This window comes from Streptomyces sp. JW3, assembly GCF_052216785.1.
Classification (GTDB): Bacteria; Actinomycetota; Actinomycetes; order Streptomycetales; family Streptomycetaceae; genus Streptomyces.
In genome coordinates, this window is sequence record NZ_JBQOUX010000042.1 from 1 (window position 1) to 54,978 (window position 54,978).

Below are 54,978 nucleotides of genomic sequence, written 5' to 3' on the forward strand. Positions count from 1 at the left end.
CGGCGGACCTGTCCGCCGCCCGGCCCCCGCACCGTGGGGATCAGCAGCCCAGCCACCAGCACTCGCTGTACCGGTCCCAACCCCAGGTGCCCTCGTCCAGGGTGAGCTCCCGGAAGTCCCCGACCTCGACCAGGGCGGGAGGCTCGTACACCATGTCCTCACTCATGTCATTCACCTCCTCTCCGAATCCCGCGTGCTGCCCATGACTCGAGAGCCTTTCTGGGCAGGTACACGCAAATGTACGAACGCGCGCGTCCCGGGCGCCTGAGCGAACGGTCCCGGTCAAGTCCTGTTTCTGTCCTGGGACATGGACAGCCGGTGCGGCCGGCCGCAAGGATGGCCGGCGTCGCTGTGGACATCGGCCGGGCGGTCCCCGCGGGACGTCCCGCGGGGACCGTCACCGGGTGGCGGTCAGGGACCCCATGAGCAGGACCGCGCGCCGCCGGGTGACCGCCCGGCTCAGCGTCGCCATGACCCGGTTGGCCCGGCCGGAGACGACGCTCGGCGGCGGGGTGCGCCGGTCCAGGGCGCGCAGCGCGGTGGCCACCACCTCCTGCGGCGACTGGCGGCGGGCGCCGCCGCCCGCGGCGTCCGTGCCGACCACCTCGAAGAACTCGGTGCTGGTCGCACCCGGGGACAGCGCCAGCACACGCAGCCCGGTGCCGAGGGACTCCTGCCACAGCGCCTCGGTGAAGCTCAGCACGAACGCCTTGGCCGCCGCGTAGACGGCCATGTTGGGCGCGGGCAGATACGCCGCCATGCTCGCGACATTGATCAGCACCCCGTCACCGGCGGCCCGCAGCGGCTCGACGAACGCGCGGCTGATGTCGACCACGGCCGCCACGTCGACGGCGATCTCCCGCTGGAGACGCCCCGGGTCCTCGGTGTGGAACGGGCCGAAGGTGGCGAACCCCGCGTTGTTCACCACGCCCGTCACGGTCAGACCGCGCCGTGCCAGCTCCTCGGCCAGCGCCTGCCCCGGGAACGGCAGGCCGAGGTCGAGGGGGACGACGACGGCCCGCACCCCGTGCGCCGCCTCCAGTTCGGCGGCCAGTTCCGCCAGCCGTTCCCGGCGCCGGGCGACCAGGACGACATCGGAACCGCGCGCGGCGAGCTGCCGGGCGAACTCGGCTCCGATGCCGGCGCTGGCGCCGGTGATGAGGGTGGTCCGGTCGCGGTAATCCACGGCGTTCATGGCTGCTCCTCGCAGATGCGTACGGCCGCTGCTGCTCTGACTCTGGCACCCTAAGCCCAAACTGTCACTGAGTGCCAATACGGTACTGAGTGCAGAGGGCGGTAGGCTCAGGAGCATGAACGATCGCCAAAGCGGTCCCGGCGGGCTGCGGCAGCGCACCCGGCGGGCGGTGCGGGCCGAGATCGCCGCCACGGCGATGCGGCTCTTCCTGGAACACGGCTACGAAGCCACCACCATGGAGCAGATCGCCGGCGAGATCGGCATCTCCCGGCGTTCGCTGTTCCGGTACTTCGCCACGAAAGAGGACATCGTGCTCGGCGACCACGCCGAGAGCGGGCAGGTGCTGCGAGAGGCGCTCGAGGCCCGCCCGGCCCGGGAGACCCCCTGGGAGGCGCTCGGGGCGGCGCTCAAGGTGCTCGCCGCCTCCCTGCCGTACACCCCGGAGGGCCTGCTGCGGATCACGAGGATGCTGCACGCGTCGCCCGCCCTGCGGGCGCGGCAACTGGAGAAGCGGCAGCAGTGGACCGAACTGCTCGTGCCGGACATCGCCGCCCGGCTCGGCGACGCGGCCGACCCGATGACCCAGGTACGGGCCCGCGCGCTGGTCGCCTGCGCCCTGACCTGCTCCGACATCGCGACGGAGACCTGGGTCCGCAGCGACGGCACGGCCGACATCGAGCAGGTCTTCGACGAGGCGGTCGCCGCGGTGCGCCGGTAACCGGAATGATCCCTTCGGGGACCGGTGTTGTCGGGGAGTATGACCTCTCTGCATCGACTCGGCACCAGCGACCTGCACGTCTTCCCGCTCGCCCTGGGCGGCAACGTCTTCGGCTGGACGGCGGACGAGGACCAGTCCTTCGCGGTCCTGGACGCCTACACGGCCGCGGGCGGCAACTTCGTCGACACCGCCGACACCTACTCGGCGTGGGGCGAGGGCAACCGGGGCGGCGAGTCCGAGACCGTCATCGGCAAGTGGCTCGCGCGCCGCGGCAACCGCGCCGACGTCGTCCTCGCCACCAAGGTGGGCCGGCACCCCCAGTACATGGGGCTGCGCGCCGGCACCGTCAAGGCCGCGGCCGACGCCTCCCTGCGCCGCCTGGGCACCGACTTCATCGACCTGTACTACACCCACTTCGACGACCCGGAGGTGCCCGTCGAGGAGATCATCGGCGCGCTCGACGAACTGGTGCGGGCGGGCAAGGTCCGGCACATCGCCGCCTCCAACATCTGTGCCGAGCGGCTCCAGGAGTCCCTCGACTTCTCCGAACGCGAGGGCCTGGCCCGGTATGTGGCGCTCCAGCCGCACTACAACCTCGTCTCGCGCGACACCTACGAGGGCGGACTCCAGGACGTCGCCGAGCGGGCCGGCCTGGCCGCCGTTCCGTACTACGCGCTGGCGGCCGGCTTCCTGACCGGCAAGTACCGTCCCGGCGCCGCCGTGGACAGCGCGCGGGCCGCGGGCGCCGGCAAGCATCTGGAGACCGCGCGCGGACAGCGGGTCCTCGCCGCGCTCGACGAGGTCGCCCGGGCGCACGACGCCCCGGTCGCGACCGTCGCCCTGGCCTGGCTCGCCGCCCGGCCCACCGTGACCGCCCCGATCGCCTCGGCCCGCGCGGTGGCACAGCTGCCGGCCCTGCTCGGCGTGGCGGACCTGCGGCTGACCGACACGGAACTGACGGCGCTGACCCGGGCCTCGGCGTAACGGCAGAGCGGGCGGGCGGGGCGTACCGGCGTCAGGCCGGACGGTCCGGGGCGCCGGGATGTTCCGGTGCGCCGGGACGCGGCCAGGGCAGCCCGTGCAGCCGCTCGATGCCCGAGTTGAAGCGCTGGAGCAGGTCCGCGAAGGCGGCGATGTCCCGCTCCGGCCAGTCGTCCATGATCCGGTCCAGGCTGGCGACCAGGCCGGTGCGCTCCTCGTCCAGCCGCCGCTCGCCCTCCTCGGTGATGCGGAACTTGCGGGCCACGCCGCCGTCGGGATCGGGGATGCGCTCCACCAGGCCGGCCCGCATCGCGGCCGCCGTCTGCCGGTTGAGGGTGGAGGCGTCCAGCCCGAACGCGTCGCCGAGCTGCGCGATCGACATCGGTCCCTGCATCCGGATCCGGCTGAGCAGGATGTAAGCGCTGCGGTCCATCCGGTCGGCGCGCTGACCTTTGCTTTTGTGCAGATGCATATAACGGCTCAGCAGCATCTGCTCGAACTCCACTCGCGCCGTAGCCCGGTCCGCCCTGTTCACAAGCCTCTGCTCCGCCCTCTGCTCCGCACTGGACTCCCTCGGCCCCACTCGGCTCCATCATATGCAATCGACACATGATGTGGTAGATACATAGTCTATGTATGATGCATACGGCGTCTCGGTGGAGACGCCGTCACTCATCGAGGTTTCGCTAAGGAGCACCCATGGACGGCCCCCAGCCGACCGCCGCCCGCCCGGGCGGCGTCGTCGCCACCCTCGCCCTGGCCGGCACCGTCGCCGCGGTCATGCAGACGCTGGTGACCCCCCTGATCGCGGAGATGCCGCAGATCCTGCACACCAGCTCCTCGAACGCGGCCTGGGTGGTCACCGTCACCCTGCTCGTCGCGGGTGTCTGCGTGCCCGTCTCCGGCCGGCTCGGCGACCTGATCGGCAAGCGGCGGATGCTGCTGGTCTGCGCGGTGCCGCTGGTCGTCGGATCGGTGGTGTGCGCCCTGTCCTCGTCCGTCGTACCGATGATCGTCGGCCGCGGCCTGCAGGGCATGGGCATGGGCATGGTGCCGCTCGGCATCGCGCTGCTGCGCGACGTGGTCCCCAAGGAGAAGCTGTCCGGCTCCATCGCCCTGGTCAGCGCCTCCATGGGCATCGGCGGCGCCATCGGCCTGCCGCTGGCCGCCGCCGTCGCCCAGTACGCCAACTGGCGGGTGCTGTTCTGGGGTTCGGCCGGCCTCGCCCTGCTGATCGGCGTCCTGATCTTCGTCGTCGTCCCGGACGTCCCGGCCGGCGCCAAGGGGCAGCGCTTCGACGCGCCGGGCGCGGTCGGCCTCGCCATCGGCCTGGTCTCCCTGCTGCTGGCGATCTCCAAGGGCGGCGACTGGGGCTGGACCTCGGGCACCACCCTCGGCCTGTTCGCCCTCGCCGTCGTCGCGCTCGCCGTGTGGGGCTTCTACGAGCTGCGCACCCGCGAGCCGCTGGTCGACCTGCGCACCACCGCCCGTCCCCGGGTGCTGCTCACCAACGCGTCCTCGATCCTCATCGGCGTCGGCATGTACGCCTTCATGCTGATCGCGCCGCAGCTGCTCCAGTTCCCCGAGGCCACGGGCTACGGCCTGGGCCAGTCGATGCTGGCGGCGGGCCTGTACCTGGCGCCCGGCGGCGTGATGATGATGATCGTCTCCCCGCTCGGCGGCAAGCTCATCAACTCCCGCGGCCCCAAGTTCGCCCTGGTGCTCGGCGCGCTGGTGATAGCCGTCGGGTACGGCCTCGCCCTCCCGCTGATGGGCACCGCCTGGGGCCTGATGGTGGCCGGCATCGTGATCAACAGCGGTGTCGCGCTGGCCTACGGCGCCATGCCCGCCCTGATCATGAGCGCGGTCCCGCTCTCCGAGACGGCGGCGGCCAACGGCTTCAACGCCCTGATGCGCTCGCTCGGCACGACCATCGGCTCCGCGGTGATCGGTGTCGTCCTGGCCCAGATGACCGTCAGCATGGGCGGCCACACGCTCGCCTCGCAGGACGGCTTCCGCACGGGTCTGCTGATCGGCTGCGGGGTCGCGCTGGTGTCGGCCGCCGTGGCCTGTCTGATCCCCGCCCTGCGCGCGGACAGCGGTGCGGCCGCCGGCGAGGAGCTCCCGGCCGAGCCGGCGCCCACCCGCGCCTGACCGGCCCCGGGCGCCCGGGACTCGCCGGGCGCCCGACGCCGGCTCCCGGCATCGGGAATCCGTCAACTTTAAGTCAGGTGCTTGATGCGGCTCTCGCGGCCGTGCTTCGCTGCGACCTCGCCCCCCCCACACCGAGGAAGCACCGTGAAGATCACAGTCGACGAAGAGAAGTGCTGCGGCGCGGGCCAGTGCGTGCTGATCGCCCCCGAGGTCTTCGACCAGCGGGACGAGGACGGCATCGTGGTCCTGCTGGCCGACACGCCGCCCACCGAACGGCACGCCGCGGTCCGCGAGGCGGCCGGCGTCTGCCCGGCCGGTGCCATCCACCTGGACGAGACCGCGTGACCGCACCCGGGCACGTGCTGGTGGTCGGCGCCTCGGCGGCCGGCCTCGGCACCGCGGAGGCCCTGCGCCGCAAGGGCTTCGACGGCCGCCTCACTCTGGTCGGAGCCGAGTCCGAACCACCCTACGACCGGCCGCCGCTGTCCAAGCAGGTGCTCTCCGGCGCCTGGCAGCCCGCCCGCGCGGCTGCGCACACCGGAGCAACTGGCCGAGCTGGACGTCGAGTTCCGGCCGGGCGAGACGGCCGTCGCGCTGGACGCCGGCAACCGGAGCGTGCGCACCGCCTCCGGTGCGACGGTGCCGGCCGACGCGGTCGTGGTGGCCACCGGGGCCGCCCCACGCCGGCTGCCGGGCCAGGACGGTCTGCGCGGCGTCCACCTGCTGCGGACCCTCGCCGACGCGATGGCGCTGCGGTCCGCCCTGCGCACGGCGGGCCGCGTCGTGGTGCTGGGCGACGGCGTGCTCGGCGCGGAGACCGCCGCCACCGCCCGGCTCATGGGACGGGACGTCACCCTGGCCGGCCCGCAGCCGGCGCCGCTGACCGCCCAGTTGGGCCCGCTCGTCGCCGGACACCTCGCCGCCCTGCACACCGCCCACGGCGTCCGGCTGCGCACCGGCGTGCTGCCGGCCACCCTGCTGTCCCGCGCCGGCGCGGTCACCGGCGTGCGGTTCGACGACGGCACCCGGGCGGCGGCCGACGTGGTCGTGGTCGCGGTGGGCTGCGCGCCCCGTACCGACTGGCTGGCCGGCAGCGGCCTGACCCTGGACGACGGCGTGGTATGCGACGCGCGCTGCCGCGCCGCCGAAGGCGTCTGGGCGGTGGGCGACGTCGCCCGCTGGCACCACCTCGGCCTGGGCCGGCCGCTCCGCCTGGAGAACCGCACCAACGCCGCCGAGCAGGCCTCGGCCGTCGCCGCGAACATCCTCGGCGCCGAACTGCCCTACCTGCCGGTGCCGTACTTCTGGACCGACCAGTTCGACGTCAGGCTCCAGGTGTACGGCACGCCGTCCGCCGACGCCCCGGCCGAGGTCGTCGAGGGCGACCCCGCGCGGGGCCGCTTCGTGGTCCGCCACGAGGGGCCCCGCGGGCCGGTCGGCGTGCTCGGCTGGAAGATGCCCAAGCAGACCCGGCTGCACCGCGAGAGTCTCGTCGGTCACTTCACGAGGCCGCTGGAGCCGACCGGCCCCTGAGACACCCCGGCACTGCGCGCCGCCTCCCCTCCCCAGGTCCCGGAGATCCCCCACATGACGACCCGCCCCGACGCCACCGCCCCCGCGCCCATCCCCGACTTCCCGGCCCCCCGCTCCGCCGGCTGCCCCTTCGACCCGTCGCCCGGGATGCGCGCGCTCAGCGAGCACGGGCCGCTCACCCGGGTCCGCTCCTGGGGCGGCAGCACCCCCTGGGCGGTGACGGGCCACGCCGAGCAGAAGGCCCTGCTGTCCACCCCCGGCTGAGCGCCGACTTCTCGCACCCCGGCTTCCCCAGCCCCGTCGACCCCCGGCACAGCCACGCGGGCGGCTCGCCCGACCTGAGCTTCGTGGGCATGGACGACCCCGAACACGCCCGGCTGCGCCGCATGGTCAGCGGCGCCTTCACCATCAGACGCGTCGAGGCGCTGCGTCCGTCCGTGCAGCGCATGACCGACACCCTCATCGACCGGATGCTGGCCGGACCCCGGCCCGCCGACCTGGTCCAGGCCCTCGCGCTGCCGCTGCCCTCCCTCGTCATCTCCGAACTCCTCGGCGTGCCCTACGCGGACCACGACTTCTTCCAGACCAACAGCAGGACCCTGGTCTCCACCGTCGCGACCGGCGAACAGCGGCACACCGCCCACACCGCGCTCTCGGAGTACCTCGCGGACCTGCTGGCCCGGAAGACCGCCGAACCCGGCGACGACCTGCTCTCCGGGCTGGCACAGCGGGTCGGGACCGGCGAACTGACCCGCCGCGAGGCGGCCGGCCTGGGCGTCCTGCTGCTGCTCGGCGGTCACGAGACCACCGCCAACATGATCAGCCTCGGCACCCTGCTGCTGCTCCAGCACCCCGACCAGCTCGCCGTCGTCCGCGACACCGACGACCCCCGGGTCGTCGCCGCCGCCGTCGAGGAACTCCTGCGCCACCTCAGCATCGTGCACCTCGGCCGGCGCCGCACCGCGCTGGCGGACATCGAGATCGCCGGCCGCACCATCGCGGCCGGCGAGGGCGTCATCCTGCTCGGCGAACTCGCCAACCGCGACCCGCGCGTCTTCCCGGACCCCGACACCGCCTCGACCTCACCCGCGACGCCCGCCGCCACCAGGCGTTCGGCGGCGGCCCGCACCACTGCGTCGGCCAGCCGCTGGCCCGGCTCGAACTCCAGGTCCTCTACCCCGCCCTGTTCCGCCGCGTCCCCGCCCTGCGCGCGGCGGCACCGGTCGCGGACCTGCCGTTCAAGTACGACGCGGTGATCTACGGACTGCACGCGCTGCCCGTCACCTGGTGACCGCGCTCCGTTCACCGCCCCGGTGAACCGGGCATGCCCTGGGCGAGTCCGCCGCAGCCGAAGGCCGGGAATCCGATCCGCCGATTCCCGGCACCAGGCCCCGCGACCGAGGAGGCCCGCATGATCCGTACCGGCCAGCAGTACAAGGAATCCCTCTCTCCCGACCGGCAGATCTGGATCGACGGCGAACGCGTCAAGGACGTCACCCGGCACCCCCAGTTCGCCCCGATCGTCGGCATCCGCGCCCGGATCCACGACCTCGCGCACGAGGCCGCCACCCAGGACGTCATGTCCTACCCCGACCCGGCGAGCGGCGAACGGCACAGCGTCGCCGACAAACCGCCGCTCACCCAGCGGGACTGGCACGACAAACGCGCCGCCGTCGACACCGTGCTCGACGCGGCGCGCGGCGTCGTCACCCGGGTCGGCGACGAGACGGTCGGCGAGATGTGGTCGCTGCTCGACGGCCGGGAGGTCCTCGACGCGCTGGACCCGCGGTTCTCCGGGAACATCCGGCGCCACCTGGCCCGTTCGGCCACCGCGGACCTGTTCCACGTGTCGGCCGACACCGACCCCAAGGGCGACCGGTCCAAACACCCGCGGGACCAGGACCCCGACCTGCTGCTGAGGGTGGTCCGCGAGACCGACAGCGGCATCGTGGTGCGCGGCGCCAAGTACGAGACCGCGGCGGCCTACGCCAACCAGGCGTTCGTCAAACCGGCCGTCGCCGACTGGGGCGGCACCCAGTTCTCCGAGTACGCCACCGGGTTCATCGTCGACATGAACGCCAAGGGCCTGAAGTTCCTCTGCCGCACCGGGTTCGCCGGCCGCGGCAAGGCCGACGACTACCCGCTGTCCCACCGCGTCGACGAGATCGACACCCTGGTGGTCTTCGACGACGTCGAGATCCCCTGGCAGGACGTGCTGTTCCACCGGCACACCGAGGCCGCCGCCCTGATCCGCGCCACCCTGCACCGCTACTCCGCGCTGCCCTTCACCCACCGCACCCTGCGGCTGGCCGACCTGATGATCGGCGCCGCGCTGTGGAACGTACGGCAGACCGGGCTGGAACGCCGGCCGGCCGTGCAGGAGAAACTGGCCCGGCTGGCCTGCTACCGCGAGGGCGTCAACGCCCATCTGACCGCGGCCATAGCGATGGGCACGACGTCGCCCGGCGGGCTGTTCATGCCCGACCAGTCCCTGCTGCACACCGGCCGGGTGCTGGCCTGCGCCCAGTTGCCGGACATGATGCACCTGGCCCGGGAACTGTGCGGCGGCCAGATCTGCGTCACCCCGGACTCGGCGAGCTTCGCCGACCCCGAGGCCGGCGGCTGGCTGCGGAAGTTCTACTCGATCAACGACGACTGGGTCGCCGAGGACCGCCGCAAACTGCTCGCCTTCGCCCGTGACCTGCTCAACTCCGACTACGCCGGGCACCGGCTCACCTTCCAGCTCTTCGCCCAGGGCCCGCCCTTCGCCCAACTGGACGCCGTCTACCGCGCCTTCGACTGGAGCGGCCCGCTGGACCTGGTCCGCGACGCCGCGGGGCTGTCCGACCGGGTGCGCGGCGCGCAGGCGGGCTGACCGGCCCGGCCGCCCGGCACCGGTGGACCGGGACACCTGTGCCGGGAAACGCGCCCTGTCCAGCCGCTTCCCCCGTCTTCACTCCATCGAGCGACGCCGGGGCAATGGGCGGCCCCCGGCGCGGTGCGCACAGTAGCTTCCCCAGTCATCCAGCCGACGGACGACCAGGGGGAGCCACGTGCCGGACGTCAGCCTTCCGGACCACCGCTACAGCCGCACCGAGGCCACCCGCCTGCTGTGCGCCGGGGTCCACCAGGACCCCGGCTTCCGGCGCCGGGTCGTCGACGAACTCGTCGGGCACCGGGAACGGCCGGTCGCCCTGCCCAACGGTGTCGACGTGCTCCCGGTGCTGGCCCACGCCCTGCTGGTCAGCCGGCAGGAGACCCGCACCGCCCTGCTCATGCTCGCCGTCTGGGCCGCGTTCGCGCTGTCCGACGTGATCATGTTCTGGGACAGCCTCTCCGACCGGTGGGGCGACGGCGCCGACGTCGGCTTCGGTGACGTCCTCACCGCCTTCTTCCAGGGCGACGACCGGCTCACCGGAGGACTGCCGCTGCCCTGGTTCCTGTTCTACGCGCTGACCGCGCTCGGACTGTGGCTGGCCCACACGGTCAGCGGCAAGGGCGCCACCGCGCGGGCCGCCGGACGGCCCGACCCGGTCGCCAAGGCCGCCGACGGCGCCGGCTCCCTGCTGACCCTGCTGGCCGCCGGCTTCGCGCTCTTCTACTGGTACTGGTACCTGTCCCGGCTGCTCGACGGCGCGGCCCAGACGCCCTACCCGGCGCTGTTCCCGCTGGCCCTCGCCGTGGTCGCCTGGTCGCACCAGAGCGCGCAGCGCGCCGCCCTGTGCCGCTGGCTGTCCCGGTGGACGTTCGCCGCCGCCCGGCAGCCCGGCCTGCCCGCCGGAACCCTGTTCGAGGGCGTGCGGGACGACATCCGGCGCGAGCAGGAGGCGTTCCTCACGCTGTACGACGACGACAGCCCCTTCGTCGGGCTGGGCGTGCGCGGCACCCCCTGGTCGTTCGCCATGGAACTGCGCGAACGGCCGGCGGCCGACGGCGGTCTGCCGCGCCAGCGGACCGGGCCGCTCACCGCCCGGACCGCCCTCGACCTGATCGAGCCCCAGCTGACCGGGCTGCGCGAGTCCGCCGCCCGCACCGGCAAGGACCGCCTGCGCGACGTGGAGGTCGACCGGGTGGTCTACCTCCCCGGCGGAGTGGGCCGCGCCGAGGAACTGGCGACCGGCGGTGTCTGCGGCCTCCCCGACCCCGGCCCCGATCCCGGCCCCGGGACCGGCGGCTCCGACCGCCGTGGTCTGCGCGTGTACGACCCCGGCCAGGTCGCCGCACACCTCGGTGAGGCCGTCGACGAGGGCGGCGAGGGCCGCCGGGTGTTCCTGCGCATCCGCGTCGGCGCCTGGCGGGAACAGGTGGTCGTCACCGTCCTGGTCCGGGTGCACACCCAGGGTCGGATGCTGGTCCTGGAGGTCGAGCCCTACGTCCTCGGCCCGGTGCGCAAGGACTTCCGGGCGGTGGACGCCTTCGTCGAGCGGCTCCCCGAGGCGTGGCCGCGGGCCGCGCTGCGGGCCCTGCGGCACGCGCCGACGATCGGCGTCGACGCCGCCGTCGGTGCCCTCGGCACCCTGCGCGGCACCCGCTCCGCCCGGTCCGGCGGCGAGCCGCTGCCCGACGTGCCGCGCGTCTCCCTGCGCGCGCTGGCGTCGACGAAGCGGCTGTCGGTGTTCCAGGAGATGGACGCCACCCGCTATGTGAAGACCATTCAGGAACGCATCGTCAACGGGGTCCGCGAAGCCCTCAAGGCACACGGCTACCGCACCGAGGAGTTCGAGCAGCACGTCTACCAGCTCAGCGGCGGCAGCGTCTTCGTCGGGGCCATGTCCGGCGGCGCGATCGCCACCGGCGGCCACGGCAGCGCGACCCACACGGACAACGGCGCCGCGCCCACCGGGCCGGCCAGGAACCAAGGAGAGCCCACCGCATGACGGACCACGGACCGGACACCCCCGACCCCCGCACCGCGAGCGCCTCGGGCAGCGTCAGTATCGGCGCCATGAGCGGCGGCTCCGTCGCCACCGGCGCGCACGGCTCGGCGACCTCGCACAACACCACCGGCGCCGCCCCCGACGCGCGGCACGCGGAACTCCTCGACGCCATCCGGGAACTGCGCGCGGCGCTGCCGGACGCCGCCGACCGCACCGACGAGGACACCTCGCTCGACCGGGAACTGGCCGACGCGGCGGCGGAGATCGCGCACACCGGCGCCGCGGCACCGGCCCGGCTCACCCGGCTGCTCGCCGGTGTCCGCGGCTGGCTGGGCGGGCAGGCCGCCGCCGCGGGCGCGGTCGCCTCGGCCACCGCGGTGGTCCAGGGCATCGCGCAGCTCATCAACTGAAGGGACGGCCACGATGAGGGTGTTCGAGACCGAACGACAGGAGTGGGCCGGCTCGCACCGCGAACGCCTCTTCGACCCCGAGCGCTACCTCGACCTGCCACGGCAGCGGACACTCCGCCGGTACACGGCGCTGGTCCTCACCGTCTGCGGGCTGTCCTTCGGTGTCTGGGCCCTCGGCTGGAAGAACGAGCCCGTGCCGTACGTGCCGCCCGCCCAGGAGACCCCGGCCGCCGCGGGCACGTCCCCCGGCGCCACCGAGGACGGTGCGCCGGGGGAGTCGTCGCTGCCCGCCGGCTTCGCCCCGTACGACGACCCGGAGGGCTTCCGCACCGCCCTGCCGGCCGGCTGGGACCGCGCGAACCGCTCCTCGCAGTACGGCATCGACGTCGTCGACTTCCGCGACCCGTCCGGCCCCCGCCGCCTCCAGGTGTTCCAGCTGGCGGAGGACTCCCCGTACGCCTCCGTGGCGGACGCCCAGCAGGACAGTCTGAAACTGGACGGATACCAGGAGATCCACCTCCAGTACGCGTCCAACCCCACCGGCGGAGAGGCCGCCGAGCACGAGTACACGACGGACGAACTGACCGGCGAACCCGCCACCGGCTCCGGCCACCACGTCATCGACCACCGCTTCGCGGCCGCCGACGGACAGAACTACGCCCTCGTCGCCTACGGTTCCGCAGCGGACGGTCTGGAGGACGAACGCGAACTCCTCGACACGGCTCGGGCCTGGTTCTGCCCACCGGGCACCGAATGCCCGGCCCCCACGGCGTGACGGGCAGGGCATCCGGCGGTCCGGCGTCCTGCTACGGAGTGACCGTGAGGTCGTCGAACTCGGACGTGGTGTAGGAGTCGAGGGCCAGTCCGATCTGGCCGTGGCCGTAGGTGGCATCGGTGACCCGGGCGACCTCGGCGCCGTCGATACGGGCCGTGATCGTGTCGCCCGAGAAGCCGAGGGACAGCCGGTGCCAGGTGTCCGCCCCGGGGCCGGGCAGGCTGCCGCTCGCCAGGATCCGGGTGGTCCGGTCGGGGGCGAGGACCTTCAGGGACCAGCTGCCGTCGGCCGACAGGTCGAGGTAGTAGCCCTGCCAGACGTTGACGCGGCCGGTGCCGACGTTGTTGACCTGGTTCACGACCCGGCCGAGCAGCGACGCCGTGCCGGTGCCGTCGATGAGGGTTCTGGCGGACACGGTGTAGTCGGTCCACCGGCTGTCGCCGGTCAGGGTGAGCGGACTGGCCACCCGGGACCACTTGGTGGGCTCGGTCGTGACGACCTGCCGCAGACACCTTCCGGTGCCCCGGGAACCGGCGGCGGCCGCCGGCGCCGGCGTGCAGCGGGCCGCCTCGAACGCGCCCTCCATGTCGGAGAGGTACCGGGCGGTGTCCGTCGTCCGGTAGGAGTCGAAGGTGTCGCGGTAGGGGAGCGTCATCGTGCGGGCGGCGGGCGCCTTGTCGGCCGCCGTGCCCTTGCCGCCCGGCACGGTGGTGAGCGTGGTGACGGTGCCCGGTGCCAGGGTCACCGAGTGGGCGCCCTTCGCGTCCGGACGGACGTCCGGGCCGCGCACGAACCAGTCGGCGGGGTCGGTGGACTCCAGCGTGGTCGACCAGCGGTGCAGCGCGCCGCGCGGCAGCCGCCCGGTGGGCGTGACGGAGACACTCTGCGCCTCGGTCGCGCCGGTGGTCTCGAACACCGTCGTGTACTGCGGATCAGGCCCCGGCGAGCGCAGGGTGACGTACGTGCCGCCGCCGTCCAGGTAGCCGCTCGCGGAGTCGACGTAGCGCCAGCCGGGCCGGGTGAACTGCGCGGTCTGGGCGATGGTCCACAGCGTCGGGCCCAGCTCGTAGTGCCCGGTCCACGGCTCGTTCGCCTGGAGCAGGCCGCTGTCCTGCATCTGCACGGTCGGGTACCAGGCGTACACGGCGGGCCAGTTGATGAACGCGGTGATGCGGGAGTCCACGTACTCGTGGTTCATCTCGGCGGCCAGCCGGGTGGCGCCGGTGAGGTAGTTGTTCCAGCCCGACTCGCTCGCGAACAGCGGTTTGCCGAGGTCCAGGGCGTCCTGGGAGCTGGAGCAGTGCACGGCGGAGCACGGGTAGTGGATGCCGACCACGTCCGTGGCGGCGTCGAAGGCGGGGTCCTGCGCCATGTCGGTGGCCACGTCCCACCCGGCGTTGTCGGCGGCCACCACCTTGACGTCGCCGTGACCGCTGCGGACCAGGGCCTTCTTGAGGTCGCCGTACCAGGCGGCGTCCCAGCCCTTCTCGTTCCAGCCGCCGAGGTAGTCGATGTCCAGGCCGTGCCGGTCGGCGCAGCCCAGCCACTCGGTCAGGTAGGCAACGTTGTCAGCGGACCAGAAGCCGCCCTCGAACCAGCCCGGGGCGCCCCAGGCGAGGCCGTAGAAGTCGATCCGCGGATTGCGCTTTTGCGCCTCCTTCATCAGCCACCACTCGTAGCCCCGGTCGCAGTCCACCTTGTCCGGGGTGCGCATGTGGCTGGGCTCGGCGCCGTTGCTGGAGTTGGTGTCGGCGCCGATCTCCACCTTCAGGATCTGGAGCGAGGCGCCGTAGCCGGGCTTGAAGAGGTAGTCGAGGATCTGACCGCGCTGCGGCTCGGGGTAGTCGACCAGCAGCCGTGAGGTGCCGCCGCCACCGCTGATGGCACCGATCCCGTCGAAGACCCGGCCGGTGCCGGCGCCGTCCACGGTGATCGGCTGGACGGGGGTGGTGCCGGTGCCGGCGTGCGCGGCGGCCGGTGTCACGGCGGCCAGACAGGCCAGCAGCAGCGCGCAGACGGCGCGTCCGGCGCGGCTGCCGGACCACCACCGTCCTGGGCTGCGGGAGGAAGTTCTGCTCATGCGGCTCTCTCCTTGCTGTTCAGCGGGTGCGGGGTGTCACAGGTCGACATGGGTGCGGCCGGCGGGCACCTGCCGGGCGCGGGGGCGGCCGTCCGTGCCGAAGACCTCGACCCGGACCGGACCGCCGGCGGTGATGTCGAAGGAGGCGCCCGCCCCGCGGAGCAGGAAGTCGCGGACCGCGACCCGGGCGCCCGTGGCCCGGAAGACGGTCCGGCCGTCGCGGACCAGCGTGGTGCGGTGCGGTCCGGCGGAGACGGAGTAGGTGTGACCACGCAGGACAACGTTGTCGACGGTGTTGGTGCCGGGCAGTCCCAGGGAGCCGAACAGCAGCGCCGCGGGGTCGCCGTCCCAGGGGTTGTCGGAGAGCAGCTCGTGCAGGCCCTGCACGGCCATCGCGTTCGACCAGGAGTAGGTGCGCCACGCGGTGTCGACGGCGGACGACATCACCCGCTGGCCGGGTTCCGGGTCGAAGGACTCGGGAAACCAGCCCTCGGCGTCCCAGGCGTCCAGGTACATCGCGGTGCTGCGGGCGGCGAACCGCCCGGCGGCGTCGTCGAACCCGTACCGTTTGACGCCGTCGTACACCGTGAAGTTCATCGGCGGCCACGCCGCGCCCTGCCACTGCTCGGGGGCGGAGTTCTCGCCGTACCGCTCGAAGAACTTGAAGTGCTCGGAGTCCGGGTGCACCGGGCCGCCGGCGCAGTAGGCCGGGTCGTCGCGGGCGACGCTGGGGATGACGTACTGGCCCCAGAACTCGTCCTCGTTCAGCAGGTGTTCCTCGACCAGCACCCGGGCCCGCTCGCGGGTGGCGAGGCCGGCGAAGAGCGGGTAGAAGACGGTCGGGGTGACGGTCTCCTGCCAGGTCCCGTCGAGGTAGCGGCTCAGGTACAGGCCCTTGCCCGGGTGCCACAGCCGGGCGTTGAGCAGCCGTTTGACGGTGGCGTGCTGGGCGGCGAACCGCTCCGCGTCCCGGGGCCGGCCCAGCACCCGGGCCATCTTCGCCAGGGTCTCGGACAGCAGCGCGTAGTACGAGTTGAGCGCCACGTCGGTGAGGTCGGTGTTGTCCCGGCTGTCGCCGCTGCCGCCCTGTTTGGCGATCCGGTGGTAGTCGGCGTAGACGGGGCTGTCGTCCAGGCCGAGGTGGTTGCCCCGGCCGCCGACGCGGTCCCCGAAGTAGGGGCTCTCCAGCAGCCCGTCCCGGTCGGTGTCCCATTCGGGCAGCAGGTCGTGGAAGGTGACCAGCGCCGGGTACGCCTGCTCAAGCACGGTGCGGTCGCCGAGCTTGGTGTACAGCCGCCACACCGCGTACGCGTGCATCGGCCCGGCGTTCTGCTGGTCGTAGCGCGGCCCGCGCAGCGGGACTTGGTTGGGCGGGGCGGGCGCGTCGAAGACGTCCGTCTCGTGCTGGACGGCGAGCGGGTGGCTGACTAGCGCGGCCTCCACGCAGTCGAACGCCGAGTCCCAGCCGGTGAACAGGCCGCCCCCGCCGCCCCATCCCCACATGACGTAGTTGCGGTGGTTGACCTTGTCGTAGTTGGTGTTCAGGGACAACGCGTCGCGTACGGCGTCCGCCGCCCGGCCCACCGGTCCGGAGCCGGTCAGATGGTGGCCGCGCACCCGGGCCTCGGCGGCGGCGAGGGTCCGCTCGATGTCATGCGCCTCCGGTGCGTCACCCTGCGGGGGCCGGGCGGCGACGCGGGCGGAGAAGGTGAGTGTCTGCCCCTTGGCGAGCCGGTGGACGAGCCCGGCGACGGCGTCGCCCGGTGTGCCGGTGCCGCCCGTCGCGACCGCCGTCAGGTCGGCGGCCGAGGCGTAACAGCCCGCGCTGTCGGCCGGTTCGGTGGGGGAGAGCCGGACATGGCCTCTGCGGCCGCTGTCGGTCAGCCCGGCCGCGCTGCCGGTCACCTCCCGGCCGTCCAGCGCGAAGGACGCCGGCTCGCCCCAGGGGGTGCCCAGTTCGAGGACGACGGTGGTGTCGCCGTCGAGCGCGGTGACGGCCCCCACCAGCCCGGCGCCGTCCACGGTACGGGCGTACCGCACCCGTACCGTGCGCTTCTCCTCCTGGACCCGCGCGTGCTTCTGCTCAAGTTGCGGCAGTTTCACCACGGCGTCGGCGACCGCGCTCTCGGACCACTGCCCGGGGTGCGCGAGCACCTCGCGCAGCGCCTCCAGATGGGCGGGCAGCACGGTGCGGTCGTCGGTGCTGACCCGGACCTCCTTGTAGCCGCCGTCCGGGGTCATGGGGCCGATGCGCCACAGGTGGTTGGTCATCTTCTCCCGGACGAGCTCGCCCTGCGCGGTGAGCAGACCCACGCGGAGCGCGAACCGCGACTCGCCCTCCGCGACGAACAGCGCGCCGGTCCAGTCCTGTTCCCGCACGCCGGGCATGGCGAACGGGCGTTGCACGGTGGGGTACGGCAGGGTCGCCGCCGCCGGTCCCGGCTCGGCGGCGGCCGCCGGGGCGGCGCTCCCGGTCAGTGCGAGCGCCGGGCCGGCGACACCGGTCGCGCCGACGGTCGCGAGGAAGCCGCGTCTGGGCATCTGATGGTGTGTCACGTAGTGGCAGCCCTTCTTCACGAGTTCACGAGTTCACGAAGTGGTTCGGATCGTCGTGCGGGGCCCGGTGACCGCTACAGATCAGGTTCGACATATCGAACGGCAATCGGTATGTCGGTCATCCGGCCAGAGGCGAGTATGAACGACCCAGGCGGGCTGTCAAGGCTTCCGGATCAACTCGACGCAGCCGAAACATGCATGGCGCACGGAAAGGGCGCTGCGGAGTCATTGCAGAACGGCGGGGGGAGATACCCGCTCCCCGCCACTCTTAACCTATAGCGCATCGGGGGGCTTGCGGCAAGGCCCCCGTCGTGCCGCACAATGACCGGCCTGAGCCCAGGACCAGCGAAAACGGGAGTCGCCGAGTGCGTGTGTTGTTGTCGACGTATGGATCGCGGGGAGACGTCGAACCGCTGGTGGCGCTCGCCCTGGCGGTGCGGGACCTGGGCGCCGAGGCGCTGGTGTGCGCGCCGCCGGACGAGGACTTCGCGCGGCGGCTGGCCGCCGCCGGAGTACCGCTGGTGCCGGTCGGCCCGTCGGCCCGCGCGCTGACCACGGCGGCGCCGGCGCCGGCCACCCTGCCCGAGCGGGCGGCCGCGGTGATCGCCGCCCAGTTCGAGGTGGTCACCGCGGCGGCGGCGGACTGCGACGTGCTGGTGGCGACCGGCATGATGCCGGCCGCGGCCGGCGCGCTGTCGGTGGCCGAGAAACTCGGCATCCGCTCGGTGTCCGTCACCTTCCAGCAGCTCACCCTGCCGTCGCCGCTGCGCCGGCCGCTGGCGTACGCGGGCCGGCCCTTCCCGCCGGACGTCACCGACCACCGGACGCTGTGGGACCTGGACGCCGAGAACATCGACGCGCTGTTCGGGGAGGCGCTCGACGCGAGCCGGACGCGCCACGGCCTGCCCCCGGTCAACGGCGTCCGCGACTACGTCGTCGGCGACCGGCCGTGGCTGGCGACCGACCCGGTGCTGGACCCGTGGCAGGGCACCGGGGACCTCGGCGTCGTACAGACCGGCGCCTGGCTCGCGCCCGACGTCCGGCCGCTCCCGGCGGGGCTGACGGCGTTCCTGGACGCCGGTGCGCCACCGGTGTACGTCGGCTTCGGCAGCATGCCGCTGCACGCGGCGCCGGACGCCGCCCGGGTGGCCGTCGAGGCGGTCCGGGCCCAGGGGCGCCGGGTGGTGCTGGGCGGCGGCTGGGCCGGACTGACCCCGGCCGACGACCGGGACGACTGCTTCCTAGTCGGCGAGGCCGACCACCGGGCGCTGTTCGGCCGGGTGGCCGCCGTCGTGCACCACGGCGGCGCGGGCACCACGACCACCGCCGCGCGGGCCGGCGCGCCCCAGGTGGTGGTACCCCAGGCCGTGGACCAGCCGTACTGGGCGGGCCGCGTCGCCGGTCTCGGCATCGGCGCCGCACACGACGGCCCGACCCCGACCCTCGCCTCCCTGTCGGCCGCACTCGAAACGGCCCTCGCCCCCGAGACCGCCGCGCGAGCGAGGGCGGTCGCGGCCAGGGTCCGCACCGACGGCGCGACGACGGCCGCGAGGCTGCTGCTCGACCCGGGCGGCGCGGACCTGCGGGCCGGGGCCGGGTGAAACCTTGGCGTCGGGGCGTCGGGGCGTCGGGGCGTCGGGGCGTCGGGGCTCGGGGTGTCGGGGCGTCGGGGCGTCGGGGTGTCGGGTTGCCCGGTCGCTGGGCCGGTGGACCATCGAGCCACCGGGCCAGCCGGACCAGTAAGCACCCGAGCCACCGAGCCACCGAGCCACCGAACCGCCGAATCATCGATCCACCGATCCACCGATCACCGATCCACCGATCCACTGATCTACTAAGCCGGACCCCGCAGGCCCCGGCAGCCCCGCCACGCGCCCTGGTCGTGAGCGACCGACACATCGGAGCTGAGACAACCGTGAACCCCCTGACCACCAGCGCGTTCGACCTCCCCGACCGGCTCGCCGCCAAGGCCGACCCGGCGCTGATCGCCGCCGACGAGCGGCACTTCGCGGCACTCGCCGACTGCCTGGAGCAGTCGATCACCGAGCTGTCCGGCCGGCTCGCCGAAGCCCGCCGGGCCCCCGGAGGGCTGGGCCGGCACGCGATGGACCGGGACGCGGAGATCCACCGGCTGACCTCCCGGCTGCGTGCCCTGCGCCGCTTCGGCCTCGACCTGTGCCTCGGCCGCATGGTCGGCGCGGACAGCCCCGACCCGGTGTACGTCGGACGGCTCGGCCTCACCGACAGCACCGGACGCCGGCTGCTGGTCGACTGGCGATCCCCGGCCGCCGAGCCGTTCTTCGGCGCCACCCACGCCCATCCGATGGGGCTGACCAGCCGCCGCCGGTACCGCTGGACCGGCGGCCGGATCCGCGACTACTGGGACGAGGTGTTCGCCCCCGACGGGTTCGACGGCCACGCCGCGCTCGACGACCAGTCCGCCTTCATCGCCAGCCTCGGCTCCACCCGGTCGCCCCGGATGCGGGACGTGCTCGGCACCATCCAGGCCGACCAGGACGCCGTCATCCGGGCGGGTTCCCGCGGCACTCTCGTCGTCGACGGCGGTCCGGGCACCGGCAAGACCGTCGTCGCCCTGCACCGCGCCGCCTACCTCGTCTACTCCGACCCGCGGCTGGGCCACCGCCGCGGCGGTGTGCTGTTCGTCGGTCCGCACCGGCCCTACCTCGCCTACGTCTCCGACGTCCTGCCCAGCCTCGGAGAGGAGGGCGTGCAGACCTGCGTCCTGCGGGACCTGGTCGCCGAGGGCGCCACGGCGGGCGTGGAGGCCGACCCGGAGGTGGCCCGGCTGAAGTCGTCCGCCGGCCTGGTGAAGGCGATCGAGACGGCCGTCCGGTTCTACGAGGAGCCGCCCGCCGAGGGGATGACGGTCACCACCCACTGGTCCGACATCGCGCTGAGTGCCGACGAATGGGCCGTCGCCTTCGAGGCGGCCGCCCCCGGCACCCCGCACAACGAGGCCCGCGACCAGGTCTGGGAGGAACTGCTCACCATCCTCGTCGACAAGCACGAGTCAGACGCACCGGAGGAGCTGCTGCGCAGGTCGCTCAACCGGAACCGGGAGCTGCGCACGGCCTTCGACCGCGCCTGGCCCCTGCTGGAGGCCGCCGACCTGGTCGGCGACCTGTGGACGGTCCCCGCCTATCTGCGGCTGTGCGCCCCCTGGCTGGACCGGGACGAGGTGCGCGGGCTCCAGCGCGCCGACCCGGCCGCCTGGACGGTGTCCGACCTGCCGCTGCTGGACGCGGCCCGGCAGCGGCTCGGCGACCCGGAGGCGGCGCGCAAGCGGCGCCGGGACCGGGCCACCCTGGCCGCCCAGCGCGAACGCATGGACCGGGTCGTCGACAACCTGATCTCGGCGGTGGCCGACTCCGGCGCCGACGGGGACGACGGCGAGGGCCTGGTCACGATGTTGCGCGGCCAGGACGCCCAGGTCAGCCTGGTCGACGAGGCCGAACTGGCCGCCGTCGAACCGGACCTGCTGGCCGGACCGTTCGCCCACGTCGTCGTCGACGAGGCGCAGGAGCTGACCGACGCCGAGTGGCAGATGCTGCTGGTGCGCTGCCCCTCGCGCAGCTTCACCGTGGTCGGGGACCGCGCCCAGGCCCGGCACGGGTTCACCGAGTCGTGGCGGGAACGGCTCGAACGCATCGGGCTGGACCGGATCAGCATGGCCTCCCTCACCATCAACTACCGGACGCCGGAAGAGATCATGGCGGAGGCCGCGCCGGTCATCCGGGCCGCGCTCCCGGACGCCAATGTGCCGACCTCGGTGCGCAGCGGCGGCGTCCCCGTCGTGCACGGCGCCACCGCGGACCTGGACACGGTCCTCGGCGACTGGCTCGCCGCGCACGACGAGGGCACCGCCTGCGTCATCGGCGCCCCGGCGTTCCGGTCCACCTCCCGGGTCCGCTCGCTCACCCCCGAACTGGCCAAGGGTCTCGAATTCGACCTGGTCGTCCTCGTCGACCCGGACCGGTTCGGCGAGGGCGTCGAAGGCGCCGTCGACCGCTATGTGGCGATGACCCGCGCGACCCGGCAGCTCGTCGTCCTCACCGGCTGCTGACCGCCGGCGGACGCGCGGGCACAGCGGATCGACCGGCCCGGCGGCCGGCCGGGTCCGGCACAGGTGCCTCCCGCGGCTCAGATCGGGGGCGTCGCACCGCCCCGCATCGCCTCCCACACCCGCGAGGGGGTCAGCGGCATGTCGGCGTGCCGGACGCCGAACGGCGCCAGGGCGTCCACCACCGCGTTGACGACGGCGGGCGGCGAACCGACGGTCGCCGACTCGCCGACCCCCTTGGCGCCGATGGGATGGTGCGGGGACGGCGTGACCGTGCCTCGCCCGGTTTCCCACCCGGCGTCGGGGCGTCGTGTGGGCACCATTGGGCGGCTGCGCGGCGCGCGGTGTCAACGGTTGGTCGGCCGTCCGCTTAATTCGTCCACGGCGGGAACTATCGTGGGGGCGACAAATGTTCTGGTCGCGCGGGAAGCGGTGTCCCGCGCTCCACGGGGGAGTCGGACGGCGGTGGCGGAATGGGTGAGGTCGGACCGGACGGGGCGGTCGGCGAGCAGCGGGTGTCCGGGGACGGCGGGCGGAAACTGTCGGTGACCTTCGACCCCGGCACGTTCCGGGTCGCGGACGCGCGGCGCCTGGCGGTGCGGTACCTGGCCGCGTCGCGGGGCGAGCCGTGGCCGGAACGCGTCGTGCAGGCCACCCAGCTGGTGGTCAGCGAACTGGTCACCAACGCGGTCAAATACGGCTCGGGGCCGGTACGGCTGTCCCTGGCCGTCGCCGACGGGGTGATGTCGGTGACCGTGCGGGACGGCGAGACGACCCTGCCGACGCCGCGGCCGGCCGACCCCGGCCGGGTGGGACAGCACGGCCTGGAGATCGTCGCGGCGCTCAGCCAGGACCTCGACGTGCGGCGCGAGCCCACCGGCAAACGGATCACCGCCCGCATCGCGCTGCGCTGAAGGGTTTCACCGCCGCAGGGCGGAGATCGCCGCCTCGGTGCTGGGGTGGAAGGTGAAGATCTGGTCCAGTCCGATGATGCCGAAGACCCGCATCTGGTCCGGGCTGACCGCGGCCAGACCGAGCGGGGCGCCGGTGGTCAGGGACCGCTGGTAGGCGGTGACGAGCACGGTGACGCCGGTGGAGTCGCAGTACGTGAGACCGGCCAGGTCGACCACCACCCCGCGGTCGTCGAAGGGGGCCGCCGCGACGGCCTCGGTCAGCAGCGGGGCGCTGTGGTGGTCCAGCTCCCCCTTCACCTCCAGGACGAAGGGCCCCTCGGGAGTGTGCCGCTGGGTGACGGTCAAGAGCTGTTCGGGTTCGGTCACCGGTTCTCCTGGATGAGGCGGGGCTGACCGGGCTTATCCTACGAAGCCATCGGTCCGCGCGGGCCGGACCGGTCCGCGCGGCACCGGTCGCGGGACGAGGGCGTCCGGCTGTTCGACCCCCCGGGGGCACGCGGGACGGCCGGCGGGACCGTACGCGCGGGCGCGCGCAGGGCGAGCGAAGGGGTTGCGGTGGCGGGGTCGCCGGACGAGGAGCACGAGGAGGTCGCGGCGGCCGGGGCGGACGTGTTCGCCGCCGACCGGGAGATCGGCCCGGACCTGGCCCGGGTGGACTGGACGGCGACCGGGCTGGGCCCGCCCGGCCGGTGGCCGCAGAGCCTGCGGACGGCGGTCAGCATCCTGCTGTCCTCGCGGTTCTCGATGTGGCTGGCGTGGGGCCCCGACCTCACGTTCTTCTGCAACTCCGCCTACCGCCGCGACACCCTGGGCCGCAAGTACCCCTGGGCGCTGGGCCGGCCCGCCCGCGAGGTGTGGGCGGAGATCTGGGACGACATCGGTCCGCGCATCGACACCGTCATCACCACCGGACGGGCCACCTGGGACGAGGCGCTGCTGCTGTTCCTGGAGCGGTCCGGATACACCGAGGAGAGCTACCACACCTTCTCCTACAGCCCGCTGCGCGACGACCACGGCGCCGTGGTCGGCATGCTGTGCGTGGTCAGCGAGGACACCGGGCAGGTCATCGGCGAACGCCGGCTGGCCACCCTGCGCGACCTCGGCTCCGACCCCAGCGTGGTCCGCACCGAACAGGAGGTACGGGCCTTCGCCGACCGGCAGTTGAGCCGCAACCCGCACGATCTCCCCTTCACGCTGACCTACCTCTTCGAGCCCGACGGCGCCGCCCGGTTGGCCGGCGCCACCAGGATCCCCGCCGGACACCCCGCCGCCCCCGCCGTACTGCCGGCCGACGCCACCGGCCCGCCGTGGCCGGTGCGACGGCTGGCGGGCGGCGAGAGCGTCCTGGTCCCGCTCGACGGCGCCCCGTTCCCCGGCCTGCCGTCCGGCGACCGGCCGCGGCCGCCCCGGCAGGCGCTGGCCGTACCGCTGCGCCGGCAGGGCCGGGCGCCCTACGGTTTCCTGGTGGCCGGCCTGAACCGCTACCGCGCCCTGGACGAGGGCTACCGCGGCTTCGTCGAACTGGTCGCCGGCCACCTCGCCTCGGGCATCGCCGGCGCCCGCGGCTACCAGACCCAGCAGCGCCGGGCCGAGGAACTCGCCGAGCTGGACCGGGCCAAGACCGCCTTCTTCTCCAACATCAGCCACGAGTTCCGCACCCCCCTCACCCTGATCATGGGACCGGTGGCGGAACTGCGGGCCCGGCTCGCCGACGCCGACCCCGCGCTCCGCGAGGAACTGGAGGTCGTCCACCGCAACGGACTGCGGCTGGGCCGGCTGGTCAACTCGCTGCTGGACTTCTCCCGCATCGAGGCCGGCCGGATGCGGGCCCGCTACGAACCGGTCGACCTGGCCGCGGTCACCGCCGAACTGGCCGGCGTGTTCCGCTCCGCCGTCGACCGGGCCGGCCTGCGCCTCGCCGTCGAGTGCCCGCCGCTGGCCCGGCCGGTGCACCTGGACCGCGGCATGTGGGAAAAGGTGGTCTTCAACCTCCTCGGCAACGCGCTGAAGTTCACCTTCGAGGGCACCGTCCGGGTCGCCGTGCGCGCCGAGGACACCCACGCGGTCGTCGTGGTCGCCGACACCGGCATCGGCGTACCGGCCGCCGAACTGCCCCGGCTGTTCGAACGATTTCACCGGATCGAGAACGCCCGCGCCCGCTCCCACGAGGGCAGCGGCATCGGCCTGGCCCTGGTCCGGGAACTGGTCGGCCTGCACGGCGGCACCATCACCGCCGACAGCACCGAGGGCGAGGGCACCGCCTTCACCGTCCGGCTGCCCTTCGGCACCGGCCATCTGCCGCCCGAGGCCCTGGTGCCGGCCGGGCGCCGCACCAGCACCGGCGCGGCGGCCGAGCCGTACCTCCAGGAGGCCCCCACCGCCTTCCCGGCCGAAACACGGGACACCGCCGGTACGGAGCACCGCACCGGTCACCTCAGCGGCCCCGCCGCCCCCGCCCGGGTGCTCGTCGCCGACGACAACGCCGACATGCGCGCCTACCTCACCCGCATCCTGCGCGGCTCCGGGTACGCCGTCGACACCGCCGGTGACGGCCGCTCGGCGCTGCGCGCGGCCCGCGCCGGCACCCCGGACCTGGTGATCAGCGACGTCATGATGCCGGGCCTGGACGGCCTGCAACTGGTCGCGGCGCTGCGCACCGACCCGCGGACCGCCGCCGTACCCGTCCTGCTGCTGTCCGCCCGGGCCGGCCAGGAGGCGTCCATCGAGGGACTGCGGGCCGGCGCCGACGACTACCTGGTCAAGCCGTTCGCCGCGGCCGAACTGCTGGCCCGGGTCCGGACCGGCGTCGAACTGGCCCGGCTGCGCGGCCACCAGGCCCGCTGGCGCGCCGCACTGGTCGACTCCCTCCAGGAGGCGTTCTTCGTCTGCGACGAGGACGGCGCCGTCGTGGAGATCAACGCGGCGTTCACCGACACCCTCGGCTACGGACCCGAGGGGCTGCCGTACCGCCCCGCCCACCCCTGGTGGCCGCCGGCCGACGCCGACCCGGAAACCCACCGCCGGCTCGAAGCGGCCTGCACCCGGCTGCTCGACGAGCCCAGGGGCTCCTGCACCGTCCCCGTCGTCCGCCGCGACGGCCGCCGGGTCTGGGTGACCGCCACCTTCAGCCGGGCCCACGACCCCGACACCGGGCGCCGGGTCACCGTCGGCACCTTCCGCGACGTCACCGCCGAGCGCCACGCCGTCCGGCGCGAGGGCGCCCAGACCGCCCTGGGCCTGCGGCTGGGCCGGGCCACCAGCCTGTCCGAGGCGCTGACCGGCACCCTGACCGAACTGCGGCAGCTCTGGCACGCCCGGCACGTCACGGCCGTCGTCGCCCGCCCCGGCGCGGCACCGTCCCTGACCACCACCGACGACGGCCCGCGCTGGACGGACCTGCCGGAGGCGCGGCGCCGGACCCTGACCGCCTGGCTCGGCCTGCCCCCGCTCACCCCCGTGGCGGACGACACCGGCGCCGGCATCGCGCTCGGCCACCCCGAGGGACCGATGGCGCTGTGGATCGACCTCGGCGACCGGCGGCCCTTCACCGGCGAGGACCAGCTGCTGCTGTCCCTGCTGGCCGGACAGCTCGCCCAGGGACTGGTACGCGCCCACGACCTCGACCAGCAGCGCGAGACCGCCCTGGCGCTGCAACGCGCCATCCTCGGCCCCTCCGACCTGCCCAGCGGCTTCGCCGTCCGCTACGAGCCCGCCACCCGTCCGCTGGAGGTGGGCGGCGACTGGTACGACACCGTCCGGCTGCCGAACGGACGCATCGGTATCGTCGTCGGCGACTGCGTGGGACGCGGACTGAAGGCCGCGACCGTCATGGGACAGTTGCGCAGTGCCTGCCGGGCGCTGCTGCTCCAGGACACCGGCCCGGCCCGCACCCTGATGGCCCTGGACCACTTCGCGGCCGGCGTCACCGGCGCGATGTGCACCACGGTCTTCTGCGGCGTCCTCGACCCGGAGACCGGCCGGCTCACCTACGCCAGCGCCGGCCACCCGCCGGGCATCCTCAGCTGCCCCGACGGCACCACCCACCTCCTCGACGACGGGCGCTCCCTGCCGCTGGCCGTGCGCCCCGGCAGGCCCCGCCCCGAGAGCAGTTGCACCGTGCCCGCCCGCGCCACCCTCCTGCTGTACACCGACGGACTGGTGGAACGCCGCCGGCGTTCCCTCACCGACGGCATCGAGCGGGCGAGCCGGGCCGTCCAGGACGGGTGGGACACGGCCGTGGACGACCTCGCCACCGAGGTGATGACCCGGCTGGCACCGGCCGACGGCTACGACGACGACGTCGCGCTCCTGCTCTACCGGCACCCCGCCCCGCTCGACCTGGCCTTCCCCGGCGAGTCCGCCCAGCTCGCGCGGGTCCGGGGGGCGCTGCGCGGCTGGCTGGCCCGCTGCGAACTGCCGCCGCACACCGTCCAGGACGTCCTGGTGGCGGCCGGCGAGGCATGTGCCAACGCCGTGGAGCACGGCCACCGGGACACTCCGGGAGACACCGTCCGGCTGCGGGCGGAGGCCCGGGGCGGCGCGCTGCGGGTGACCGTCGCCGACACCGGCCGCTGGCGCACCCCCAGACCCGAGCTCCATCCCCACCGGGGGCGCGGCGTCGCCCTGATGCGCGCCCTGATGCAGCACGTCACCATCACCTCCGGTGCCACCGGCACCACCGTGGACATGCGAACGAGGATCGCCTGATGACCACCCCGCTCACCATCGCCTCCGGCCGGCGCCCCGACGGCGCCACGGTCCTCACCGTGGTCGGCGAGATCGACCTGAGCAACCACGACTCCCTCGGCACGGCCATCGAGGCCGCCGACGACCCGGTGCTCGTCGACCTCACCGGCGTCGAATACCTCGACAGCGCCGGCCTGAGCGTGCTCTTCCGGCACAGCGAACGCATCGAAGTCGTCGCCACCCCTCTGCTGGCACCGGTGCTCGACGTCTCCGGCCTGGCCGAACTGACCACCGTCCACCAGACCGGTCCCGCCGACTAGGCCGGCGTGAGCCGCCCGCGCGGGCTGCGGTCGCCGTACCAGTCCAGACACAGCACGGTCGCGTCGTCCCGCAGCCGGCCCGCGCAGGCGTCCTGGACGGCGCCGACCAGGACCCGGACCGCCTCCCTCGGGTGCAGGTCCCGGGACTCATGGACCAGGCCGGACAGGTCCACCCCGGACGCGCCGCGCTCCTGCATGCCGTCGGTGAGCAGGACCAGCCGGTCACCGGGCCGCAGTCGCAGCTCCTGGACCTGGTGCGGCACGGGGGAGGCGACCCCGAAGGGCAGGTTCGCGGTGAGCATCAGCTCCCGCACGGTGCCGTCGCGCAGCAGCAGCGGGCGCGGATGGCCGGCGTTGACCAGCTCGACGGCGCCGGTGCTGAGCTGGACACACAGCAACTGGCCGGTGGCCAGACCCCGGTTGTGCTGGAGCAGCGCGTCGTGCGCCCGTCTCGCCTGCTCCCCGACGTTGCACTTGGTGCGCCGGGCTCCGCGCAGCGCGCCCAGCAGCAGGGTGGCCAGCAACGCCGAATCGGTGTCGTGGCCCATCGCGTCGGTGATGGACAGGTGCAGTACGTCCCGGTCCATTGCGAAGTCGTAGGTGTCGCCGCCGATGTCGTCGGCCGGCACCAGGCCGCCCGCGATGGCGAACTGCGCGGCCTCGCAGGCCGACGCGGACGGCAGCAACTGGTGCTGGATCTCGGCGGCCAGACTGGTCGGTGTGGTACGCCGGCCCCAGTGGTACAGGTCGGTGAAGCGCCGGTCGGTGACGATGATGTATGCCAGCGCGTGTGCCGCCTGGTCGACCTTGCGCAGCACCGACGGGTCGTCGTGCGGCAGGGTCACCTCCAGGACGCCCACGCAGTCGCCGCGGTTGGTGACCGGTGAGATCACCCGGTGGCTTCCGCCGCCGTCCGGTTCGACGTGCCGGCGCTGCGAGCGCAGCACCTTCTCGTAGACGCTGTCGCGCAGCGCGATGTGTGGCGCCCGGTGCTCGTCGCGCACGCCGTCCGCGGTGGTGAGCCGCACCAGTTCTTCCTCGATCAGGTCCACGAAGAGGAACGAGACGCTGGCCGCCGCGAACCGCTTCTGGAGATTGCGCGCCACGACATCGACCGATTCCACCGGTGAGGCGTCCTCGGCGTCGGCGAGCAGGTCTCCCAGCTCCAAGGTGTTGCCGTCCACGGCCCTCTCCCTCCGCGGTCATGGGTGTGCTGCCGTTGAGGATGGTTCATCTGCCCTCTCCCGGCCCGCACATGCCCGCAGGGCCCCGCACCTCGAACACGGTCGTTCAAGTGTGCGGAGCCGGTGGCGCCTGAGGGTGACGGTCGGATTCACACCATTGGTGTAAGGGGAACGCGGGTACACGTGAGGCAGGTCAGCCGAGCGAGAGGTGACTCATGCTCTTCACGCTGTGCACCGCGGGGCCGCTGCTGCTCGCCCTTCTTCTGGTCCATCACGACACCGACCGGCACGTGCCGCGCCACAAACGCCACGGCCCGCCGGTCCGTTGACCCCGGCGGCCGGCCCTCCGCCCCCGCCTCGTCCACGTCAGCCGCACGTGCCCCGTGGATATCCGAGGTTGCGGTCCGGTTGCGAGCCGCCGGCGGCGGGTTGCCCGCCCCGGCGCCGCGCGTTCTCCAGGCATGGAAACCCCCTACGCGGCACTGAACGGCGCCTACTGGCTGGACGACGACCTCGCCCCCTGCCCGGACTGCGCCCGCCTGCTGGACGCCCCGCCGGCCCCCGACGCCGGACGCGCCCGCGGCGCCGGTCACCGGCCCGGCATCGTCGCCGAGGCCATCGGCGCGGACGGCGGCACGACGAGCTTCCGCGCCAGGTCAACGGGGCGGACAGCGCGCGGGTCAAGGCGGTGGTGGCGGCCGCCGTCGACACCTCGGGCCGGCTCGACGTCGCGGTGAACAACGCCGCCCTCACCCCGGACGACAAGCCCACCGCCGAGTTCGACGAGGACTACTGGAACCGGCTGATCCCGGTCGATCTCAAGGCACCCGCTGTGCCTGAAGCGGGAGCCTCGTCGACGCGGGTCAGCCTCCTCGGCCGGTTCGGGCAGCCCCGCGAGGTCGCCCCGGCCGGCCTGTGGCTCGCCTCCGACCAGTCGTCGTACGTGACGGGTTCCGTCGTCCACGTGGAAGCCGGCCACATCAGCCGCTGACCGGCCCCGCATCCTTTTCCGGCCCCGCATCTTCTTCCGGCCCCGGCCCGGCCGGAGCCGGAAGGGGCAGGCGGCTGAGGGCGCGGCGGTACTCGGCGACGATCCGCTCGACCACCTCGGCGGCCGGCAGCACCGCGTCGACCAGCCCCGCGGACTGGCCCGCCTCCACCTTCCCCTCCCGCACCCGGCCGTACAGGGCGGCGTCCTTGAGGCTGGCGCTGGAACTCCTCGCGCCGCACCGCCGGATCGGCGGCGGACTCCTCCAGGCGCCGCATCCGGGCGGTGAAGTCGTTCTCCAGAGCCCGGATGAGACCGAGGCCGTGGCCGACGGTACGGGTGTCCTCGACGCCGGCGGCGACCACCGCGGCCTTGTAGGCGGCGTGCACGCCGGCCTCCTCGGTGGCGAGGAACCGGGTGCCGAACTGGGCGGCGCCGTCGTCCTGCTGCTGGCCGGCGTCAAGGCGAGCGACCTGCGCGAACAGCGGCCCTCCTGAAGCTCCCTAGGGCCGGCCGTCGGTCCGGCGCACCGCCCGGCCCACGGTCGCGCGCAGCGACACGAAGCCGGGCAGCGCGCGGGTGGTGATCTGGTCCCGGCGCTCGGGCAGCCCGACCGGCAGGTCGAGGACCACGTGGGCGGCGGGGCCCGGGGACAGGACGACGACGCGGTCGCCGACGTAGACGCTCTCGTCGATGTCGTGGGTGACGAACACGGTGGTGGTGCCGTCCGTGCGGTGCGCCTCGCGCAGCAGGTCCTCCAGGTCCTCCCGGGTCTGCGCGTCCAGCGAGCCGAACGGCTCGTCCATCAGCAGCAGCGAGGGGCGGCAAACCAGCGCGCGGGCGATCGCGACGCGCTGCTGCATACCGCCGGAGAGCTGCCAGGGGTGCCGGCGGGCGGTGCCGGTGAGCCCGACCCGCTCCAGGATGCGGTCGGCCGCCGCCCGCCGCTCGGCGCGCCGCAGGCCCCGGCGGCGCAGCGGCAGCGCGACGTTGTCGCGGACGGTGAGCCACGGGTACAGCGACCGGCCGTAGTCCTGGAAGACGACCGCCAGCCGGTCGGGGACGCCGTTCACCGGGGTGCCGTCCACCGTGACCGTGCCCTCGCGCGCCGGGAGCAGACCGGCGATCGTGCGCAGCAGGGTCGACTTGCCGCAGCCGGAGGGGCCCACGACGCACAGGAGCTGCCCGTCGGGGACGGTGAGGGTGAGGTCCCGCAGGACCGGGTGGTCGCCGTAGCGCTGGCCCACCGCGTCCAGCCGCAGCATCCGCTCACCCGCCTTTGGAGTCGTAGAGCGTGTCCTCGGCCCCGGTCACACAAAGGTGGAGGAGACGCGGTCCCCCCGGGCCGTCCTCGCCCAGCACCCGGTCCAGGGTGGCCGGCAGGTCCGCGGGCCGGTGCACGGACGTGGCCGGGCAGCCGAAGGACTCGGCCAGCCCCACGAAGTCGATCCCGGCCAGCTCGGTGCCGGGCACCGGGGTGACGCCGATCCGGCGGCCCAGGGCCCGGACGGCGGCGTAACCGCCGTTGTCGAGGACGACGAAGGTCACCGGCGCCCGGTGCCGGGCCGCGGTCCACAGGGCCTGCACCGAGTACATGCGAGCGGGTCGGTCTCGCCCAGCCCGTAGACGGTGTTGAACAGCACCGGCCACACCGACGCGTACGCCACCAGCGCGACCTCCGTTCCGAGGCCCGAGCCCAGCAGCAGGGACACCAGCGGGATCAGCGCCACCGACGGCAGCGGGCGCAGGAACTCGATGACGGCGCGGACCGCGGCCTCCACCACCGGCACGCTGCCCAGCAGCAGTCCCAGGGGCACGGCGACGGCACAGGCCAGAGCGAGGCCGAGCGCCCATGCCCGCAGGGTCGCGGCGACCTCGCCGAGGAAGACCGGGTCGACCGCCAGTTCCGCGACCCGGACCAGGACGTCGGAGGCGGGCGGCAGATAACTGCGCCGGACGACGCCCGCCCGGCCGACGGCCTCGCACACCCCGAGCGCGAGCAGCACCCCGAGCGCGCCGAGGCCCCACTCCTGACGGCGACTCACGTGACCAGGAGGGACGCCGGGTCGAGGGGTTTCTTCAGCAGCCCCTGGTCGGTCATCAGCCGCACCAGACGGCCGAGCTGGGCCGCGTCGGTGGCGGTCGGGTAGGCGGGCGGCCCGATCGACCCGGCCTGCGCGGCGGTCACCCGGGTGTACTCGGGCAGTGTCCCGCGCACCGCCGACGGGTCCCGTGCCGCGAGCTTCGAGGCCGCGGTGACGGCTTGCCGGAACGCGGCCGCCGCCCCGGGACGCTCCCCCGCGAACCGGGCGGTCGTGACGTAGCCGCTGATGGGCAGGGACCGTACGGGAGCCGAGCCGCCGTCCAGCAGCACCCGCGCCCGCAACTCCCCCTGGATCGCGCTGTCGAAGGGCTCGACCGCGTGCACGGCCTGCACCTGCCCCTTCTCCAGCGCCGGACCCATCTGCGGGAAGGCGATCTGCCAGTAGACCGGCCGGTCCACGCCTCGCTGGTCCAGGATCGCGTTGAGGGTGAGCGACTGGATGTTGTTGAGGATGTTCACGGCGACCGTGCTGCCCGCGAGGTCGGCCGGTTCTCTGATGCTTGAGTCACCGGGCACCAGCACGTCCATCATGTGCGGTGCGAGCCGGACGCCCTCGGCCAGTATCCGAAGGTCCAGGGTGCCCTTCTCGTGGGCCTGGAGGAACGTGACGTAGTTCGCGCCCGCGATCACGTCGACCTGGCCCTTGGCGAGGGCCGGCAGCGCCTGGATGCTCTGCTGCACCGGCTGGACGCGGACGTCCCGCCCCTCCTTCTCGAACAGCCCGCGGTCCTGGGCGAGATGGAGCGCCGCGGTGTCCGTCAGGGGGAGGGCGGCGACGGTGACCCGTTCCGGCCGGAGCCGGAGCAATCGGAGTCGCCGTCGCCGCCGCAGGCCGCGAGAAGCAGGGTGAGGACGGTGGCCAGGAGGATCACCGGATGGCCTGTCATCGCCCGTTTCCGGGTTGCTTTACGCAATCGACGTAACGCCATGCGTGCATCACTACCAGGAAATTGACATGATCACCACGGAACGGTGGATTGTGTTACCGCTGCGGGCAGCGGCAACCGTTACTCGGCCTTCTCGGCGGGCGCCTCGTCCGCCGGTGCCGCGGCCTGGGCCGCCTCGGACACGGTGTAGAAGACCGAGGAGCCCTGCTTGGTGCGCTGCACCTGGTCCCTGGCCACCAGGTTCTCCAGGGTGTTGCGCACGACCGTGGTCTTGGCCGGCCGGTCGGCGTGCGCCTCGCTCAGCGCGGTGGCCACCTCGGCGGCGGACCGCGGCTCCTTCTGCTCGGCCAGCACTCCGAGGATCAGCTCACCCAGCGTCGGCGCGGCCGGCTTCTTCGCCGCGGCCTTGGGCGCGCTCTTGGGCGCGGCCTTGGCCGTGGACTTGGTGGCCGGCTTGGCCGCGGCCTTGCCCGCCGCCGGGGCCTTCTTCTCCGCCTTGCCCTGCTGCGGGGCGGACTTCTTCGCCCGGGTGCGCTTGCCCTCGGTGCCCGCGGCGGGCGCCGGCTTCTTGCGCGGCGCGGGCACGGCCGCGGTGTCGGGCGCGGCCGGCTCCTCGAGCGGGGCCCGCGTCGAACCCAGTGCCTGCTGGATGTTGACCAGCACACTGTGGTCGCGCTGCAACCCCGCGAGCTGCTCCTGGAGCGCGGTGATCTCCCCGCTGAGGCGCTCCTGCTCCTTGGTGTTGCGCTCCAGGTCGCCGGTCACCTGCGCGGCGTACTGCGAGGCGAGTTCGGTGGCGGTGGACGCTGTCTCCGACATGGTCGGTCACTCTCCTTGGTGCTGACGGTCGTAGTGGTCGGCGGGCACCAGCCGGGTGCCGGCGGACGATGTGCCGCCCGGCCGGCCGCGCTCGACGGCTGCGCGTGCCTTGACTGCTGCGCATGCCCTGAAGTGGAGATACTACGTACAAGTGGTGCCACTTGTTCCTCTCGGGTCGTTTTCCGCTCGGACGACGGTGACTGACACACCATCAGGCGACGGTCACCGGATGCCGTACGACCGCGTCGAACAGATAGCCCTGGGTGTTGTGGACGGTGGTGTCGGGCTGGCTGCGACCGGCGCCGTCGGTGGCCCTGGCCAGCAGCGTGCAGGCCCCCGGCGCCGGCGGTCGCCACCGCGCCGACCAGCGCGTCCAGTCGCCGCGGCGGGGTGTGTCGTGCAACTGGGCCGGACGCCAGTTCGTACCGCCGTCGGTACTGACGTCGACCCGGACGACACCGGCCGCCCCGGACCAGGAACGCCCGGTGAGCCGGTGTTCGGTGTCCGGCGCGAGCTGAGCGTTCCAGTCCAGTTCCCAGGCGCTTTTGATCGTCTGCCGGGTCAGTGGCGCGCTGCCGCCCTCGGGGTGCGCGTCGCCGAACAGCCGGTAGAAGTCGGTGTTCCAGGGTGAGTACAGCGGCTGGGCGGACACCTGGATGTCGCCCACCCACTTGATGGAGGCGATGCCGATCCACGAGGGCACCAGCACCCGCACCGGGTGCCCGTGGTCGGGCGGCAGCGGTTCACCGTTCATCTCGTAGGCGAGCAGTACGTCGTCCAGTGCCTTGGCCAGCGGCAGCGGGCGCCGCACCCGGCCCAGGCCGGTGCCGTCGGCGGTGACGTAGTCGGCGTCCAGGCCCCGGGGCAGCACGTCGACGGCGGCCGGGCCGAGGCCCGCCCGGCGCAGTACGTCGGCGAGCCGGGCGCCGCGCCAGCGGGCGGTGCCGATCGCGCCGAGGGTCCAGGCGGTGCCGCTGACGGTCTGGCCCTGCTGGGTGGTGAAGAGGCTGCGGCCGTTGCCCGCGCACTCCACGAACGCGGTGCGGGTGACGGCCGGCAGCCGTTTGAGGTCGTCGAGGGTGAACACGGCGGAGCGGCCGTGGGTGAGTCCGTCACCCCACACGGTGAGCGTCCAGTCGGCGGCGTCCAGGACCGGGGTGGCGGTGTGGTTGCGGACGAAGAAGCGCTCGCTCGGGGTGTGGTGGCCGGTTTCGGCGAGGGCGGCGAACCGGGTCTCGGCGTTGGTGCCGCGGACGGTGAACCACGCCTCGGGCAGGGGTTTGACGATGCCGGTCGTGGCAGTGGCAGTGGCAGTGGCAGTGGCAGTGGTGGCGGTGGCGGTGGCCGCGGCGGCGGTCGGCGCGAGGGCGGTCGGGACGGTCCCCGCGGCGCCGGCCGCCGCGAGCAGCCGGAGCACGGTGCGCCGGGAGACCCCCTCGGCGCGGGCCTGTCCGGCCAGCCACTGGCGCAGTCTGCGGCGGTCGTAGGCGGCCTCGGCGGTGTGCGGAGGAAGCGCTTCAGGAGTGTGCATGGGGCTGCCTTTCCTGGTGGTCGTGGGCTTCGGCCGGCGCCGGACGCAACGTCCGCAGCAGGGCCCGGGCCACGGCGTCGTTCTGCCGGAAGGCCGGGGCGTCGGTGCGGGGCCGGGCGAAGGCGGCGACGGCGCGGCTGTTGGTGGGCGCGCCGAGCGCGATCCGGCGCGGGTGCGGACCGCCGAGCAGCGGGTCGACGAGGTGGGCGGTGGCGGGGGAGACGGTGAGCAGCCCGGAGCGATGGGTGTCGGTGGCGTCGGTGACCACCTCCTCGGCGAGCTCACCGGCCCGGTACAGGCGTCGCAGCAGGGGGTCCTCGGTGCGGTCGAGCGCGTGCCGGGGCAGATACGCCTCGATCAGGGCGGTGGCGCGCACGGTGTGGCCGGGCACCGTGGGGCTGGTGGCGGTGAAGGTGCCGGTGGCCTCGTCGGTGCCGATCCTGAGGTCGGCGCCGGTGAACCGGACGATCCCGACCCGGGACAGGGCGTGCAGCTGGCGCAGCCGGAACCCGGGCGGGCCGGAGGCCAGGAAGCTGAAGAAGCCCTGCCACCAGCCGTCCACCCCCTCGGCCACCGAGCGGGCCGTCAGCCGTCCCGAGGCGACCAGCCGGGGCAGCTGCCCGTAGACGGAGAGCAGGGCGAGGAACGCGCCCAGATCCGCGCTGTGCGCCGGGTCCTCGCGGCGGGCCACGTCCCGGGCGAGGTAATCGCGCAGGTGTTCCTGGAAGGCGTCCGGGGTGGTGAAGCTGACGCCGGTCAGTGGCCGGTCCAGGGCCTCGAAGTCGAGCCGGTCGGCCGGGTCGGGGACCGACGCGGCGACCAGCGCGGCCAGTTCACCGGAGTACCAGTCGAACCGGTCGTAGGCGGCGCGGAACTCGGACCAGGGGCGGGTGGTGCGCTCCGGATGGGCGTGGAACAGCTCGTGGTAGTGGCCGAACCCGATCTCCTTGGTCATCAGCGGCCACACATCGCGCCGCAGGTCCAGCGGGCGGTCGGCCGCGAGCAGCGCGTCGACCGCGGCCGGGCCGAAGTGGCGGGGCAGCGGCGGGCGGGGGCCCTGGAGCCGGTAGCCGGTCTTGGCGTGGTAGGGCACCCCGCGCCGCGATCCGACGTGCAGCACCGGCTCGCGGCCGGACGGCAGATAGGTGAGGGTGCCGTCCGGCTCGGTGCGGTAGGTGCCGCCGCGGCCCTCGGTGAGCAGGACCGCCAGGTCCACGAAGGCCAGCCCGAAGCCGCGCAGGACGACGTGTTCGCCGGGCCGCAGTCCGGACAGGTCGGCGTCGGCGGAGAAGGCGGGCGGCAGGTGGAAGCGGCCGTGGCGGCGGGCGAAGGCGGCCGGCGCGCGGTGTTCGGCGGCCGGTGCCGCGGTGCCCAGGTGGCCCTGGGCCAGGACCACCAGGTCGGCGGTGAGCGGGGTGTCGCGGTCGGCCAGGAACACCCGCTGCGGGCCGTCCGGGGAGCCGGAGACGCCGGTGGCGGTGGTGCGGTGCCAGGTGACGGTCACGGACGGCGGCAGCGCGGCCAGCGCCGCGCGGAACACCCAGTCCAGATAGGCGCTCTGGGCGCGTCGGGTGGGGAAGTCGGTGGGCGCGAGCGCGCGGAGTTCGGCGCGCACCTCCGGGTCGGCGGGTTCGGCGTGGGGCGGGTACCGGGGGTCCGGCCCGGAGAACTGGGCGGCCCACTGGGCCAGCGAAGGGCCCGGCCGTACCGGACCGTCGATGACGGAGGACTCGTCGGTGAACATCGTGACGTCCCCGGCCATGGAGTTCATCCGCAGCAGCGGTGACTGCTCGTGCCGCCAGACCCGGCCCGGACCGGGCGGGTGCGGATCGATGAGGTGGATGCGCAACTCCGCGGAGGGCGGCCACAGTTCGCCCGCGTTGGCGGCCAGCCGCTCCAGCAGCCCGGTGGCCCGCGGACCGGCGCCGACGACGGCGAGTACGGCCGGGTCGGCGCTCTCGCTCACTGGTCACCGCCGGTCGCGGGCCGGGCGTCGGCGGCCGTCGCGGCGGTCAGATGGGCGCGGACGGCGGCCAGCCGCAGCCGCAGCCGCCGCAGCGGAGTGGGCGGCAGGGCACGGGAGCTGCCGCGCGCGTAGTGCCGTTCCACGTAGAACTGGCCGACGCCGAGCACGGTGGTGACCGCGATGTACCACAGGGTGGCCACCATCAGCAGCGGGATCACCTGGTAGGTCTGGTTGTAGACCAGCTGCACCGAGTACAGCAGGTCGTGCACGGCCAGCACACTGACGATGCTGGTGCCCTTCAGGGTGCCGATCAGCATGTTGCCGGCGGTCGGCACGATGGACCGCATCGCCTGCGGGATCACGATCCGGCGCAGTGTGCGGCGCCGGCTCAGCCCGAGCGCCTGGGCGGCCTCGGTCTGTCCGGCGTCCACCGACAGGATGCCGCCGCGCACCACCTCGGCGGCGTACGCGGACTCGTGCAGGGTCAGGCCGACGACCGCGGTGAGGGTGGGGCCGAACAGGTTGACCGTCTTCACGGTGACGAACTCCGGTCCGAACGGGATGCCGAGCCCGAGGGTCGGGTACAGGGCGCCGATGTTGAACCAGAACAGCAACTGCACCAGCAGCGGTGTGGACCGGAAGATCCATACGAAACCCCAGCTGAGCGTCCGCAGCACCGGGTTGGCCGACAGCCGCAGCACGGCCAGCAGGGTGCCCAGCAGGAAACCGAGCGCCATCACCGCGGCCGTCAGCCACAGGGTGAGCAGCAGCCCGTCCAGGACGGCGCCGGTGGTGAAGTACCCGCCGACCACCGCCCATTGGAAGGCGTCATTGCGCACGACGGAGTTGAGCACCATCGCGAGGACGAGCAGCGCCGCGGCCGCGGCCACCCAGCGGCCGGGGTGCCGGCGCGGCACGATGCGGGGCAGTCCGGCGTCCGCCGGCTCCGGTGTGCCCGGCGGATCGGTGGTGACGGCGGAGGGGGCGGAGGGGGCGGAGGGGGCGGAGGGGGTGGAAGGGGTGGTGACGTCGGAAGGTGTGGCCATCGGGGGCTCTCCGGGGGAGGGATGCGCAGGCATGGGCGACCACCCGGCCGGGTGCGGCCGGGAGGCCGGCGTCATCACGCGTGCCACGTCCCTCAACGCGGCCGGCGGACACCGCACGAGGCGGAGCCGATCCGCGTCGATCGTAGGTGCCCCTGGCACGGGCGTGTCAACAGGACGCCCGCGGACGCCGGTCGGTGCCCCGGTGGCCGGACCAACGGGGGAGTCGCGCGGCCGGTACCGGTATCCGGTCCTCGCTTGACGAGCCGAGTGATGTCCTGCTCAATTAGTCGCATGACTGCCCAGCAGCGCTTGGTCTCGCGTGGCCACATCGACTTCGGTCGGGTGTGGTCCGCGGCGTGTTGCGCCTGACTCGGCAGCGGGCTGTCTGACCGGCCCTTCCCTCCCTCGGTGACCCCGTCGCGGGCCGAGTTCCCTCTTCGCGTGGACGCGCGCTGCCGCTCCTTCGTCCTTCTTCGCCTCTCGGCGTCATCACGGCTCTGACGTGCCCTCACGGCGTCTCACGTCGCATCACCCCTCAGTACGTCTCATTACGTCGCATCACGTTCCTCATCCACCGGCGGCTGCCGGGCCCCCGTACGCGCGCGGCCGGCAGCCCCTGCGAAAGGCCCTTGCCATGCCCGTGGAATTTCTTGGCATCGCCGCCACCAACGACGGTTCGGAGACCGCGCCGCGCTCCGGTGCCGCCTTCGACAAGGAGTACACGCTCCGGCTCGCCCGGGCGCACGAGGACCACGGCTGGGACCGGGTGCTGTTCGCCTACGGCTCCGGAGCACCCGATCCGGCACCGGCCGCCGCCTACATCGCGAGCCGGCTGGACCGGCTCCAGATCCTGCTGGCGCACCGGCCCAACGTGTCCTACCCCACCTTCGCCGCGAAGACCTTCGCCACCCTCGACCGGATCAGCGAGGGACGGCTGACCGTCCATTTCATCACCGGCGGCAACGACCACGAGCAGGCCCGCGAGGGCGACACCCTCACCAAGGACGAGCGCTACGCCCGCACCCGGGAGTACATCGGCATCGTCAAGAAGATCTGGACCACCCACGAGCCCTTCGACCACGAGGGCGAGCACTACCGCTTCCACGACTTCGTCAGCGACGTCTTCCCGGTCCGACAGCCCCGCCCCGGCGTCTCGTTCGGCGGCTCGTCACCCGCCGCCTACGCGGCCGGCGGCGCCGAGGCCGACATCTACTGCCTGTGGGGTGAGCCGCTGGCGCGGACCGCCGAGCAGATCGAGCGGGTCAAGGCCGCCGCGCGGGCCGCCGGCCGCACCGACGTGCCCCGCGTCCAGGTCGCCTTCCGCCCGATCATCGCGCCGACCGAGGAACTGGCCTGGGAGAAGGCGCACCGCACGGTGGGTACCATCCGGCAGCGCCGCGAGGCCGGCCTGGTCCGCCACCACCGCGGCGGCGGCCCGCAGGCCGGGCCGCCGCAGAACACCGGCTCGCAACGGCTGATCGCCATCGCCGAGGCGGGGGAGCGCTACGACCGCGCCCTGTGGACCCCGACCGCCGCCGCCACCGGCGGCGCGGGCAACTCCAACGCCCTGGTCGGCACTCCGGAGACGGTCGCCCAGGCCCTCCTGGACTACTACGACCTCGGCGTGGACATCCTCTCCGCCCGCGGCTACGACCTGCTCGGCGACGCCATCGACTTCGGCCGGTACGTCATCCCGATCGTCCGCGAGGAGGTCGCCAAGCGCGACGCCAAGCGCGACGCCGAGCGGGCGGCCCGCGCACCCCAGACCCTCGCGGCGGTGCGCGGATGACGTCCGCCCCCGAGCTGACGGTGGTTCAGGTACCGGTGTCCGACCCGCGGGTGCGGCCCCTGCTGCGCGAACTCGGCGACGAGTACTCCCGCCGCTACGGCAAGGACGCCCACGCCGAACTGGCCCGCTACCCGGACGAGGAGTTCACCGCCCCGCACGGCGGCGCGCTGCTGCTCCTCCTGGACCGCGCCGAACCGGTGGCGGGCGGCGCCTTCCGCCGCTACGACGCCGACACCGCCGAGCTGAAACGCATGTGGACGCACTCCGCGCACCGTCGCCGCGGCCTGGCCCGCCGGGTCGTCACCGAACTCGAACACGAGGCACGGGTACGCGGCTACCGGCGGATCTGCCTGACCACCGGACCCCGCCAGCCCGAGGCCCGCGGCCTGTATCTGGCCACCGGCTACACACCGCTGTTCGACACCACCGCCGACCCGGAGACCATCGGGCCACTGCCGTTCGAGAAACACCTGAAGCACCTCGAGTACGTGAAGGAGCACACCTCGTGACGCCCACCGCGGTCCGGGTCCGCCCGCGCCTCGCCACCGCCCTCGCCCTGCTGCCGCTGCTGGCGCTGACCGCCTGCGGCTCCGGCAGCACCGACGGCACGGCACCGGCGGGCGCCCAGTCACCGGCCCCCACCGACGACCCGGTCGCCGCCGTGCGCAAGGTGGCGTCGGCCGCCGCCCTGCTGCCCGCCGACGTACGCGAGGCGGGCGTCCTGCGGGTGGGCAACTCGGCCGGGGCGCCGCCCTCCGCCTACTTCCCGAACGGCTCCGACCAGGAGCCCGAGGGTCAGGACATCGACCTCACCGACGCCGTCGCCAAGGTCCTCGGCATCACGGTGCGACGCCAGGACGCGTCCTTCGAGACGATCCTGCCCGCCCTCGAAAGCGGCAAGTACGACGTCGGCACCGGCAACTTCGGCGTCACCACCGAACGCCTGAGGACCATCGACTTCGTCACCTACATCGACGACGGCCAGGGCTTCGCGGTGAAGAAGGGCAGCGGCACGCTGAAGAAGAAGGTCACCGACCTCACCCAGCTGTGCGGCCTGACCATCGGCACCAACGCCGGCACCACCTTCGAAGCCACCCTGAACGCGCAGAAGCACGTGTGCGCGGATGCCGGGAAGAAGCCCTACGACGTCAAGGTCTACTCGGAGAACGGCGCCACCCTCACCGCGCTCCAGCAGGGCCGCATCGACGTGATCATGTCGACCATCAACGGCCTGCGCTACCAGGCCGCGCAGCCCGCCTCGGGCACCGCCTTCCTCGGCGAGTACCACCGCCTCGACGTCGGCTTCGCCTTCAAGAAGGGCTCCCCGCTCACCAAGGCGTTCCAGGCCGCCGTCGACGAACTGATCGAGGACGGCACGTACGCCCGGATCCTGAAGAAGTGGGGCACCTCCGCCTCCGCGATCGACGCGTCGCGGATCAACCCGCCCGAACACACCTGAGCCGACCGGGAACCCCGCCATGCGACTCACCACCGAACCCGCCGCCCCGCCGGGCACCGCCGTGCTCCCGCCGCCGCCCGACGACCCGGCCGCCCTCGAGGTCGTCCCCGCCCGCCACCACGCCCGCTGGGCGGCGGCCGTCGTCGTGGCCGTGCTGGTCGCCCAGTTCGGGCACGGCCTGGCCACCAACCCGGTTTGGGAATGGGACGTCTTCGGCGACTACGTGCTGTCCGAGACGATCGTCGAAGCGGTCTGGGTCACCCTCCAGCTGACCGCCTACGCCACCGTGCTCGGCTTCCTGCTCGGCACCGTCCTGGCCTTCATGCGGCTGTCGCGCAGCCCGCTGCTCCAGACCGTCGCCTGGAGCTACATCTGGATCTTCCGCTCCATCCCGATGATCGTCCAGCTGGTGTTCTGGTTCAACCTCAGCGCCCTGTACGAACGGCTGGGCGTCGGCATCCCCTTCGGACCGGTGTTCTGGTCGGTGGACAGCGACAGCCTCATCGGCACCATCGGCGCCGCCGTCATCGGCCTCTCCCTGCACCAGGCCGCCTACGCCGCCGAGATCGTCCGCGGCGGCGTCGTCTCGGTCGACCCGGGCCAACTGGAGGCGGCCGCCGCCCTGGGCATCCCCCGGCTGCGGCAAATCCGCCGGATCGTGCTGCCGCAGGCCATGCGCGCCATCCTGCCCACCGCCGGCAACGAGATCATCGGCCTGCTCAAAGGCACCTCGGTGGTCTACGTGATGGCCATCGGCGAACTCTTCTACCAGGTCCAGGTCGTCTACGGCCGCAACGGCCGGGTGATCCCGCTGCTGCTGGTGGCCACCGCCTGGTACGTGCTGCTGACCTCCGTGCTGTCGGTCGCCCAGTACTACGTCGAGCGTCGCTTCGCCCGCGGCGCCGACCGCACCCCGCCGCCCACGCCGCTCCAGCGCGTCCGGTACTCCGTCCGCTCCCTGCGCGCGGCGGCCGCCCGGCGGGACCAGCCCGTCGTACCGCTGAAGGAACTACCACCGAAGGAACTACCACTGAAGGCACTACCACTGAAGGAACCGGGAGAGAGCCGATGAGCGAGGTCATGGTGGACATCCGCGGCGTCCACAAGAGTTTCGGCCCGCTCCAGGTGCTGCGCGGCGTCGACCTGCGGGTGGACGCCGGGCAGGTCACCGTGATCCTCGGGCCCTCCGGCTCCGGCAAGTCCACGCTGCTGCGCACCATCAACCACCTGGAGAAGGTCGACCGCGGCTGGATCAGCATCGACGGCGAACTCATCGGCTACCGCCGCTCCGGAGACACCCTGCACGAACTGAAGGAGAAGGACGTCCTCAGGCAGCGCACCCACATCGGGTTCGTCTTTCAGGACTTCAACCTCTTCCCGCACCTCACCGTCCTGGAGAACCTCGTCGAGGCGCCCGTCTCCGCGCTCGGCCGCCCGCGCGCGGCGGCCGCGGAGACGGCACACCGGCTGCTGGACCGGGTCGGACTCGCCGACAAGGCCGCCGCCTATCCACGCCAGCTCTCCGGCGGTCAGCAGCAGCGGGTCGCCATCGCCCGCGCGCTCGCCCTGGAACCCAAGGTGCTGCTCTTCGACGAACCCACCTCGGCGCTCGACCCCGAGCTGGTCGGCGAGGTCCTCGACGTCATCAAGGACCTGGCCGGCACCGGCACCACCATGATCGTGGTCACCCATGAGATCGGCTTCGCCCGCGAGGTCGCCGACACCGTGGTCTTCATGGACGGCGGTGTCGTCGTCGAACAGGGCCCGCCCGCCGCCGTCCTGGACACCCCGCGGCACCAACGCACCCGTGCCTTCCTCGCCAAAGTCCTCTGACCGCCCCCACCACCACCCCAGGAGAACCACCGTGCCCGCCCTCGCCCGCACCGCCACCACCACCGCGATCGGACTCGCCACCGCCCTCGTCCTCGCCGGCTGCTCCGACCCCTCCGACGGCTCCACCACCGAGGTCGCGGACACCTTGGGCACCAAGACGAGGATCAACCTGAGTGCCGACCAGAAACGCGTCAGCACGGCGAAGGTCGGTTCCATAGCCGCCCGGGTGCCGGCGAAGATCCGCGACAGAGGCACCCTGGAGGTCGTCGCCTCGTCCTCCTCCGCGGCGCCGCTGAACTTCTACGCCACCGACAACAAGACCGTCATCGGCGTCGAGACCGACATCGCCCACCTGGTCGGCGACGTCCTCGGCCTGAGCATCGACACCACCCCGGTCTCCTGGGAGAACATCTTCGTGGGCCTCGACAGCGCCAAGTACGACGTGGGATTCAGCAACATCACCGTCACCGAGGAGCGCAAGGAGAAGTACGACTTCGCCACCTACCGCGAGGACAACCTCGGCTTCGAGGCGAAGAAGGGCAGCGGCCTGAAGGTCGACGGGCCCGAGGACGTGGCCGGACTGACGGTCGCCGTGAGCAGCGGCACCAACCAGGAGAAGCTGCTCGTCCAGTGGTCGAAGGAGAACGTGAGGGCCGGCCGGAAGCCGGTCGACATCAAGTACTACCAGAGCGACAGCGACACCTACCTCGCGCTCCAGTCCGGCCGCATCGACCTCTACCTCGGCCCCAATCCGACCGCCGCCTACCACGTGGCCAGTGGCCAGAAGACGGAGGTCGTCGGCACGTACTCCGGGGCCGGTGAGACCGTGCAGGGCCTGATCGCGGCCACCACCAAGAAGGACAGCGGACTGGTCCGGCCGCTCGCCGACGCGCTGAACGAGGTCATCGACAACGGGACGTACGCCCAGGTCCTCGCCCGCTGGGGCCTGTCCGACGAGGCCGTGACCAAGTCGGAGATCAACCCGCCCGGCCTGCCCAGGACCGGACAGTGAGGGACTGAGCCCATGTCCCGCCGACTTCACCTCTCCGTGGCGCTGGACGTGGCGCCGGACGACGACAGCGCCTCCCGCTGGGCCGAGCTGGCCCGCCTCGCGGAACAGGGCACCCTGGACTTCGTCACCGCCGCCGACACCGCGCCGCTGACCGGCATCGCACCGGTGACGAGCCGCGTCGGCCTGGTGCCGGCCGTGTCGGCCGTGTCGGCCGTGTCGGCCGGCCGGGCCGGTCCGCCGCGCGCCGCCGCCGTGCTGGCCGGCCTCGACTCCGCCAGCGGCGGCCGGGCCGGCTGGCTTGTGGACATGCCCGCCGACGAGGCCGACTCCGGCCGCCGGTACCTGACTTCGGGGCCCGACCGGTGGGCGGCGGCCGCCGGCACCGTGGCGGCGGCGGCGCGGCTGTGGGACGGCCGGGACACCGCGTCCCCCGCGCCCCGCCCGCCGCAGGGCCGGCTCCCCGTCGCCGTCGCCCTCGACGTGCACGACACGGACGGGCAGTGGGAACTGGCCGCGTCCCACGCCGATCTGGTGCTGCTCGACGCCGACGGCCCGGCCACCGCCCGGCTGGCCCGAGCGGCGCTGCGCCGCCGGGTGACCGAGGCCGGGCGGGACCCGGAGGGGCTCCGGGTGCTGCTGCGGCTCGCCGTCGGACTCGGTGGGAGAGGGGAGCGGTTGCCGCCCGCCGAAGCCCGGTTCACCGGCACCGGCGCGGACCTCGCCGGCCTGCTCGCCGACTGGCGGGCGGCCGGCGGTGTGGACGGCTTCCACCTGCTGCCGGCCTCAGCCCCCGCCGACCTCGCCGCCGTGGTCCACGACGCCGTACCGGTACTGCGCGAACGCGGCCTGCTGCGCACCGCCTACACCGGCCGCACCCTGCGCGAGCACCTCGGCCTGCCCGCGCCGCGGCCGGCCCGGAGCGGCCACTGAAGGGCCACTGAAGGGTCGCTGAACGCCCTTTCTCTATTATCCCTACCGGATTTATAGGAAACTGTTGACCGGGGGTGGTCCGGGTGCGCAGGATGGAACGCATGTCCAGTACGCAGCAGCCGCTCGTTCGCCGTCGGCATGTCGACTTCTGTCGCGTCGCCAGCGCGGTCTGCCGTCTTCCGTAGGACGCCCCCACCCTCTTCCGCTCTCTCGCCGCTCGCCTCCTCCCGGCCGCCTCCCCTGCCCGGCCGCCCGGCGCCCCTGTCAAGGAGCCCGTCATGACCACCCCTCTGCCGTCCGAGACCCCGGCCCCCGACCCCGGCTCCCGCCACCTGCGGCTGGTGCCCGAGCACCCGCCCGGCGACCCGGCCGCCGGGGCCACCGGGCCGCTCGTCGGCTACGTCGTCTTCGTCCCGGAAGGCACCGACCCCGCCCGGCTGTTCGTCCCGGACGGACCGCGCCCGGTCATCCATCCCCTCACCCCTGTGCCGGGCGCCGCCGGCCCGGGCCCGGCCGAGCCGGACGGCGAGATCCAGGTCGACGCCGTACGCCGGATCGCGCGGATCGACGGACGCGTACTGGACCTGACCTACCTGGAGTTCGAGCTGCTCGCCCACCTCGTCGCCCACCCCGACCAGGTGCTCTCCCGCGAGTCACTGATCGGCAGCGTCTGGGGGTACGGCCACATCGGCGACGGCCGCACCGTCGACGTGCACATCGCCCGGGTCCGGGCCAAGCTCGGCCGCGCCCACCGGCACCGGATCGTCACCGTCCGGCGCGTGGGCTACAAGTACACCCCCGGCCGGCCGGGGTGTTCCGGCCCCGCGTCCCGGGACCAGTCCTGAGGAGGAACGACCGTGGCACTGCCACAGCCCGGCCCGCTGTCCGGCCGCCGGTCACCGAGGGGCCGGGCATGGATGTGACGACCGCCCCCGACCCGGCCGTGACCGCCCTCGACCCGGCCGTGACGGCCCTCGACCCGGCCACGACGGCCACGGGCCCGGCGGGCGCGCGGCGCGGCCGTACGCACTGGCTGCGCGTCGCCCGTGAGGTGGCCGACGACCTGGCCACCGACGCCATCACCCGCGACCAGGCCGGCAAACCCCCGTTCGACGAGGTCGACCGGCTCCGCGAGGCCGGACTGCTGACCCTGCTGATCGCCGCCGAACACGGCGGGGGCGGGGCGGACTGGGGCACGGCGCACGCCGTCGTCCGGGAGATCGCCGCGGCCGACGGCGCCATCGGCCAACTCCTGGGCGGCCACTACGTGCTGTCCTGGACGGCCCGCTTCTTCGCCGGCCCCGAGACGGCCGCACGGATCGCCCGGGACTCCGCCGCCGGCCAGTGGTGCTGGGGCGGCGGCTTCGCCGCCCACGAACCGCCCCTGCGGCTCACCCCGGACGACAGTGGCGGCTACCTGCTGAACGGGCGGCAGGGCACCGTCGGCGGTGCCCGGGTCGCCGACCGGCTGGCCGTCCGCGCCGCCCGCTCCGACAGCGGCGAACCGCTGGCCGTCCTGGTCGACCCCGCCCACCCCGGCGTGACCAGCGGCGACGACGGGGACGCGTTCGGACAGCGGCTGTCCGGCGGCGGCAGCGTGGAGTTCGACGCCGTACCGGTCGCGGCCGACGCGGTGCTGGGCTCGCTCTCCGCCGACGAGGGCGCGCTGCCGCCGTTCGCGGGCCTCGCGGCCGCCACCGCCCGGCTGGTCTCCGCCCAGCTCTGTCTGGGCATCGCCGAAGGAGTGCTCGCCGAGGCCCGCGAGTACACCAGGACCCGGGAGTACAGCCGGGCCGGCGATCGCACCCCGCTCGGCGACTACCCCGTGGCCGGCCTCCCGGCCTGGCAGGACGGACTCGCCCAGGACCCGCACGTACTGGTCACCTACGGCGAACTCACCGTCGACGCGCGAGCCGCGTCCGCCCTCGCCGACCAGGCCGTGGCCGCCCTCGACGACGGACTGGCCCGCGGCGAGGACCTCACCGACGACGAGTGCGCCGAGATCTCCGTACTGGCCGCCGCCGCCGAAGCCGCCGCCGCGCGCGCCGTCCACGACATCACCACCCGCACCCTGGACGTCATCGGCCCCGGCGCCGCCTCCTCACGCCACGGATTCGACCGCTTCTGGCGCAACGCCCGCACCCACACCCTCTACCACCCCGTCGCCCACGGACTGCGGCAGGTCGGGGACTACTTCCTCAGCGGAGCACACCCTCCGTTCGCCCTCCCCGCCTGACGGCACCGCACGCCGCGACCGCCCCCACCGGAACCGTCCCCAGGGAGAAACATGCCCGCCACGCCCTCGCCAGCCGTGCCGTCCCTGCCGTCGTTCCGGGGCCGGATCGGCCGTGACCCGCGCAGCGGTCACTACGCCGCGCCCCGCCGCTACCGGCTCCACCTCTCGCTGGCCTGCCCGCACTGTCTGGGCATCGCCATCACCCACCGCCTGCTCGGCCTCGACGACGTCCTCCCGGTGACCCTGCTGCCCGCCGTGCCCGACGAACCCGGCGGCGGCCACACGGCCCTGCGCCCTCTGTACGAGGCCAGCTCGCACCGCCACCCGGGACCGGCCACCGCGCCCGTGCTCGGCGACGACTGGACCGGCCGGATCGTCAGCACCCACACCCCCGACATCCTGCGCGACCTGGCCCGGCACTTCGGCCCCGCGGACCGCTGCCGTCCGGTGCTGTACCCCTGCGGCCAGGACGAGGAGATCGACGCCGTGCGACGCCTGTGCGAGCACGGCATCAACGACGCGGCCCAGACGGCCGGACAGGCCGACGCCGCCCCGGCGTCCCGCACCGCCGCCCTCGGCTCGCTGCTGCGCGTCCTCGGCTCCCTGGAGTGGCGGCTGGCCACCGGTCCGTACCTGCTCGGCGACGAGCTCACCGCCGCCGACGTCGAGCTGTGGGTGGCCCTGGTGCGGCTCGACACCGTGCACCGCCGGCACCTGGACGCCTGTGCCGTGCAGCGGATCGCGGCCCATCCCCGGTTGTGGGCCTACGCCCGGCGGCTGGCCGCCCACCCCGCCTTCGGCCCGCACCTCGACCTGGACGGCATCGCCCGCCGGCACGACGCGCACTGCCGCGGACCGGAGGCGGCCGGTGCGGCGCTGCGCATTCTGGACTGGTCCGCGCCCGCCCGCGACGGTGTCACGGCCGAGGCGGTCTGAACCGGCGGGCACCCGCGCTGCACCGGCGGGCACCCGCGAAGGCACCGGCCGCGTACGGCCGGTGCCTTCGTCATCGTGTGATCTTCCTGGTACGGGTGGGTCTCAGCGGGTGACCAGCAGTCCCCGGCCGCGCAGCACCCGCCGCTCCAGCGGACTGAAGACCAGCAGGTCCACGGCGATGCCCACCACCAGGATCAGCAGGATGGCCAGGAACACCTGTGACATGCTGGAGTTGTTGCGGCCGTTCTCCAGCAACTGGCCCAGCCCCACGCCCAGATCGGGCGAGGACGCGATGATCTCGGCCGCCATCAGCGACCGCCAGGAGAAGGCCCAGCCCTGCTTGAGCCCCGCGAGGTAGCCGGGCAGCGCGGCCGGCATCACGATGTGCCAGGCACCGCGCAGCCCGGTGGCGCCCAGCGTCCGGCCGGCCCGCAGGAACAGCGGCGGAATCTGGTCCACCCCGGCCACCAGACCGTTGGCGATCGACGGCACGGCACCGAGCAGGATCACCGCGTACATCATCTTGTCGTCGAGGCCCAGCCAGATCACCGCGGGCGGCACCCAGGCGACGGACGGCAGCGACTGGAGCCCGGACAGGATCGGCCCGATCGCGGCCCGGACGAACCTCACCCGGGCGACCAGCAGTCCGAGCGGAGTGCCGATGACCAGTGCCAGCAGGAAGCCCAGCAGACCCCGGGAGACGGAGGTCCAGATGTAGCCGAGCAGCGTGCCCTCGAGCCACGCGGTGGACACCTCGTCCCACACCGCGGACGGCGAGGGCAGCTTGTACGACGGCGCGACCTGCGCCCACACCAGGACCTGCCAGACGACCAGGACCAGGGCGACGGCGGTGACCGGCGGCAGCACCTTGCGCAGCAGGGTCTCGCGCAGCGGCGTACGGCTCACCTGCACGGTGTCCAGCGCGTCGAGCCCGGCCTCCAGCCCGGCCAGGTCCTGCGACGCCTTGTCGTGCCCCGGTGCCGGATCGGTGTCAGTGCTGGCCATGGCGGCGGATCTCCCCCCGTAGTTCTTCGGTGATCTCGGCGGACAGCTCGGCGACCGCGCTGTCCTCCAGGCGGCGCGGCTGCGGGATGCCGACCGTCCAGGACCGGGCGATCCGCCCGGGCCGCGACGACAGCAGCACCACCCGCTGGGCCAGCCGCACCGCCTCGCGCACGTTGTGCGTGACGAACAGCACCGACAGGCCGGTCTCCCGCCAGATCCGGGTCAGTTCGTCGTGCAGTACGTCCCGGGTGATGGCGTCCAGCGCCGCGAACGGTTCGTCCATCAGCAGCAGCCTGCTGTCCTGGGCCAGCGCCCGGGCCAGCGCGACGCGCTGCCGCATCCCGCCGGACAGTTCGTGCACCCGCTTGCCGTACGCGCCGTGCAGCCGGACCAGTTCGAGCAGCCGCTCCGCCTCCGGCCGCCGCTCGGGCTTCGCCACCCCGCGCATCTTCAGCGCGAGTTCGATGTTCTTGCCCGCCGTCAGCCACGGGAACAGCGCGTGCTCCTGGAACATCAGGGCGGGCCTGCCGTCCGTGTTGATGGCACCCGCGGACGGCGCGTCGAGCCCGGCCACCAGGTTCAGCAGCGTGGACTTGCCACACCCGGAGGCCCCCAGGAGGGTGACGAACTCACCCGGCGCGACATCGAGGGTGATGTCGTCGAGGACGCGTTGCTGTCCGCCGGGCGCCCCCGGCGCGGGGAAGGACTTCGAGACGTGCTCGACCCGAGCGGCGGGCGTCGCGGTCCCGGTGTCCTCAGCGGCCTTGGCGGTCGCGGTGGCCATGGTCGTCACCTCCTGGGAGCTTCATGGATCTCACGAGCGGGGTCGTTGTCGCCGGGTCACTCGGTGCCGAGACCGGCGTCGTCGACCTCGGCCTCGCCCTCGGCCTTGAGGACCTTGTTCAGCGGCGCGAGGTCGTAGATGCCCTGGAGGTTCGGCTGCTCCAGCAGACCGGCCCTCACCGCGTGCTCCGCCTCGGTGTCCAGGGTGGCGGCCAGCGGGTCGTCCAGGAACGTGATGGACTTCCACGCCGGGTCGATGACCTCGGCCGGCAGCGCCTTGCCGGAGAGCTTCTCCAGCGCCTTGTTGGCGGACGCCTTCGCCTCGTCGGGGTTGGCGTTGATCCACTTGTTGGTCCTGACCGAGCCGCGCAGCACCGCCTCGACCACGTCGGGGTGCTCCTTGAGGAACTTCTGCGACACGATGATGTTGGTGATGACGAACTTCTTGTCCGGCCACAGGTCGGACTCGTCCAGCAGCACCTTGGCGCCGTCCGCGACCAGCTTGGAGGCGGTCGGCTCCGGCACCCAGGCGCCGTCGATGGAGCCGGACTTGTAGGCGTCCGGGGTCACCTTGTTGTCCGAGCGGACCACGGAGACGTCGCCCTTGCCGCTCTCGGCGTCGACCTTCCAGCCCTGTTCCGCGATCCAGTTGAGGAACGCGACGTCCTGGGTGTTGCCGAGCTGCGGGGTGGCTATCTTCTTGCCCTTGAGGTCGTCCGTGGTCTTGATCTTGTCCGGGTTGACCACGAGCTTGACCCCGCCGGAGGCGGAACCGCCGATGATCCGCAGGTTCTTGCCGTCCGACTTGGTGTAGCCGTTGACGGCGGGGGAGGGGCCGATCCAGCCGATGTCGATGGACCCGGAGTTCAGCGCCTCGATCTCGGACGGGCCGGCGTTGAAGGTCGACGCCTTGATCGTGGTGCCGCCCAGCTCCTTCTGGAACAGGCCCTCCTGGACGCCGACCAGCGCGGTGGCGTGGGTGAGGTTCGGGAAGTAGCCGATCTTGACCTCGTCGGCGGAGAGCTTCTTCGCGTTCGCGGCGACGCCGCTTGGGGTGTCGTCGTCGGTGGACTCGGAGCCGTAGCCGCAGGCCGTCAGCAGAAGGGGGAGCGCCGCCAGGGCGGCGAGGGTGCGCAGGGCGGTGAACGGTCTGGCGGCAGACACGGAGGTGTCCTTTCGGAAGGTGCGTGGGCACGGAGCTGCGGAGGCACGGGCGGCGCGGGCCGGGGGGAACGTCCAGGGGCGGTACGGCGATGCGGACGCCGTCTCTCAGCCGTTGGGACAGACGGCGCTGGACGTGCGGAGGAGGTCGATGTGCCGACGGGAGGTGAGCAGGGGCAGGGACCGGCCTGCGCGGCTGAGCGTGCTCATGGTCACCCCTCGATTCCTAGTTTTCCCACCGGGTTGATAGGGATCGTGGCAGAAGGTGACGCCTACCCCAAGGGGTTGTTCATATGATGGTCAGCCGCGTCCCATCATGTGAGACACGACGGTGAGGGGCGGACGGATCAGGGGTTGGTCCAGGCCCCCGGAGTGTCGGTCAACGCGGCCACCTCGGCGGGCAGTTCGGCCGCCGCGACGTCGGCCAGCGTCACGCCGTCCAGAATCTCGCGGACATTGGAACGCAGCGCGATCCACAGCGGCAGCAGCGACTGGGCGGGGCCCCGGTAGGACAGCTCCGGCGGGCGCACTCCGCGTACCGAGACCAGGGGGCCGTCCACGACGCGGATCACGTCGGCGATGGAGATGGCGGCGGCCGGCTTGGCCAGCCGGTACCCGCCGTTGCCGCCGCGCTGGCTGACCACGAGCCCGCCGCGGCGCATGTCGCTGAGGATGCCCTCGAGGAACTTGTGCGGGATGTCCTGGGCGTCGGCGATGGCCTCCGCCTTCACCGGCCCGTCATCCCCCGACGCGACGAGTTGCAGCGCGGCACGTACCGCGTAGTCCGCCCTGGCTGAGATCCGCATACGTGCATTATTCCGCACGGCGGCCGGGCACTGCGCCGGACGCCTCGACAGGACCGGCACCCTCGCACGGGACGCCGGGAGGGCCCGGCCCCGACGACCTCACCTACCCGGTCCGGCCCCACGGGCCGCGCCAGCCCGAAGCCGGCCGCGGCAAAAGGCCCGCGCCCGCCCCGAAGCCGGCCGCCGGCAACAGGGCCCGCGCCCGGTCGGGGCGTCGTGCCGGGGTGCTCGGGCGGGCGTTCGCGGTCCGGGTCAGTTCCTCGGCGCCGCAGCGTCAGCCGAAGCGGCGCGGCGCACCCCAGCGGGCCGCTCCCGCCCCATTGCCGCCCGGGCGGAGGCGCGCCCAGGCGGCACGTCGCGCCGAGGCGTGTGGGCGAGGGGTGCGCGGGCGGAGGTCGCCGCCCGGGTCAGTTCCCCCGGCGCCGCAGTGCCAGCCAGAGCAGTACGGTGCCCGTGCCCGCGCCGGCCAGCAGCAGGACGCGGTTGTCCCGGGCCGCCCGGGCCGCCCGGTCGGTCTTCTCCCGTACCGGCTTCGGCGCCTTGTCGTGCCAGACCTGGCCGGCCCGGGACGCCGTGGCGCGGGCCTGCCCGGTGGCCCGGGCGGCCTTGTCCCGGACCGGATCCGGCACCTTGTCCCGGACCTGCTGCGCCACCTCGCCGGCCTTGGCCTTGGCCTGTCCGGTCACCGCGGCGGCCTGCTGCCTGGCCTGGCCGGCCATCGCCGCGGCCTGTTCCTTGGTCTGGTTCGCCTTCTCCTGGGCGCGGGCCTTGACGTCCGTCCTGGCCGCCAGCGCCTCCACTGTCTCGCCCAGTTCCTGGCGGGTGCGTTCCACCTGCCGGCGCAGTTCCTCGGGGTTCTGCGCGGTCGGCTCGTCGTGCGGCGGCTGGGTCATCGGTGTGCGCTCCCCTTGATCTCGGCCACATCGGCCTTGACGTTCTCGATGGTCCGCTGCGGTGTCGGCGGCGCCGCCCGGCTGACCTGCTTCTTCCCGGTCAGGGCCAGCACCGCGGCGATCACGCCGAGCACCGCGGTCACGATCAGCGCCGCGGCCCACACGGGCAGCGGGACCGCCAGCGCGGCGATCGCGGTGGCCACCAGGGCCTGGAGCATCAGGAAGCCCACCAGGCCGGCGCCGCCGAACATGCCGCCGCCCTTGCCGTACCGCTTCCCCTTCTCCTTCATCTCCGCCTGCGCCAGTTTCAGTTCGCCGCGCACCAGCTCGGTCAGCTGCTGCGAGGCCCGCTGCACCAGCTCGCTCACCGGCTCCTGCCCCGGTCCGTGCCCCGGCCCGTGTCCGTCCGCCCCGGCGGAGGGCGGCCGTGTGCTCATGGTCGCCACGGTGATCATCTCCCGTTCCGTTCGCCGCTTGCCGGGTCCGCGCCGCGGTCCCGGCGTCCCTGAAGCGCGCGAGTACCCCCGACAGCGGCTACCAGACGGCCGGCGTCAGGCGGCGTCCGTGCGCCGGTCCTCGTCACCGGTGGCCCGGCGATGGCGGTGCTCCGTCGCCGTGCCGCCGATCAGCCGCAGATGCCGGCGGCGCCCGTGCCGCACCGGCGACGGCTCCCGGGGCGGACCGAACAGCCGGTCCTCCAGCCGGTCCATCCCGTAGAGCACGAGCCCCAGGGCCGGCAGCAGCAGAACGGCGACGACGATCATCAGGGCCCCCTTCACCGACAGCACTGAACCGGGTGCCCGCTGTGCGGTCCCTGAGCGGCTGCCCGAGGTGAAGGTTCCATGACTGTGAGACGGAGACCCCGACACCGTCCGCCGCCATGCCGACCGCCCCGCGCGGGTAGCCACGGTCCGAACGGGATCTCGCGGTGCCGGAACACGGCGTCGGGGTAGATGCCGAGCAGCGCGGCCGGGCGACACCCGGCCGCGCACGAAGTCCAGGTGCGCGTAGAGGCAGCTGGTGAACAGGTCGGGGGCGAGGTCGGTCAGCAGCCGGTTGGTGCCGGTCAGGCCCTGCCGGGGCGAGGTGCCGCGGGCCGCGCCCGCGGGGACGGCGGTCCGGACCTGCCCCATGAGGGCGGCGGCCGCGTCGTGGCGCTGGACGGCGCCGTCGCCGAGCCTGATCAGGTCGCCGACCTCGACGAGCCCGTCGCCCGCCTCGCGCGCCACTCCGCCGAGGCCGACGACCGGGACCTGGACCTGCTGATCGGCGACCCTCTGGCGAAGGCCGGCCCCACCGGCCGGCGCACCGACGACGTCGCGTTCCTGGCTCTGCGCCGGGACCCGGCCGACGACGGCCCTTGAACCCCGGTCTAGGACTTGGGGCCGCGCTGCGCGTCGTGCCGGGCCAGGACGGACAGGACCGCGGCCACGGTCAGACCGGCCTCCGCCTCGGCGGGGTGCCGCAGCGGGACACCCGGTTCGATCCGGTAGACGTTCGACCGCCCCCGACGGGTGTGGGAGAGGTAGCCGTCCTCCTCCAGGTCCGCGATTATCTTGTGCACCGCGCGCTCGGTGAGCCGGCAGTGCGCGGCGATGTCCCGCACGCGCGCGCTCGGATCGTCGGCGATCACCGCCAGGACGCGGGCGTGGTTCGTCAGAAATGTCCAGCCGGTGTGTGGCTCAGGTACTCCACCCATGATTCCTGAGTATGACGTGTGTTTCATGCAATGGTAAATAGGAACACGATTTCAGGTATCAGTTGACAGGTATGGCGGCCGGGGTCGATTCTGGTCCGAGACCAAGCACGGGAAAGGACGACGTGTGCCATGACCCCGCAACCGTTCTCCGCGGTGCGCTCGCTCACCCCCGACGGTGTCACCGTGGTGACGCTGCGCGGTGACATCGACCAGGACGTCGGCGCCGAGGTGCGCCAGGCGCTGCTGCCGTCCGGTGTTCCGGCCCCGTTCACGGTCGTCGACCTGGCTTCGGTGTCCTTCATGGACACGGCCGGCATCAACGCGCTGATCCAGGCCCACCGCGCCGCGCGGTCCCGCGACGGCTGGATACGGCTGGCGGCGTGCTCGCCGACGATCCTGCGCGTGTTCGACATCCTGGGCGTCGACGGGCTCATCGGCTGCTACCCCACGGTCCGGGAGGCCCTCGGCGACTGACCCGCCGCCGGTCATCCGAGCACGAACGGCAGCCGTGCGGCCAACGGCCCGACCCGGTCCCGCGCCGCACCATCCGGCCCGGATCGGCCGCCCCGGCGGCCCGGCCCACGTCGTCCAGATGGAACTTGAGCAACCCGGGGACACGGTACGCGGCGGC

General features: G+C 73.5%; 53 protein-coding genes and 6 pseudogenes (1 of these 59 only partly in view). 30 read left to right on the forward strand and 29 right to left on the reverse strand.

Annotated features, from left to right (window positions below; genetic code table 11):
- Positions 1–40: 40 nt before the first annotated feature.
- Both ACTT8P_RS18645 and ACTT8P_RS18650 read right to left on the reverse strand, forming a co-directional pair.
- A complete protein-coding gene (locus tag ACTT8P_RS18645; protein ID WP_442832784.1) occupies positions 41–166 on the reverse strand; it encodes a lasso RiPP family leader peptide-containing protein in 126 nt (41 codons plus the stop codon).
- A 231-nt stretch (positions 167–397) separates the two neighbouring features.
- On the reverse strand, positions 398–1,195 hold the full coding sequence (locus ACTT8P_RS18650; protein WP_442832785.1) for an SDR family NAD(P)-dependent oxidoreductase: 798 nt from the start codon (positions 1,193–1,195) through the stop codon (positions 398–400).
- 115 nt (positions 1,196–1,310) lie between these two features.
- On the opposite strand from ACTT8P_RS18650, the gene ACTT8P_RS18655 reads away from it, so the two are divergent.
- Positions 1,311–1,913, forward strand: coding sequence for a TetR/AcrR family transcriptional regulator (locus ACTT8P_RS18655; RefSeq protein ID WP_442832786.1), 603 nt, complete (start codon positions 1,311–1,313; stop codon positions 1,911–1,913).
- A gap of 39 nt (positions 1,914–1,952) precedes the next feature.
- Complete coding sequence (locus tag ACTT8P_RS18660) at positions 1,953–2,897, forward strand: aldo/keto reductase (protein WP_442832787.1); 945 nt, start codon at positions 1,953–1,955, stop codon at positions 2,895–2,897.
- 31 nt (positions 2,898–2,928) lie between these two features.
- Here the strand turns inward: ACTT8P_RS18660 and ACTT8P_RS18665 are convergent, their stop codons facing one another.
- On the reverse strand, positions 2,929–3,384 hold the full coding sequence (locus tag ACTT8P_RS18665; protein WP_442832837.1) for a MarR family winged helix-turn-helix transcriptional regulator: 456 nt from the start codon (positions 3,382–3,384) through the stop codon (positions 2,929–2,931).
- A 209-nt stretch (positions 3,385–3,593) separates the two neighbouring features.
- Between ACTT8P_RS18665 and ACTT8P_RS18670 the strand changes: the two genes are divergently transcribed.
- The 8 genes and pseudogenes from ACTT8P_RS18670 (at position 3,594) to ACTT8P_RS18705 (ending at position 12,643) form a co-directional block, all read left to right on the forward strand.
- Positions 3,594–5,048: an MFS transporter gene (locus ACTT8P_RS18670; protein WP_442832788.1), complete on the forward strand. Its 1,455-nt coding sequence runs from the start codon at positions 3,594–3,596 to the stop codon at positions 5,046–5,048.
- A gap of 144 nt (positions 5,049–5,192) precedes the next feature.
- Positions 5,193–5,393, forward strand: coding sequence for a ferredoxin (locus ACTT8P_RS18675; protein WP_442832789.1), 201 nt, complete (start codon positions 5,193–5,195; stop codon positions 5,391–5,393).
- A pseudogene (locus tag ACTT8P_RS18680) lies at positions 5,390–6,581 on the forward strand (NAD(P)/FAD-dependent oxidoreductase). The gene ACTT8P_RS18675 and the pseudogene ACTT8P_RS18680 overlap by 4 nt, the downstream one beginning before the upstream one ends.
- A 54-nt stretch (positions 6,582–6,635) precedes the next feature.
- A pseudogene (locus ACTT8P_RS18685) lies at positions 6,636–7,872 on the forward strand (cytochrome P450).
- Between the two features lie 120 nt (positions 7,873–7,992).
- On the forward strand, positions 7,993–9,456 hold the full coding sequence (locus ACTT8P_RS18690; RefSeq protein WP_442832790.1) for a 4-hydroxyphenylacetate 3-hydroxylase family protein: 1,464 nt from the start codon (positions 7,993–7,995) through the stop codon (positions 9,454–9,456).
- A gap of 178 nt (positions 9,457–9,634) precedes the next feature.
- Entirely contained in the window at positions 9,635–11,458 is a 1,824-nt protein-coding gene (locus tag ACTT8P_RS18695) for a hypothetical protein (protein WP_442832791.1), read from the forward strand.
- Complete coding sequence (locus ACTT8P_RS18700) at positions 11,455–11,868, forward strand: hypothetical protein (protein ID WP_442832792.1); 414 nt, start codon at positions 11,455–11,457, stop codon at positions 11,866–11,868. The genes ACTT8P_RS18695 and ACTT8P_RS18700 overlap by 4 nt, the downstream gene beginning before the upstream one ends.
- Before the next feature lie 13 nt (positions 11,869–11,881).
- Positions 11,882–12,643, forward strand: a complete 762-nt coding sequence (locus tag ACTT8P_RS18705) for a hypothetical protein (protein ID WP_442832793.1) — start codon at positions 11,882–11,884, stop codon at positions 12,641–12,643.
- Positions 12,644–12,674: 31 nt separating this feature from the next.
- Here ACTT8P_RS18705 and ACTT8P_RS18710 read toward each other — a convergent pair whose 3' ends face one another.
- Complete coding sequence (locus ACTT8P_RS18710; protein WP_442832794.1) at positions 12,675–14,723, reverse strand: galactosylceramidase; 2,049 nt, start codon at positions 14,721–14,723, stop codon at positions 12,675–12,677.
- A 36-nt stretch (positions 14,724–14,759) separates the two neighbouring features.
- Positions 14,760–17,264: an MGH1-like glycoside hydrolase domain-containing protein gene (locus ACTT8P_RS18715; RefSeq protein ID WP_442832795.1), complete on the reverse strand. Its 2,505-nt coding sequence runs from the start codon at positions 17,262–17,264 to the stop codon at positions 14,760–14,762.
- A gap of 380 nt (positions 17,265–17,644) precedes the next feature.
- Here ACTT8P_RS18715 and ACTT8P_RS18720 point away from each other — a divergent pair, with 380 nt between their 5' ends.
- Complete coding sequence (locus ACTT8P_RS18720) at positions 17,645–18,880, forward strand: glycosyltransferase (protein ID WP_442832796.1); 1,236 nt, start codon at positions 17,645–17,647, stop codon at positions 18,878–18,880.
- Positions 18,881–19,194: 314 nt separating this feature from the next.
- Complete coding sequence (gene helR, locus ACTT8P_RS18725) at positions 19,195–21,363, forward strand: RNA polymerase recycling motor ATPase HelR (protein ID WP_442832797.1); 2,169 nt, start codon at positions 19,195–19,197, stop codon at positions 21,361–21,363.
- A 77-nt stretch (positions 21,364–21,440) separates the two neighbouring features.
- On the opposite strand, the pseudogene ACTT8P_RS18730 reads toward helR, so the two are convergent.
- A pseudogene (locus ACTT8P_RS18730) lies at positions 21,441–21,656 on the reverse strand (hypothetical protein); the annotation flags it as partial.
- A 177-nt stretch (positions 21,657–21,833) separates the two neighbouring features.
- Between ACTT8P_RS18730 and ACTT8P_RS18735 the strand changes: the two are divergent.
- On the forward strand, positions 21,834–22,274 hold the full coding sequence (locus tag ACTT8P_RS18735) for an ATP-binding protein (RefSeq protein WP_442832798.1): 441 nt from the start codon (positions 21,834–21,836) through the stop codon (positions 22,272–22,274).
- Positions 22,275–22,280: 6 nt separating this feature from the next.
- On the opposite strand, the gene ACTT8P_RS18740 is transcribed toward ACTT8P_RS18735, so the two are convergent.
- Positions 22,281–22,640 (reverse strand): STAS domain-containing protein, encoded by a 360-nt coding sequence (locus ACTT8P_RS18740; protein ID WP_442832799.1) that lies wholly within the window; start codon positions 22,638–22,640, stop codon positions 22,281–22,283.
- Between the two features lie 378 nt (positions 22,641–23,018).
- Here ACTT8P_RS18740 and ACTT8P_RS18745 point away from each other — a divergent pair, with 378 nt between their 5' ends.
- Together ACTT8P_RS18745 and ACTT8P_RS18750 are read left to right on the forward strand one after the other, a co-directional pair.
- Entirely contained in the window at positions 23,019–26,981 is a 3,963-nt protein-coding gene (locus tag ACTT8P_RS18745) for a SpoIIE family protein phosphatase (protein WP_442832838.1), read from the forward strand.
- Positions 26,981–27,280 carry an STAS domain-containing protein gene (locus tag ACTT8P_RS18750; protein ID WP_442832800.1) on the forward strand — a complete coding sequence of 100 codons (300 nt, stop codon included), beginning with the start codon at positions 26,981–26,983 and terminating at the stop codon, positions 27,278–27,280. Before ACTT8P_RS18745 ends, ACTT8P_RS18750 begins: the two co-directional genes overlap by 1 nt.
- On the opposite strand, the gene ACTT8P_RS18755 is transcribed toward ACTT8P_RS18750, so the two are convergent.
- Positions 27,277–28,464, reverse strand: coding sequence for a PP2C family protein-serine/threonine phosphatase (locus ACTT8P_RS18755; RefSeq protein ID WP_442832801.1), 1,188 nt, complete (start codon positions 28,462–28,464; stop codon positions 27,277–27,279). The two genes, ACTT8P_RS18750 and ACTT8P_RS18755, sit on opposite strands and share 4 nt — an antisense overlap.
- A gap of 461 nt (positions 28,465–28,925) precedes the next feature.
- Between ACTT8P_RS18755 and ACTT8P_RS18760 the strand changes: the two genes are divergently transcribed.
- Positions 28,926–29,201: a hypothetical protein gene (locus tag ACTT8P_RS18760; protein WP_442832802.1), complete on the forward strand. Its 276-nt coding sequence runs from the start codon at positions 28,926–28,928 to the stop codon at positions 29,199–29,201.
- On the forward strand, positions 29,156–29,455 hold the full coding sequence (locus ACTT8P_RS18765; RefSeq protein WP_442832803.1) for an SDR family oxidoreductase: 300 nt from the start codon (positions 29,156–29,158) through the stop codon (positions 29,453–29,455). Before ACTT8P_RS18760 ends, ACTT8P_RS18765 begins: the two co-directional genes overlap by 46 nt.
- Here the strand turns inward: ACTT8P_RS18765 and ACTT8P_RS18770 are convergent.
- The 10 genes and pseudogenes from ACTT8P_RS18770 to ACTT8P_RS18815 form a co-directional block, all read right to left on the reverse strand.
- Positions 29,445–29,624 (reverse strand): hypothetical protein, encoded by a 180-nt coding sequence (locus tag ACTT8P_RS18770; RefSeq protein WP_442832804.1) that lies wholly within the window; start codon positions 29,622–29,624, stop codon positions 29,445–29,447. The genes ACTT8P_RS18765 and ACTT8P_RS18770 overlap by 11 nt on opposite strands.
- Before the next feature lie 121 nt (positions 29,625–29,745).
- A pseudogene (locus ACTT8P_RS18775) lies at positions 29,746–29,841 on the reverse strand (NAD(P)H-dependent flavin oxidoreductase); the annotation flags it as partial.
- A gap of 114 nt (positions 29,842–29,955) precedes the next feature.
- Positions 29,956–30,717, reverse strand: coding sequence for an ABC transporter ATP-binding protein (locus ACTT8P_RS18780; protein WP_442832805.1), 762 nt, complete (start codon positions 30,715–30,717; stop codon positions 29,956–29,958).
- Positions 30,718–30,721: 4 nt separating this feature from the next.
- The gene (locus tag ACTT8P_RS18785; RefSeq protein ID WP_442832806.1) at positions 30,722–31,000 is read right to left on the reverse strand and encodes a thiamine pyrophosphate-dependent enzyme; all 279 of its coding nucleotides are present in this window, start codon (positions 30,998–31,000) and stop codon (positions 30,722–30,724) included.
- Positions 30,997–31,497, reverse strand: a complete 501-nt coding sequence (locus ACTT8P_RS18790) for an ABC transporter permease (RefSeq protein ID WP_442832807.1) — start codon at positions 31,495–31,497, stop codon at positions 30,997–30,999. Before ACTT8P_RS18790 ends, ACTT8P_RS18785 begins: the two co-directional genes overlap by 4 nt.
- The gene (locus ACTT8P_RS18795) at positions 31,494–32,363 is read right to left on the reverse strand and encodes an ABC transporter substrate-binding protein (RefSeq protein ID WP_442832808.1); all 870 of its coding nucleotides are present in this window, start codon (positions 32,361–32,363) and stop codon (positions 31,494–31,496) included. The genes ACTT8P_RS18790 and ACTT8P_RS18795 overlap by 4 nt, the downstream gene beginning before the upstream one ends.
- Positions 32,364–32,563: 200 nt before the next feature.
- Complete coding sequence (locus ACTT8P_RS18800; protein WP_442832809.1) at positions 32,564–33,262, reverse strand: hypothetical protein; 699 nt, start codon at positions 33,260–33,262, stop codon at positions 32,564–32,566.
- A gap of 211 nt (positions 33,263–33,473) precedes the next feature.
- Positions 33,474–34,793, reverse strand: coding sequence for a sulfite oxidase (locus ACTT8P_RS18805; protein ID WP_442832810.1), 1,320 nt, complete (start codon positions 34,791–34,793; stop codon positions 33,474–33,476).
- Complete coding sequence (locus ACTT8P_RS18810; RefSeq protein WP_442832811.1) at positions 34,780–36,759, reverse strand: FAD/NAD(P)-binding protein; 1,980 nt, start codon at positions 36,757–36,759, stop codon at positions 34,780–34,782. Before ACTT8P_RS18810 ends, ACTT8P_RS18805 begins: the two co-directional genes overlap by 14 nt.
- The gene (locus ACTT8P_RS18815; RefSeq protein WP_442832812.1) at positions 36,756–37,805 is read right to left on the reverse strand and encodes an amino acid ABC transporter permease; all 1,050 of its coding nucleotides are present in this window, start codon (positions 37,803–37,805) and stop codon (positions 36,756–36,758) included. The genes ACTT8P_RS18810 and ACTT8P_RS18815 overlap by 4 nt, the downstream gene beginning before the upstream one ends.
- A gap of 634 nt (positions 37,806–38,439) precedes the next feature.
- Between ACTT8P_RS18815 and ACTT8P_RS18820 the strand changes: the two genes are divergently transcribed.
- The 11 genes from ACTT8P_RS18820 to ACTT8P_RS18870 all read left to right on the forward strand — a co-directional run bounded on the left by ACTT8P_RS18820 (position 38,440) and on the right by ACTT8P_RS18870 (position 48,000).
- Positions 38,440–39,594, forward strand: a complete 1,155-nt coding sequence (locus ACTT8P_RS18820) for an LLM class flavin-dependent oxidoreductase (protein ID WP_442832813.1) — start codon at positions 38,440–38,442, stop codon at positions 39,592–39,594.
- Positions 39,591–40,103, forward strand: a complete 513-nt coding sequence (locus ACTT8P_RS18825; protein WP_442832814.1) for a GNAT family N-acetyltransferase — start codon at positions 39,591–39,593, stop codon at positions 40,101–40,103. Before ACTT8P_RS18820 ends, ACTT8P_RS18825 begins: the two co-directional genes overlap by 4 nt.
- Positions 40,100–41,053, forward strand: coding sequence for an ABC transporter substrate-binding protein (locus ACTT8P_RS18830; RefSeq protein ID WP_442832815.1), 954 nt, complete (start codon positions 40,100–40,102; stop codon positions 41,051–41,053). The genes ACTT8P_RS18825 and ACTT8P_RS18830 overlap by 4 nt, the downstream gene beginning before the upstream one ends.
- Positions 41,054–41,072: 19 nt before the next feature.
- Positions 41,073–42,125: an amino acid ABC transporter permease gene (locus ACTT8P_RS18835; protein ID WP_442832816.1), complete on the forward strand. Its 1,053-nt coding sequence runs from the start codon at positions 41,073–41,075 to the stop codon at positions 42,123–42,125.
- Positions 42,122–42,886 carry an amino acid ABC transporter ATP-binding protein gene (locus ACTT8P_RS18840; RefSeq protein WP_442832817.1) on the forward strand — a complete coding sequence of 255 codons (765 nt, stop codon included), beginning with the start codon at positions 42,122–42,124 and terminating at the stop codon, positions 42,884–42,886. Before ACTT8P_RS18835 ends, ACTT8P_RS18840 begins: the two co-directional genes overlap by 4 nt.
- Before the next feature lie 31 nt (positions 42,887–42,917).
- On the forward strand, positions 42,918–43,898 hold the full coding sequence (locus tag ACTT8P_RS18845; RefSeq protein ID WP_442832818.1) for an ABC transporter substrate-binding protein: 981 nt from the start codon (positions 42,918–42,920) through the stop codon (positions 43,896–43,898).
- Between the two features lie 12 nt (positions 43,899–43,910).
- The gene (locus tag ACTT8P_RS18850) at positions 43,911–44,828 is read left to right on the forward strand and encodes an LLM class flavin-dependent oxidoreductase (protein WP_442832819.1); all 918 of its coding nucleotides are present in this window, start codon (positions 43,911–43,913) and stop codon (positions 44,826–44,828) included.
- A 101-nt stretch (positions 44,829–44,929) separates the two neighbouring features.
- A complete protein-coding gene (locus tag ACTT8P_RS18855) occupies positions 44,930–45,013 on the forward strand; it encodes a putative leader peptide (RefSeq protein ID WP_361160545.1) in 84 nt (27 codons plus the stop codon).
- A 93-nt stretch (positions 45,014–45,106) separates the two neighbouring features.
- On the forward strand, positions 45,107–45,673 hold the full coding sequence (locus ACTT8P_RS18860; RefSeq protein WP_442832820.1) for a winged helix-turn-helix domain-containing protein: 567 nt from the start codon (positions 45,107–45,109) through the stop codon (positions 45,671–45,673).
- A 68-nt stretch (positions 45,674–45,741) separates the two neighbouring features.
- Positions 45,742–47,064: an acyl-CoA dehydrogenase family protein gene (locus ACTT8P_RS18865; RefSeq protein ID WP_442832821.1), complete on the forward strand. Its 1,323-nt coding sequence runs from the start codon at positions 45,742–45,744 to the stop codon at positions 47,062–47,064.
- A gap of 51 nt (positions 47,065–47,115) precedes the next feature.
- Entirely contained in the window at positions 47,116–48,000 is an 885-nt protein-coding gene (locus ACTT8P_RS18870; protein ID WP_442832822.1) for a glutathione S-transferase C-terminal domain-containing protein, read from the forward strand.
- A gap of 102 nt (positions 48,001–48,102) precedes the next feature.
- On the opposite strand, the gene ACTT8P_RS18875 is transcribed toward ACTT8P_RS18870, so the two are convergent.
- From ACTT8P_RS18875 to ACTT8P_RS18915, 9 genes and pseudogenes are all read right to left on the reverse strand, one after another.
- Complete coding sequence (locus ACTT8P_RS18875) at positions 48,103–49,005, reverse strand: ABC transporter permease (RefSeq protein WP_442832823.1); 903 nt, start codon at positions 49,003–49,005, stop codon at positions 48,103–48,105.
- On the reverse strand, positions 48,992–49,789 hold the full coding sequence (locus ACTT8P_RS18880; protein ID WP_442832824.1) for an ABC transporter ATP-binding protein: 798 nt from the start codon (positions 49,787–49,789) through the stop codon (positions 48,992–48,994). The genes ACTT8P_RS18875 and ACTT8P_RS18880 overlap by 14 nt, the downstream gene beginning before the upstream one ends.
- A gap of 56 nt (positions 49,790–49,845) precedes the next feature.
- Positions 49,846–50,952 (reverse strand): ABC transporter substrate-binding protein, encoded by a 1,107-nt coding sequence (locus ACTT8P_RS18885; RefSeq protein ID WP_442832825.1) that lies wholly within the window; start codon positions 50,950–50,952, stop codon positions 49,846–49,848.
- A 105-nt stretch (positions 50,953–51,057) separates the two neighbouring features.
- The gene (locus tag ACTT8P_RS18890; protein ID WP_442832826.1) at positions 51,058–51,159 is read right to left on the reverse strand and encodes a putative leader peptide; all 102 of its coding nucleotides are present in this window, start codon (positions 51,157–51,159) and stop codon (positions 51,058–51,060) included.
- A gap of 137 nt (positions 51,160–51,296) precedes the next feature.
- Positions 51,297–51,755, reverse strand: coding sequence for an RrF2 family transcriptional regulator (locus ACTT8P_RS18895; protein ID WP_442832827.1), 459 nt, complete (start codon positions 51,753–51,755; stop codon positions 51,297–51,299).
- Between the two features lie 407 nt (positions 51,756–52,162).
- Positions 52,163–52,648, reverse strand: coding sequence for a DUF3618 domain-containing protein (locus ACTT8P_RS18900; protein WP_442832828.1), 486 nt, complete (start codon positions 52,646–52,648; stop codon positions 52,163–52,165).
- Positions 52,645–53,085 (reverse strand): phage holin family protein, encoded by a 441-nt coding sequence (locus ACTT8P_RS18905; protein WP_442832829.1) that lies wholly within the window; start codon positions 53,083–53,085, stop codon positions 52,645–52,647. Before ACTT8P_RS18905 ends, ACTT8P_RS18900 begins: the two co-directional genes overlap by 4 nt.
- Positions 53,086–53,199: 114 nt before the next feature.
- A complete protein-coding gene (locus ACTT8P_RS18910) occupies positions 53,200–53,412 on the reverse strand; it encodes a hypothetical protein (protein WP_442832839.1) in 213 nt (70 codons plus the stop codon).
- Between the two features lie 270 nt (positions 53,413–53,682).
- Positions 53,683–53,781: pseudogene (locus tag ACTT8P_RS18915) on the reverse strand (hypothetical protein); the annotation flags it as partial.
- An 18-nt stretch (positions 53,782–53,799) separates the two neighbouring features.
- Here ACTT8P_RS18915 and ACTT8P_RS18920 point away from each other — a divergent pair.
- Entirely contained in the window at positions 53,800–54,012 is a 213-nt protein-coding gene (locus tag ACTT8P_RS18920) for a hypothetical protein (RefSeq protein ID WP_442832830.1), read from the forward strand.
- 8 nt (positions 54,013–54,020) lie between these two features.
- Here ACTT8P_RS18920 and ACTT8P_RS18925 read toward each other — a convergent pair whose 3' ends face one another.
- The gene (locus tag ACTT8P_RS18925; protein ID WP_442832831.1) at positions 54,021–54,347 is read right to left on the reverse strand and encodes a helix-turn-helix transcriptional regulator; all 327 of its coding nucleotides are present in this window, start codon (positions 54,345–54,347) and stop codon (positions 54,021–54,023) included.
- A 129-nt stretch (positions 54,348–54,476) separates the two neighbouring features.
- Between ACTT8P_RS18925 and ACTT8P_RS18930 the strand changes: the two genes are divergently transcribed.
- Positions 54,477–54,821, forward strand: coding sequence for an STAS domain-containing protein (locus tag ACTT8P_RS18930; protein ID WP_442832832.1), 345 nt, complete (start codon positions 54,477–54,479; stop codon positions 54,819–54,821).
- A 79-nt stretch (positions 54,822–54,900) separates the two neighbouring features.
- Here the strand turns inward: ACTT8P_RS18930 and ACTT8P_RS18935 are convergent.
- Positions 54,901–54,978: pseudogene (locus ACTT8P_RS18935) on the reverse strand (maleylpyruvate isomerase N-terminal domain-containing protein); its annotated part runs 264 nt beyond the window's last position; the annotation flags it as partial.

Excerpts from the sequence above, each read along its gene's own strand:
- ACTT8P_RS18645 (WP_442832784.1), bottom strand. The coding sequence starts at position 166 with ATGAGTGAGGACATGGTGTACGAGCCTCCCGCCCTGGTCGAGGTCGGG.
- ACTT8P_RS18650 (WP_442832785.1), bottom strand. The coding sequence starts at position 1,195 with ATGAACGCCGTGGATTACCGCGACCGGACCACCCTCATCACCGGCGCC.
- ACTT8P_RS18655 (WP_442832786.1), top strand. The coding sequence starts at position 1,311 with ATGAACGATCGCCAAAGCGGTCCCGGCGGGCTGCGGCAGCGCACCCGG.
- ACTT8P_RS18660 (WP_442832787.1), top strand. The coding sequence starts at position 1,953 with ATGACCTCTCTGCATCGACTCGGCACCAGCGACCTGCACGTCTTCCCG.
- ACTT8P_RS18665 (WP_442832837.1), bottom strand. The coding sequence starts at position 3,384 with ATGCTGCTGAGCCGTTATATGCATCTGCACAAAAGCAAAGGTCAGCGC.
- ACTT8P_RS18670 (WP_442832788.1), top strand. The coding sequence starts at position 3,594 with ATGGACGGCCCCCAGCCGACCGCCGCCCGCCCGGGCGGCGTCGTCGCC.
- ACTT8P_RS18690 (WP_442832790.1), top strand. The coding sequence starts at position 7,993 with ATGATCCGTACCGGCCAGCAGTACAAGGAATCCCTCTCTCCCGACCGG.
- ACTT8P_RS18700 (WP_442832792.1), top strand. The coding sequence starts at position 11,455 with ATGACGGACCACGGACCGGACACCCCCGACCCCCGCACCGCGAGCGCC.
- ACTT8P_RS18705 (WP_442832793.1), top strand. The coding sequence starts at position 11,882 with ATGAGGGTGTTCGAGACCGAACGACAGGAGTGGGCCGGCTCGCACCGC.
- ACTT8P_RS18710 (WP_442832794.1), bottom strand. The coding sequence starts at position 14,723 with ATGAGCAGAACTTCCTCCCGCAGCCCAGGACGGTGGTGGTCCGGCAGC.
- ACTT8P_RS18715 (WP_442832795.1), bottom strand. The coding sequence starts at position 17,264 with ATGCCCAGACGCGGCTTCCTCGCGACCGTCGGCGCGACCGGTGTCGCC.
- ACTT8P_RS18735 (WP_442832798.1), top strand. The coding sequence starts at position 21,834 with ATGGGTGAGGTCGGACCGGACGGGGCGGTCGGCGAGCAGCGGGTGTCC.
- ACTT8P_RS18745 (WP_442832838.1), top strand. The coding sequence starts at position 23,019 with ATGTGGCTGGCGTGGGGCCCCGACCTCACGTTCTTCTGCAACTCCGCC.
- ACTT8P_RS18750 (WP_442832800.1), top strand. The coding sequence starts at position 26,981 with ATGACCACCCCGCTCACCATCGCCTCCGGCCGGCGCCCCGACGGCGCC.
- ACTT8P_RS18760 (WP_442832802.1), top strand. The coding sequence starts at position 28,926 with ATGGAAACCCCCTACGCGGCACTGAACGGCGCCTACTGGCTGGACGAC.
- ACTT8P_RS18780 (WP_442832805.1), bottom strand. The coding sequence starts at position 30,717 with ATGCTGCGGCTGGACGCGGTGGGCCAGCGCTACGGCGACCACCCGGTC.
- ACTT8P_RS18800 (WP_442832809.1), bottom strand. The coding sequence starts at position 33,262 with ATGTCGGAGACAGCGTCCACCGCCACCGAACTCGCCTCGCAGTACGCC.
- ACTT8P_RS18805 (WP_442832810.1), bottom strand. The coding sequence starts at position 34,793 with ATGCACACTCCTGAAGCGCTTCCTCCGCACACCGCCGAGGCCGCCTAC.
- ACTT8P_RS18815 (WP_442832812.1), bottom strand. The coding sequence starts at position 37,805 with ATGGCCACACCTTCCGACGTCACCACCCCTTCCACCCCCTCCGCCCCC.
- ACTT8P_RS18820 (WP_442832813.1), top strand. The coding sequence starts at position 38,440 with ATGCCCGTGGAATTTCTTGGCATCGCCGCCACCAACGACGGTTCGGAG.
- ACTT8P_RS18825 (WP_442832814.1), top strand. The coding sequence starts at position 39,591 with ATGACGTCCGCCCCCGAGCTGACGGTGGTTCAGGTACCGGTGTCCGAC.
- ACTT8P_RS18835 (WP_442832816.1), top strand. The coding sequence starts at position 41,073 with ATGCGACTCACCACCGAACCCGCCGCCCCGCCGGGCACCGCCGTGCTC.
- ACTT8P_RS18840 (WP_442832817.1), top strand. The coding sequence starts at position 42,122 with ATGAGCGAGGTCATGGTGGACATCCGCGGCGTCCACAAGAGTTTCGGC.
- ACTT8P_RS18850 (WP_442832819.1), top strand. The coding sequence starts at position 43,911 with ATGTCCCGCCGACTTCACCTCTCCGTGGCGCTGGACGTGGCGCCGGAC.
- ACTT8P_RS18855 (WP_361160545.1), top strand. The coding sequence starts at position 44,930 with ATGTCCAGTACGCAGCAGCCGCTCGTTCGCCGTCGGCATGTCGACTTC.
- ACTT8P_RS18860 (WP_442832820.1), top strand. The coding sequence starts at position 45,107 with ATGACCACCCCTCTGCCGTCCGAGACCCCGGCCCCCGACCCCGGCTCC.
- ACTT8P_RS18865 (WP_442832821.1), top strand. The coding sequence starts at position 45,742 with ATGGATGTGACGACCGCCCCCGACCCGGCCGTGACCGCCCTCGACCCG.
- ACTT8P_RS18870 (WP_442832822.1), top strand. The coding sequence starts at position 47,116 with ATGCCCGCCACGCCCTCGCCAGCCGTGCCGTCCCTGCCGTCGTTCCGG.
- ACTT8P_RS18875 (WP_442832823.1), bottom strand. The coding sequence starts at position 49,005 with ATGGCCAGCACTGACACCGATCCGGCACCGGGGCACGACAAGGCGTCG.
- ACTT8P_RS18880 (WP_442832824.1), bottom strand. The coding sequence starts at position 49,789 with ATGGCCACCGCGACCGCCAAGGCCGCTGAGGACACCGGGACCGCGACG.
- ACTT8P_RS18890 (WP_442832826.1), bottom strand. The coding sequence starts at position 51,159 with ATGAGCACGCTCAGCCGCGCAGGCCGGTCCCTGCCCCTGCTCACCTCC.
- ACTT8P_RS18895 (WP_442832827.1), bottom strand. The coding sequence starts at position 51,755 with ATGCGGATCTCAGCCAGGGCGGACTACGCGGTACGTGCCGCGCTGCAA.
- ACTT8P_RS18900 (WP_442832828.1), bottom strand. The coding sequence starts at position 52,648 with ATGACCCAGCCGCCGCACGACGAGCCGACCGCGCAGAACCCCGAGGAA.
- ACTT8P_RS18905 (WP_442832829.1), bottom strand. The coding sequence starts at position 53,085 with ATGAGCACACGGCCGCCCTCCGCCGGGGCGGACGGACACGGGCCGGGG.
- ACTT8P_RS18910 (WP_442832839.1), bottom strand. The coding sequence starts at position 53,412 with ATGATCGTCGTCGCCGTTCTGCTGCTGCCGGCCCTGGGGCTCGTGCTC.
- ACTT8P_RS18925 (WP_442832831.1), bottom strand. The coding sequence starts at position 54,347 with ATGGGTGGAGTACCTGAGCCACACACCGGCTGGACATTTCTGACGAAC.
- ACTT8P_RS18930 (WP_442832832.1), top strand. The coding sequence starts at position 54,477 with ATGACCCCGCAACCGTTCTCCGCGGTGCGCTCGCTCACCCCCGACGGT.